Here is a 40657-nt window from a genome sequence, read left to right as displayed (position 1 = left end):
AAGCGTCCGCCAAAATCGGCCTGATATCCCGATTGAATCGAGGAGACTCGCCGGCCAGCAGGGCAACCGCAGTGGCGGACAACACCGTGATTCCCCCAATAATGAGGACTCGAATCGAATGCATCATGGGATTAGGACTCCAGAAGTTCGCAAGGATTACGGCCCCAGGAAAGTCCGAATTCAACTTCTTCTACCCCCGGGGTCCCTCTTTGTTGCGATTCTCGCCCGACCCCCACTGCAACCCCGCGTTGGCCAGCGTGATCAAAACGCCTCCCGCCACCAATCGCCAGCCAGGCTTTTCGTTCGAGTATTCAATCCCGGCAAACTCGGAAAACCAACCCGGCAAGAAAAGCGCAAAGGCGCTCGCGAACACCGGTTCCAGGCAATAGATCATCCCCGCGTGCGTCGCCGGCACATGCTTCTGCCAATGGTTCATCAACAAATAGCCCCCCAAGGCAGACAAAAAAACCAGCACCGCCAGACTCGTCAACGCCCCCCGATGCGCATACAAGCCGACCCACGCCGGAGCTCCCGGCGACGCCGCCACCGCCACCGGCAGTGCCGTCAGGGCCATCGTGAAAAACATGACCATCGAAAACGGCAGCGTCCGATTCCCCGCAAACCCGGGGTGCCCCAGCCAAAGAATCTGTCCCGTAAAGATCACCGAAGCGAGCAAGGTCTCCAACTCACCCCGCCTGAAGCTCATTTTCCTCCAATCGAATCCGGACAAAATAGCCACCCCGGCCAGCACCAACACAACACACAACACCACCCGCCGCGAAGGCAATTGACGGTGCTTCCAAGCCATCCAAACTGGAATGATCGCGCAATAAAACTGAGTCAGAAAGGCCGAGGTCGATGCATCCGTGTAAGAAAGCCCGTCCATCTGCAACACCACCCCAACCCCGCCGATCAATCCAATCAACAACCCTTGATTCAATTCGGAACGTGTCAACCAAGGCCGCGCCCTCAACACCCAGGGGACCAGGCATATTCCCGCCAGCACAAAACGATAAAACACGCTCAAGGCCGTGATAAACCAAACGCTCGTCTCAGGCGCCATCTTCTGCTGGGTCAACGAGAGCGCTTTCATGGCGGGAAAACTTAATGCCCAAAAAGCCGTGCACATCGCGAGCATGCGCATCGCTTGGGGATAGAGCGTGGTATTCATCGAGCCCGTGGCGGCAGGCCGCCACGGCCGCGCTGTTGTAACGAACGGCTCAACTCACACCAAGCACCATTCCCCACCTTTTCTAGCCCGGATATTTCATACACCTTCGTCGCGAGACGCGGCGAGAGCCCGACTGGCTAGGCGGACGAAGCTCTTCCGACCCGGGCTGTAGGAGAACATACTGCCCGGTGAGGAAAGCGAGGCCAACAACGCCAGTCGGGCTCGCCGCAAGTCGCAGCAAAAGGGGTATGAAATTTCCGGGCCTGCCCCCCCCCTCGCCACCCGGGATCCCTCCATCGACTGTAACCTTCGTCCCCAGGCCATCGTCTCAACTTTTGTCATGCTCAAGCCCTTGCCCGCCGAGCGCTGGAACCACGCCGCCGCCACCCACCTCCTCGCCCGAGCAGGGTTCGGCGGCAGTCCAGGCAGCGTGGCACGCCTGGCCGCCCAAAAACACGCCGCGGCCGTGGACTCCCTCGTCCATTTCGATCCCGTCAAAGATCCTTTTCCTCCACCCCCCTGGGCTCAGCCTGACCCCACCCGAGCCGAACGGTTACGCACCTACCGCCAAGCCTCCCCTGAAAAACGGCAGGAACTTCAACGCGAGGAACGTCGCCTCCAACAGGACCGGTTGCTCAGTCTCCGCGAGTGGTGGCTCCAACGAATGACCCTCGGCCCCCAGCCGTTGCAGGAAAAACTCGCCCTCTTCTGGCACGGCCATTTCGCCACCAGTATGGAAAAAGTCCGCGACGCTTACCTCATGTGGCGCCAAAACCAGACCTTCCGCGAACTCGGCGCGGCAACTTGGCCAAGCCTTCTCGAAGCCGCATCCAAGGATCCCGCCATGTTGATCTGGCTCGACCAGGCGCAAAGCCGCCGCAGTCACCCCAACGAAAACTTCGCCCGCGAGCTCCTCGAATTGTTCGCGCTCGGTGAAGGCCATTACTCCGAAAAAGACGTCGCGGAAGCGGCCCGCGCTCTGACCGGCTGGAGTTTGGACGCCAGCCGCCAGTCGTTCGCGTTCCGGCCACGCCAGCACGATCCCGGCTCGAAAACGGTCCTGGACCAAACCGGTCCCTGGAAAGGCGAGGATATCGTCCGTCAAGTCGCCACCTCACGCCAGTCCTCCTTGTGGATCACGGGAAAGCTCTGGTACTTCTTCGCCGGCCAACCGCCCGCGACCGCGTGGCAACAACAACTGGCAGATCGTTTCCATGCCCATGGACAATCGTTCCGTCCATGGTTGCGCGAGATCTTCCTCTCGGAAGCTTTCTACGCGACAGACCTCGTTCGAGCTCAAGTCAAAAGTCCGGTTCAATGGCTCGTCGGCACAGTCCAGGCGCTCGAATGCCCTCTCCCACCGGCCCCCGCTTCCTCTCAAGCGCTCCGCCTCTTGGGCCAGGATTTGTTCGCCCCACCCAATGTCAAAGGTTGGGAAGGCGGCCTTTCCTGGATCAATGCTTCCAGTCTGATGAATCGCTACCAACTCGCGGCCTACCTGGTCTCGGGTGAACTCGCTCCATCCGCGCGGCCTGCCCGCGCGACGAACGACATGAATCGTCCCCGGCGCGCAAGGAGGAATCGCCAAGCCCAGGCCCTTCGCGTTGAACCCCTCCTGACTCCAGAAGAACGCCGCGACCCCGAACTCGCGATTTCCGCCCTGTCCCGCCGCCTCCTGGGCATGCCGCTCGGAGTCGCTCAGCGAAGGTCAATCGACGAATTCCTCGCTGCGCGTTCCCCCTTGGATGACGCAGACCTGCGCCACGTGATTCGACTGATCCTCTGCACACCCGAATTCCAACTGACTTAGCCGCATCGCACTTTCCATGAACACCCCCACTTTGAAAACCCGCCGGGAATTCCTCCGGCACGGAATGACGGGTGCATCACTCGCCTGGACCATTCCCGCCTTCCTCGGGAAAACCATGGACCTGCTCGCCGCATCCGCCCTGCCCGGCACCGCCGACGATGCGAAAATCCTGGTCGTCTTGCAGATGGCAGGCGGAAACGATGGCCTCAACACCATCACCCCCATCAGCAACGACCACTACCAGCGGGCTCGGCCCCGCTTGGCATTGAAGCCGGGAGATTTGCTGAAAGCAAACGACGCTTGGGGCTTTCACCCGGCGTTGAAAGGCTTCAAAGATCTTTGGGACCAGGGATGCCTCTCCGTCATTCAGGGTGTCGGATACCCCAATCCAAACCGGTCGCATTTTCGTTCCACCGAGATTTGGCAGACCGCCAGCGACTCCAACCGCTTCGCAACGCATGGATGGCTTGGGAGATTCTTCGACCACCAATGCCAAGGCTGCCCCGCCACCATCGGAGTTCATCTCGGACGCGAGGCACCTCAAGCCTTTGCCGGCCCTCGCCCGCTCGGCATCTCCATGGAATCACCCGAACGATTTCGCTTCGCACCGCTTGAATCCGCGCGCGATGAAGGATCGACCGGAGAGGAAAAGACCTATCGCGAACTGATCGCCGAGGACGCGATGGAAGGGATGCCCTCGTCAGGCCAGTCTATCGGTTCCCTTCCAGGCGCCAACGCCTCCGGCCTTCAACCGCTCGATTTCATCCAAAGGACGGCACTGGATGCTCAAGCGGGTTCAGATGCCATCAATGCCGTGTTGCGCAAAGGGAAACCCGGAGAGGCTTATCCTTCCTCCAAACTCGCTCAGTCGCTGCAACTCGTTGCCCGTCTGATCACAGGTGGCCTGGCAACGCGCGTCTATTACGTCTCGCAAGGAGGCTACGATACCCATACCCAACAATCCGGCGCCCACGCCCGATTGCTAGGGGACCTGGGCGATTCCCTGCGTGCCTTCGTCGGCGATCTGCGAAAACAAGGATCCCTGGATCGCGTCCTGATCATGACGTTCAGTGAATTCGGACGCCGCGTGGCCGAAAACGCGAACGGCGGCACCGACCACGGCGCGGCCGCCCCCATGTTCCTCGCCGGCACTTCGCTTCGCCCTGGATTTCACGGCTCGGCGCCAAGCCTTGAGCCGGCAAAACTCGAACGCGGCGATCTCAAATTCACCGTCGATTTCCGCTCCGTTTACGCCTCCATCCTCTCACATTGGCTCAAAGCCCCGCCTGCCGCCGTGCTGGGGAGAAAGTTCGATCCTCTCGATTTCCTCAAGTCATAGCGAACTGTTGCCCGTGGCATCAAGCCAATCATCCAAAACAGGCAAGAAGCAACGCGGTTGAACTTCCCTGCTCCGGAACGATCACAGATTCCACCTCCGTGCTTTTCGTTGTCTTTCGTTTTTTGCGGCCCATTTTTGTTCCACTCCCCACCCTTCCCTCCGCTTCGATGTCAGGTCGTCTGAGACTGTGACCGACGTCGATCCTGAAGGCAGCCCCTACCTCCGCTTCCTCCATGACGACGGCACCCGGTACATCCAGAGGTTGTCGGTGACCGCGTTGTCGTGGTAACGCAGACAGCCTTGTCTGCTGTAGCGCAGGCTGCCCAGCCTGCGGGGCGGCGAAGGGAACCTGGCGCGTGGAGAGCATGGAAGGGCCTCGTTCTTCACCCGCCGGGCCGACGGGCAGTCGGCGATACGGCAGGCTGGGCAGCCTGCGCCACACGACTGATAACTTCGGGATGAGCGGGACGGCACCCTTGGTGCGTGGATGCTCTCGCGCTCCAGCTTGCGTTCAGCTCGCGTGATGGAAGGCCGACTCGGAGCGGAAGGTTGGAAGCTAATGAGGCCGGGAGTTGAATGAATTCGATGGCTCCCGCCACTCCCCGAGCTGTGCCCTCCGAATAACACGCCGGAAGATTGACAGGAACCAGTTCCCTGTGCGATTAATGAGCGATCGCATCAATCCCATGAAAACCCTCGACTTTTCATCCAGGGCGACGCGCCAGGGTTTTACTCTCATTGAGCTTCTGGTCGTTATCGCCATCATCGCCATCCTCGCAGGCATGCTCCTGCCCGCCCTGACTCGAGCCAAGCTCAAAGCCACGGGCGCGGCCTGTTTAAACAACCAGAAACAACTGGGCCTGGGCTTCGTCATGTACGCCAGCGATAATAACGAAACCATGACTCCGACCGATGGCAATCCCGGCGGCGGTTACTGGCGTGGCCCCATGAAAAACGGGCGGGATTCAGACATCACCAGTGGGATCACCACGACCGAAGCCCTCGCCCGCGTCACCGAAGGCATGCAGGCCAGCCCGTTGTCTAAATACGTAGACGCCGTCAACGCCCATCACTGCCCTGGAGATCTTCGCACGAAGTTCCTCAAGCCCGGCTCCGGCTGGGCCTACGATAGCTATTCCAAAGCCAACGGCATGAACGGCGGCGAATGGGGGGCAAACCAACCCCCGTACAAGAAGTTGAGCACCGTTCCGGAAGCCGCCATGTCCATGATCTTCCTCGAAGAAGCCGATCCGCGTGGCTTCAACCGTGGAACTTGGGTCATTGACGTGACCCCCCCCGGCTGGGTCGATCCATTCGCCATCTTCCACGGCAACGTCAGCACCATCTCCTTCGCGGACGGCCACGCCGAGTCTCATCGCTGGCTCGTCGGCAGCACCATCAAAGCCGCCAAAGATAGCGCGGCTGGCAAAAGCAGCTTCTTTTGGGGTGGCGGTAATAACAACAACGTCGATTTCCGCTGGGTTTACGAACGTTACAAGCACGCCAAATGGGTGCCTCTCAAGTAGGAAGTAAACGGCGACCCATTTCTACGACTTCTCTGCCAGGCGGCCCTCCGGGGCCGCCTTTTTTCGTCTCGCCGCCCGCGGAAAACCGAGGATCTTAACCCGCATCTCTCCCACCCGACCGGGTTGGGAAACGCTCATCATCGAGTCTCAGCACGGCGGGTTAAACCATTCGCTGCATAAAAACCACGTCCAGCCACCGGTCAAACTTGTAGCCAACCTGCTTCAGCAGACCCGCCGTTTCAAATCCATATCGTCGATGCAGCCGAAGACTCGCCTCGTTCTGCGCATCAATGACGGCGAGGATCGTTCTCAGCCTCTTTTCCAGGGCCGCCTCGATCAAAGGTGCCATCAATCTTCCCCCCAACCCTCGCCCACGAAACGATTCGGCTACATAAATGGAGTTCTCCGCGGTAAATCGATACCCCGGCCGGTCGTGATGCCGATTGAGCGAACTCCATCCCATAACCATCCCGGTACCCCCACAAACGACAAAGACCGGATACCCCTCCGCCTCATGCGTTTCAAACCAGGCCGTTCTCTGCTCCAAGGTGCGCGGCTCGTAGTCGTAAGTGGCCGTGGTATGCAACACCGCGTGATTGTAAATCTCCAAAATCCCCGGAAGATCCTCGCGCGTGGCCCGACGCACTGCCATTTCCTCGCCGCCTAAATCTTGGAGTTGGTTCATGCCCCAACCTCTCCACGCCTGCCCCCGCTGACAAGCTCGATCAACCGACATGGCCAACCTTTACTACGATCCAGGACAAGGCCGGGCCGCGAATGTCCGAGACCTATTCGGTCGCATCGCTCCGCACTACGACCTCATCAACAATCTGCAAAGCCTCGGATTGCATCACCGGTGGAAAAGCCGCTTGGCCAAGCTCGCCGTTCCGGACGCCGCCCCTCCCTCAACTCGGCGTGTCCTGGACTTGTGCTGCGGAACGGGTGATATCGCTTTCCGAGTGTCCCGGCGTGGAGCCGTCGCCATTGGCATCGACTTCAGCGAAGCCATGCTGCGTTTCGCACGCCAACGCGCCACCCTGGTTCCCGCTCCGACCTTCATTCGTGGGGATGCACTCGCTCTGCCCTTTCCCAACCAGTCCTTCGACGCGGTGACCATCGGCTACGGCCTGCGCAACCTGGCCTCGTTCGAACGCGGAATTGCCGAGATGATCCGGGTCGTCAAACCCGGGGGCCAACTCCTCATCCTGGATTTCGCGTGCCCGGAAAATTTACTCTGGCGGGCCATTTATACGGGCTATCTTCGTTTCGTTGTGCCGGCGATTGGAAAGTTGATCGCGGGCGACGCTGCAGCCTACGGATACATCCTTGAATCGCTGCGGCACTATCCATCCATCGAGGGAATCAAAGGAATCCTCCGGTCCCAAGGCTGCGGCGAAATCAACATCCAGCGTATCCTCGGCGGGGCCATGAGCATTCATGCCGCACGCACACCGGCGCCATCCGCCGGAACGCCGCAGGATCTTGGCGCCCCCCACCGGACTCGTTGACCCCGCAACGCCCCAAGCCGAAAGCACCGTGCCTCTACGTCCGTCGCTGTTGGTCAGCGAGGCTGGCGCACCCGAATCGTGTATTTCCTGGCCTTGTCGTTGATCGATACGAACCGCACGCCTTCCTGCGCGTTCTCGGACAGAATCAAAGTCTGGAACGGCGTCTCGTCGCCCGTCGGAAATCCCTGCTCATCCTTAAAAACACAATTGATCTGCACCTCCACGCGGCGATTGCGCCGGTTGCGAATGTTCGCCATCACTTCCAACCGCTTGTCGTCCGTGAACCGCTCCTGCAAGCCCGAACAGGTCACTTCCCGCTCCGTTGTCTTGTCGAGCAGCACAAATCGCTGGCTGTTTTCGAGATCATAACGATTGGCGTTCCTCGGCTCGTAGGCGCCTCCGGTCCTTCCCGTCACCACGGCCCGACCCGAGCTCTCGATGGACTCACCCACCGGCACACAGCCCGAACCCGTCGCCAGCACCACCGCTGCCGTCAATCCCAATCCCAATCCCCGAATGCTTGCTTTCATAAATCGTTTTCCTAGTCGTTTCGGTCACTGATGAACACCACACTGTCCCGCCTCGGAGCATCCGCAATGCGAACCTTGAACGCGCGCGACTTGTTCGCGAGCACAGCCCCGCGTTCGTCCACAAAATCCACCAACCCCGAATATTCTCCGGGACTCAATTTCACGGCCGCAAAACCGAGCCACTGCGGCAGATTGTCCCAGCCGCGCAAATCGGCTCGCGGATTGGCGGCCGCCGACACGATCTTCCCCACCAACCCCGCCGCCAGCAGACCCAAACCCACCTCGCGAGTCTGCCGGTTGTGAGCCAATACCGCGCCCGAGAGGATCCCGACGTCCCCAGCCACACCGGTTCCCGTTTTGAACACGGCCTTGTTCCTCAACACATGGTCCATCACCCGTCCGCCCCGCGTCGTGGCTTGAAAAGTCAAGTTGTCGTAAGCCGGAATCGAAATCGTTTGGCCCGCCACCCGCAACACGGCGCCCCGCGCCACCGACTCGCCCTCTCGAAATTTCAACTGCTCCCCGTATTCGCCGTCCCCGTACTTCCTCGGACCCCGCCCCAACTCAAGGAACAAGACCAAATTAGCCTCGCGATCGTACGCCGGCAACCGGGCCTGGCGGGCGCTGGCCGTCGCCCGCCGAATCGCATCCCCACCGTCTCCACCCAGCTTGGAGGTCGCAAGCCCGTCCAAATAGTCGAACAACACATAGTCTCCCGCGTACGTCTTGTCCGTCGTGTCGCTGTCCTCAAATTGCGCGCTCTGGAAACAGGCCCGCGCATTGTCCAGTTCGCCGTCCATCCAATACAGGATCCCGCGGTAATAGTAAGCCATCGACCTCTCAAACGGCTCACCCAGGAACCGCTTCCGCCCTTCCTCTCGAAACATCCCGCGGGCCTTGCGGGCCGAAGGATCCGCAGCGTGGATGCCCCCCAAAGTCATCAAGGCATCGTCCAGCCAACCCTTGGCCTGAAGAAACTCGCCCTTTCGCATCGCCGTGGCCGAAGCCCGATATTGCCACAACACCTTGTCCTTCGCAGGCGCCGTCTCAATCGCCTGCCGCGCGTCCACCATCGCATCCCCGGACTTCGTCCAGGCAGCCGGACTTTCTGCATCCGTCGTGGCACACCCCCCCAACACCGCCAATCCCAAACACAGTCCGCTGGTCCTCAACATTTGCATGGCGGGAATAACGGAAGCAAACGAAGGCAAAGGCGCCCTCCACGTCGAACTACCGATACGCGGCGTCCTCCAATCCCTGCTTCTTAATCTCAGCCGCATCTTCCCACACGATTTCGGTGGTCCGCGCGTCGATCAATTGAAAGGTGTAGAGAATGTAATCACTGGTTCCTTTCGAAGTGCGAGTGGACAAACCCTGCAGTTTCCCGGTCAGCAGGTAATCCGCCCCCTTGAATTCCTGCACGTTTGGATTGGCGCTCGAAGTGAACTGGCCGGCTTGCTTCGCGGCACGCTCCTTCTCCAAAGCCGCCAGCCTCTCCCGCGCCAGAAATCTCACTTTCCCCTGGGTCTTCGAGCTCAACTGCACCCGAAGCCGGTCCAAAAACATGTCCTTGTTGATCGGAAATCGCGTTTCGTTGAGCACCGGTTCCAAAATGACATAAGGCGCAGCGGCCGCCTTCTGAATTACCGGAACCGCCACGATGCTCCTCGCCATCTTGTCCGTCACCGCCACCAAGTCTTGAGATTCAACACCCGTGCCCGCCACAAAGCCGCGCTCATCAGGGTTCATCGGCGTGGCGGGGACTCCCGACGCTTGTCGAATTCCCGACGAAGCACAGCCCGCCATCAACAATGCCAGCCCGCAAAAAGCCGCGCGCGCGGCCGCTCGTATAAGTTCTGCATCCATAAAAATCCTGTCGCCAACCACTCCACGCTCTCTCCCCATCACATCAAACCCTTCAGCACGAACATGACCCCGCCAAGGCACGCTTCATCACGCCTGCTTGGACGCAGCCGCCCGGCCGGTATTCATCGCCATCCGGGGTAAATGGGAATGCGGTTTTCCGGTCCCGCACATTCCACAGGAGCTTGGCACCCCGCTGCACACGGGCCCCGGCTCAACCGCAGCCCCCCCCACGCTCGAGGCAAACGTCGAAAACTTCTTTTCCAACTTCTTGGAACCACAATGAGGACATTCGCTCCCTTCCCACTTGGAGGATCGTACCAAGATCTCGCTGTCGCGATCGCATTGACGGCAATGAAATTCGTAAATCGGCATGGCCCCAAAATAAGGCCACCCGCAACCCGATTCAAACCCGTAAATACACCCGCCTTCGATGCATGAATCGCACGACCGCCAGAGCCATGCCCAAGATCACGAGGTGCAACACCAACTCATGCCCGTGACCCAGCGCCCGCTGAATCTCGCCTCCCACCAATCGGTTGCCCACTTTTTCGAAGTCAATCAAGTTGAACAACATATAGAAAGTGATCGGATTCAATCCCACCCAAAGACAAACCGGAGTCCACCTTCTCCACTTCCACACATCGATCACTTGGTAGAACAAAGCCATGAAAACCGCGCTCCACCCCGCCGCCACCAACACGTATGAGGAGGTCCAGATCTTTTTAATCACGGGAAAGCTCAGCCCCCACAGATGCCCCGCCACCATCCCCGCCACACCAGCGAAAAACAGAGTCCGCGCTTTCCGCGATCCCTCCATCCCAGGCGATTTCAAAAAGATCCCCGTCAAGACTCCCAGCAAACACGATCCAACCGCGGGCAGTGTGCTCAGCAAACCCTCCGGATCATGGTCTCCATCCCACTTCCGAAAAGGCAGCCATTGCTTGTCCACATAGTTGGCCAAGTTCATTCCTTCCGCGTAGTTCCCGGCGCCATGCCCGGGCACGGGAATCAACGCCATCATCGCCCAATAACCGAGAAGCAATCCCGCCGTCCACGCCAACAACCCCCGCGTCTTGAAAAAACAATACAGCAACGCCGCCGCACCATAACAGAGTCCAATTCTCTGCAACACTCCCAGCAAGCGGATCTTCTCATAACCATTCTCCAACCCCCGATAATAAAAAATCCCCAGCGCCACCAACACCAAAGTCCTCGTGACAATCCTCCGGACCGCCAGCCCGCGCCCACCCGATTCCATCATCCGATCCACGGAAAACACAATGGAGATCCCCGCGATGAACACAAACAACGGAAAGATCAGATCGTAGAAATGCACCCCGGCCCAAGCCACATGACTGAATTGATCCGCCACCCATTGCGTGGCCGCGTTCGGAAACGCAGCATGCAAGCCCCGTCCAATCTCCTCCCCCACCGCCATGCAAATCATGTCGAAGCCTCGCAGCACATCAAGGGATTCCAACCGCGGCGCGCGCTCGGACGAAGATGAATCCTGCAATTTCGGCATGGCCATCCCTCAAGGCACCCGTAGCGGCAAGGCCACCATCTCGGTCAGCGAACGCGCGAACATCCACTTCTCCGTGACCGCCAACCCCGCTCGCACGCCCGAACCCAACATCTGAAACCGGCGGACCGGCTTGAATCGGTCAGACTTCAATGGAGCAACCACCAACTCCCCCCGCTCATGAAGAATCATCAGGTGTCCCGGGGTTCGAATCAACGTTCCATTCCCAAATCGCTCGGATTCCCAAAGCACCCGCCCGGTTCCAGCCTCCACGCAGCGCAACGCAGCCCCCTGCTCCTGACGTCCGTGAAATCCATAGAGATGGCCCTGGTGCAACACCGGCGTCGCGTAATGGGCCGAAAGAGATTCGTCGCCAGACCACGAAACCTTAAAATCCCCCCGCCCCCCTTCAGGCCACTTCAACCAGGCCGCTCCCGTTTCGTAGCTGGCCGTGATAAACACATGGCTCCCCGCCACCAACGGGGTCGCCGCATTCACCGAAGCCGGATTCCGCGCCCGCCACGAAAAACGCGCCAACACATCCCCCCGCCCAGGTTCCACCCAATGCAGCCCGGATCGATTGAAGCAGGCTATCCGCCTCGATTCTCCCTCGCCTGCAAACACCGGGGAGGCATAACCCGCCTCCCCCACGTCCGCCTTCCACACGACAACTCCGCTTTGACGATCCAGCGAGACCAATCCCGCCCCGGACGCGCCGCCAAGGCAAAACACCACCTGGCCGCCCGTAAACAGGGGTGAACTCGCAAATCCAAAAAATCCTTTTCCCGCTCCGAAATCACGCCGCGCACTCTTCCGCCATCGCACTTCCCCGGTGCGCGCGGAAAGCAACTGCAACTCCCCGTCTGCCCCCAGCGTGGCCAGATCATCCCCCTCCAACGCCGGAGTCGCCCTCGGACCTTCCTCAAATCCGTGATCATCCCGGTAAGTCGCTTCCACCGACTGAATCCACTCCCTCTTCCCCGTCGCCGCCTCCCAGCACTCCACAACCTCCTTCCCCTCCAACCGATGATGCAACCAGACGCGGCCCTTCGCCGCGATGGGGCTGCTGAACCCTTGGCCCACTTTCTTTTTCCAATGCAGCGGGGGTCCACCCTCCGGCCAGCGTTCAGGCTCCAAAACCACCGTCGAACTCCCGTCCCTCCGCGGCCCCAGAAACTGCGGCCATTCCTCAGCTTGAACGGCCCATGCAAGAATCCATGATCCGCACCACCAAGCCCCCCACCGGCGGCATCCTCCCACCCTTGCCAGCCACCCCCATGCCCCCCGACTCGACAACACCCCGCCAGCAGCGCCCAGCTTCATGTGATCTTGCCAGCCTTTCTCAGCGCTTCCAGCTTCTCGTTCGCATGGAGTTTTCGATAGCAGCTCTGCAGATGCGAGGAAACCGTGTTCTTCGAAATCGTCAGCGCCGTCGCAATTTCGTCGTGGGACTTGCCTTTGGCCAGTTCATCCAGCACCTGATGCTCCCTCACGCTCAATGCGCATTGCGCAGGCACGGACCGGGTCATGTGAAAGGACTGGATCACCAACCGGGCCACCGCACCCGACATGGGTGTCTCGCCGCTGATCGCCCTGCGCACTTCCTCCATCATTTTCCTCCCCGAACTCTGCTTCAGCAAATAGCCGTCCGCTCCTGCCTTCAACGCCGTGACGATCGCCTCCGGATCCATCCGGATGGTCAACATGATCATCAGGGCGTCGGGAAGCAGCGGACGCGCGTAGCGCAAAAGGTCAAGTCCGCTTAATCCGGGCAGGTTAATGTCGAGCAAAACCACGTGCGGACGCTCCACCGGGAGCCGCTTCACCGCCGTCTCCGCGTCTGAGTAGGCCGAAATCAACTCCAAATCCCGGGAACGCCTCACCGCCAGCGCCAGATCGTTCCGAATGCCTTCATGATCCTCAACGATGGAGACAGTTCGTTTCATCTGGGACGCGCTTTCGAAACGTTGCCAATCCTCCGGTCGCATGTCAAACCACCGCCACTTCAAGCCGCGCCCCGCCACTATTTCAAAGCACCACCAGGCCGTTCCCTCTTTCAAGGCCGCTTTGATGTTTCGCTTGCTGGCCTGATCTCTATCATCACCGCATGCTCTCGGACCTGCGCAGCGTTCATTTCGTCGGCATCTGCGGTACCGCCATGGCTTCGGTTGCCGCAGCCATGAAGGAACGCGGTTACCGCGTCACAGGCAGCGACCAAAATGTTTATCCCCCGATGTCCGATTTTCTCGCTTCCCGGGGCATCCATCCGTTCTCGGGCTACGCCGAAAGCCATCTCGACCACCGGCCCGACCTCGTCGTGATCGGGAACGCGATTTCCCGCGGCAATCCCGAGGCGGAAGCAGCCTTGGATCGCCGCCTCCGTTATGTCTCCCTGCCCGAACTGTTGAAAGAATTCTTCATTCGGGGCAAGCGCTCGCTCGTCGTGACCGGGACCCACGGTAAAACCACCACTACCTCTCTGCTCGCCTGGATCTTTGAGCATGTAGGCCTTCAACCCAGCTACCTCATCGGAGGCATCCCCGCCAATCTCGGCCAGGGCGCTCGCTTCACCGAAAGTGAATGGTTCATCATCGAGGGCGACGAATACGACACCGCCTTCTTCGACAAACGCAGCAAATTCGTCCATTACCTCCCCGAAGTCGTCATCGTCAATAATCTGGAATTCGACCACGCCGACATCTTCGATAACCTCGCCGCCATCCAGACTTCTTTCCGAAGGCTGGCCCATATCGTCCCGCGCAACGGACTCCTCCTCGCCAACGGTGACGAACCCAATCTCGAACCGATCCTCCAGTCAAAACATTGCCCGATCAAACGTTTCGGCCTCGGCGAGAGGAACGACATCCGAGCCACGGCACTGAAACTCGAATCCGAACGGTCCAGCTTCTGTCTCGGCGACGCCCGCTTCGAAATTCCCCTCACCGGTGAACTCAATGTTCGCAATGCCCTCGCCGCCGCCGCATGCGCCCGCCACTGCGGACTCGCCGACCGCCAAATCCAGTCCGCCTTCACCTCGTTTCTCGGCGTCCAGCGCCGCATGGAAACACGCGGCGAAGCCGGCGGCGTCATCGTCATCGACGATTTTGGACACCACCCCACCGCGATCCGGGAAACGCTGCGCGCGTTGCGTGTCCGTTTCCCCGGTCGCCGGCTGATCGCCGTTTTCGAACCCCGCTCCAACACCACCCGCCGCAACGTTTTCCAATGCGAGTTAGTGGAGGCGCTGGAACGGGCCGACGCCATCGTCGTCGCGGAAGTCGCCCGCCTCGAACAACTGCCGATCGAACTCCGCCTCAATCCCGACCGCCTCATGAACGATCTCAAGCTGGCCGGCAAACCCGCCGCCTACATTCCGAATGTCGAGGCCATCCTCGACCACCTGGAACACGAGTCCAAACCAGGCGATGTGGTCTGTGTCTTCAGCAACGGAGGCTTCGGCAATATCCATCAACGCCTGCTGGAACGGCTCGCACGAAAGTAGCCGCAGATTCGATTTGTTGTCCCCGCCCATTCCAGGCATGACTGGCGCATGCACTTATGGATCGGCACGCTCATCGGCGGGATTGGAGGACTGGCCAGCGGGCTCTTCGGCGTCGGCGGAGGCATCATCATGGTGCCCGCCATGGTTTACTTCATGAACCTCCCCATCAAGTCAGCCATCGGCACTTCCCTCGCCGTCATCATCCCCACCACCATCGTCGGTTCCTTCAAACACTTCCAAATGGGAAATATCCAACCCTCCGCCGTCCTTGCCATCGCCCCGGCCGCAGTGCTCGGAGGTTACCTGGGCGCGTGGCTCAGCAGCCAATTGTCCGACGCCAATTTGAAGCGTGCGTTCGGAGGCTTCATCGTCCTCGTCGGGCTTCGCTTGCTTTTCTCCAAATAGCCCTTGTGGCAAGCGTCGGCGCCCACAGCCCCGACTGAGGCTTCACAACCCACTCACCGGACGCGGCTCCACCAATCCCGCGATCTGTCGAATGTCAAACTGCTCCAGAAGTCCGAAGCAAAAGATCTCCGGAACCTCGTTCACACCCACATTGTCCTGAATCGCTTTCTTCAAACTTCCCCAGGCGTTCTCCGCCTCCAACGCCCCAATCGCCTTCGGCTCCAACGCCGCCGCCGCCAGCCCGATCAACCCCATCCGCGGACCCACGGTCTGCATCGACACCGGAGTACCTCCGCACCGCACCGTCGAGATCCAGCGCGCCGCGGCCCCAATCTGCGCCGCCTGCAATCCAAGCGGTCGCTGCCCCACGGCGGACAATAGGATCGCATACAGAAAATCACGCTGCGGCAACCGACAATCGCCGAAGTAAAACGGATCCACCCAAAACACTCGCTTCTTCAGCGCCACCAACTTTTGGATCCGCTCCACCATCGCGGCGGTCGCCCTCGATGAATCCCCCAAGAGCAGCACAGGTTCCTCCGCCCCGGTGGCGGAAATCTCCACCACCGGCAACGTCCAGGTCGCGTTTAATCGCAGCCGCCAGGCGTGCGCCTTCCATCCGTCCCCGCTCTCCGACCACCCCGCATCCGAAGACACCGTGTCCAGAGTCGGCAATCGCAAAACCTTCGCGAGCTTGACCCGGGACTCGGCCAGCCATCGCTCACGGCCCGATCCCCGATCCGGTGGTTCTTCCACCCTGGGCAAGGGTGCCGATAACTCCAGGGAAACGCGTCGAAAACTCTTGTTGTTCGCCGGAACAGCCACATGCAAAGCCTCCGCCGTCTTCACTTCCGAATCACTGATGATCTCCGTCGCGCTGAAACCGGGCGTGTCCTTGAAGAAAAAATCGCCCAACATACGATAATAAGCCTCGCGGTTCTCGCGGTCGTAGTTGTGCGTCCCGGGATCAAAGTTGATGTGGGTCCGTAAGGCCTGCGCCCCGCCCAGCAACCGAAACACCGGCTCCGCCGCGCCCACCAAGGGCCCCATCGCATGCCCCGCCGTGAAACAACACTGATCATAAGCGTTGAAGGTCAACAAGGTGGGCCATGGCGCCCGCAACGCTGTCAGGTGAGTGTAATCCGCCACCGTCGCCATATCCGCCGGGGTCTGCTCCGAATCCCCCAAATCCTCCAGGTGCCGGATCCTCGTCAGAAAACTCGAATACCCAGCCACCGGATTCGACAACGTGACCCGCGAATCCAGCGCGCTGATGAAAATCGTCTGCCACCCGCCTCCCGATAAACCGGAAACCGAGACCCGGGTGGGATCCGCATGATCCAATGCCAGCAACAAGTCAATCCCCCGCTTCATGGCCAGGTAAAACGGAGCCAACCCGCTGGAACCGCACAAATCCATCTGGTTCAGCTTATAGTGATCCCATTCCTCCCCCTTCAATTGCCCCATGTTGAACCACTCCAGATTCAAGACCACCATGCCTCGCTTCACCATGTTGATGCACCGAATCTGCTTGTAAATCGCCGCCTTGCCCTGCGCGTCGTGCCCGTTCACCGCAAGCGCCACCGGCACTCTCCCGGACACGACGGAGGGCTCGTACAACAGGGCCGGAATCCACATGCCCGGAATCGCCTCGTAACGCAGTTTCGTAATCTTGTACCCCGGGCCGCCCTCGATCGTCTCCAGCCATTCGACCTGCGCGTTCGCCGCCGCCCATTCCCTCGCCTCCCCCCTCAAAACCACCTCGTCCAGCATCCGCCTCCGAATCGTGTCCGCCGTTTTCCGCCAATCCCGCACCGACCGGACTGGCTCCATCGCCGGAACGCGCCCCTCCAAATACACCTGAAGCTCACGCCACGTCTGGTTCGTCGCCAAAACAGGCTTGGCCAAAACTTGGGAGAGCTCGACTGCCGCGTGACCGGCACCGGCTGCGTCGGCGATCCATACGGCCGCCACCCAGCAGGCAATGAAGTGGATTCGGATCCTAGGAAGATAAATGCTGCGCACGCTTCTTGATTTCATTGAGAATAGCCTCCACCACAGGCGACGGCTTGCCCTGCCACACGGCGCCCGCGCGCAAAGCCGGAAATTTCTCCAACTCCAGCAGCCTCACCCGTTCGTCCAATTTCTGGCGCGGCACCTTCACGCCCACTCCAATGCCATAACCCTTCGCCACATAGGTCTCCACCAAAGCCAGCGAGCTCACCTCGATGCTCGGAAACCAATCCACTTCCCGCCGCCGCAGACCCGCCTGAAACTCACGGCTCACCGGCTCTTTGGGCGGCAGGCAAATGAGCGGCTCCTCAATCTTGTCCTGCTTCCATAACTCCTCCGCCGATTTCAATCCCGACCCCTTCTCCACCAACAAGACCAACGGAGCCTCCAGCAACGGAATCACCTGCAACCCCGGCGGCGGACGCCCCTCCACGATCGTCACCGCCAAATCGATCGCCTGTTGCTGCAAGAGCTCCATCAGCTGAGGCTGATAATCCTCACGCAAAAACAACTTCAACCGGGGAAACTTCTTCCGCACACTCTGCACCATCTCCGGCAGGTGATCGCGCAACATCAACTCCGAAGCCCCAAAACGCACCTGCGAAGCCAGCCCGCCACGAAGCTCCTCCGCCACCCGGTCAACCTGCGAAAAAAAGGGCTCAATAAACTGAAACAGTTTCTCCCCCGGCGGCGTCAAGGCAAAGGGACGCCGATGAAACAACGTCAACTCCAGAAACTCCTCCAACTGGATGACCTGAGAGCTCACCGCCGGCTGCTGAATCCCATACGGCATGTTCCGCACCGCCTCCGCGATGCCCCCATGCTTGGCCACGTAATAAAAGAGTTCCAAGTGGTGGATGTTCATGCCCATCCACCGCCTCAACCCAGCCGCGGACGCAAAAAGGCCTCCAGTTTCACCGTGTCCGCCGCGAACATCCGAATGCCTTCCGCCAGCTTCTCCGTCGCCATCGCGTCCTCGTTCATCATCCAGCGGAACACCTTCTCATCCATGAACACTTTCTCCAACCCGGATTGCTTCGCCGCCTCCATCGTCAGTTTGCGCTCCACCACCCCCTCCGTCTTCGCCATCTCACCCAACAGCGCCGGACTGATCGTCAGCAAGTCGCAACCCGCCAGCCCCAGGATCTCACCCACATTCCGAAAACTCGCCCCCATCACCTCCGTGGCCACCCCAAACTTTTTGTAGTATTGGTAAATCTTGGTGACCGAAACCACTCCCGGATCCTCAGCGGCCGCATAACTCTCACGGCCCGTGGCCTTGCGATGCCAATCCAGAATCCGCCCCACGAAAGGCGAAATCAACGTCACACCCGCATCGGCACACGCCACCGCCTGCGCAAACGAAAACAACAACGTCAAATTGCACGTGACTCCCTCCCGCTCCAACTCCCGCGCCGCCTGGATGCCCTCCCACGTCGAGGCAATCTTGATCAGCACCCTCTCACGTGGAATCCCCGCCGCGGCATAACGCCCAATCAAGCGCCGCGCACACTCCATCGTCGCCGCCGTGTCAAAACTCAAACGCGCGTCCACCTCCGTCGAAACCCGCTGGGGCACAATCTTCAAAATCTCGCAGCCAAAAGCCACCGACAAAGCCTCCAACGCATAACGCATGCGCTCCGCGCCCCCGACCAACGGCTTCCGCGCCTCTCCCAAGACCTGCTCCACCAAGCCGCCATACTCCGGCATTTGCGCCGCCTTCAACAACAGGCTGGGATTCGTCGTCGCGTCTCGCGGCTGAAACGCTCGGATGCTCTCAAAGTCCCCGGTGTCGGCCACAATTAAACTGTGGCGCCTCAATTGGGAAAGCAAGTCGGCCATGTCACACTCCTTATACAGCTTTCATCGGTGCCCGCAAAAGGTATTGTGTCGCGGAATTCTACCGCCTCCCGACAAACTCAACCCATGAAGTCCACTTCAACGCTCCCCGCCTGCTGCACGCTCTTCACTCTGATTCCAGGCTTCTTCCTGCTCTGCGGATTCCGAGCCACGCCCGTCACCCTCCCGGAACTTTCCACCCAGGCTCGACTCATCGTCCACGGCACCGTCATCTCGAAAACCATCCGCGAAGATCCCCGCTCCGGACTGTTCACCCAAGTCCGAATCCAATTGCGCGAAACCTGGAAGGGCACCCCGCCCGGCCCCGTCGTCACCGTCGTCCATAGCGGAGGCATCCTCGGCGGCAGAAAGACCCAAGTCTCGGGACAAGTCGATTTCCAGGTGGGAGAGGAAGTCATCGCCTTCCTCGACCGTAACCCGCAGGGGGAATTCGTCACGCTCGCCATGCGACAAGGAAAACTCTCTGTGATCAGTCCGCCTCCCGCTCGCAACATCCCCGGTGCCCAAACCCAAGGCGTTCTCCATCACGGTCGCTACTTCTCGCTGCCCGCATTCAAATCCCTCGTCGCGCCAAACCGCTGAATCCCCGCGCCGCATCGTCCTCCATGAGCAAGTCGACCCGCGCGTACGCTTGGTTCGTATTCCTCGCACTGCTGCTGCTGCTGCGCCCAATGCCCGTCCTGGCCTACGTGCTGGATCAAACGACGCCCGGCAACCCTCTCCGCTGGCCCTTCGATCAGCCGAATCTCGTCCACACCAATTCCCTCAACCCTTCCACCCACGCCATCCGGTACCACATCGCCTCCGATGCTTGGTCTGCGGCTCACCGCTCGGAGGAAATCGAATCCGTTCGCGCCAGCTTCGATCAATGGCAGGCCATCCCGGGTGTCGCCATCCGATTCGAATTCGCCGGCCTCGTGCCCCCCGAAACTCCGCTTCACACTTCCGATCACACCAACCTCGTTTACTGGACCCGTGAAGACAAATTCGTCAACGGAGGACGCGATGACATCCGATTCAGCCTAGCCCTCACCTACCTTTCCTCCACCAACGGCGTCATTCATGAAGCCGATATCGTCTTGAACGGACGCACCTACTCCTGGTTCACCAACCCTCTCGAAACATCTCCCAACCGCATTTTCGTGGAATCCACCATGCTCCACGAAATCGGACATCTCCTCGGACTCGACCACTCTCCCGCCGGTGGAGCGACCATGTTCCCGAATGGAGGCGATGGCATCGACGCCTACCTCGGACTCTCCTCCGACGATATTGCCGCCGCGCGCGCTCTCTACGGCCGGGAGACCGATCGAACGCGGCGAAGCTCCCTCCATGGCCGCGTGACGTTGCGCGGTGAGCCCCTCCCCGGCGCCGTCGTCGCCCTGGAAGACATTCATGGAAATCTCGTCGCCGCCAATCCCACGCGCATCGACGGAACCTTCGAGATGGCCGGGCTCGACCCCGGAACCTACCAAGCCAGGATCTTTCCCCTCGACCCGAATGATGCCAGCCAGTTTCTCGCGCGAGGACGCGATCTTTCGACCTACTTCCTCACGAATGCGATTCAAACCCAGTTCGCCCCCGTCGTTCGAACCAACCTTCAACTCTTGCCTGGAACAACCCTCGGTGCAGACTTCGAAGCGATTTCTTCCTCTCCTTCCCCCCGAATCACCAGTATCCGCATTCCGGGCTCCTCCCAGGATCCCATCTTCCATTCAGCCTTGGCGGCCTTGGCGCGACCTGGACAATCGAACCTCGTCGTGGGTGTCTTTTCCCCGGAGTTCCCGGTGGTCGGAGGTGTCTTGCGCGTTACCGGGACCGGCATCCGCGTCGGCCCCACTCAAATGGATGCCGGAGGAAACCTGCGGGGAAGATCCGCCCTCATCCAAATCGATCCCAACGCCGTTCCCGGCATGCGTTCCCTGCTCGTCGAATGGCCGGACGGTTCTTGGTCCGCGGCCCACGGTTTTCTCGATATTCAACCCGCATCCCGCGACGACAACTTCGATGGCTTCCCGGACGAATATCAACGACTCCACTTCCCACGTTTCACCGCCCCGGAAGCATCGCCCGCCGCGGACCCCGACGGCGATGGCGCCGACAACGCCCACGAATACGCCTCCGGCACAGATCCCCAACAGGCTTCCAGCGTGTTCAAGATTCTCTCGGTGGAAGTGAACGCCGGGGGTGGCGCTGTGCGATTCCTCAGCCTCCCCGGCAAACGCTACCGCCTCTTCACACGCGACGCTTTCCCCCAAGGTGAGTGAATCCCCATCGCGGATTCGCCACCCGCTACCGCCGAAGAGACAACACTTCAGGATCCCTCAGCCAAGGACATCCGCTTCTACAAAGTCGAACGGTTACCCTGACCAGGCACCACGGTTGAACCTGAAAACGGCCATTCAGCAGAGGTCACACGATCCAGCTTCTGAAACCACCCAATTCATGAACAGCACACTAGTCCGCGATCGGCTTGCGGACCTTGAGAAAACGCTGGCCCGGCTGAACCTCGTGGATCGAATGCGAACCATCAGACCAAGTTACCCGAACTTCCTTGGCCCGGCCTCTCACCCCCATCACAGGGATCAAACTGTCCTGGGACAGCCATCCCGATCCCGAATGCAGTTCCCGCGATGGACCCAGCCCTTGCTCATCCACCACACGAATCCTGGAGCCGATAACATCCGATAGTCCACGAGGCCCTTCCAACTGGATCCGCAACCCGGGCTTCCCGGAGCGATTCCGAAAAAGCCGCGTTGCACCACGAGACTCGCCCACCACCAAGTCGGTCCTGCCATCAGAGTCGAAATCCGCCACCGCGCTTCCTCGTTGTTCGCCCGTCAAACGAAGGCCTGACTGTTGCACCGGCATCACCCGAAATCCTCCCTGCCCGTCTCCCAGCAATACCATGCCGCTCCCCGCGTCAGAACGGGACAACTCGGAGTCCGCTCCAAAAAAATTCTGCGCCAGGAAAAGGTCCTCCTTCCCGTCACCATCAAAATCCGCAACGGTAATTCCAAAAGCCGGACTAAACTGGGCTTCAGGAGGCAGGACGCGCATCTCAAATCGGCCTCCTCGATTCAAGAAAACCGACGATGCGAAATGTCGGGCCATCAGTTTTCCTGCCCCTTTCCCCTGAGTTTCAATCATCTCTTCCAAACCCGCTTTGCTAAAGGAGAGATGATCGGGAAACTTGGCACTGATCCAGGGAAAGGCCGCCGCCAGCGTCTTCCGATCCCGCCACGGAGTCACCTTGCCCAACAACTCATCCATCGAAGCCAAAACAGGATGAAGCACACCATCACCCGCAAACTCGCCATAATACAACCAGACATCTTCCGGCCGCCCCTCCTGCTGATCAACCCTCCAATTCATGCCCCAGTTGGACGCGGCCAAGTCCATCCTACCATCTCCATCAAAATCCCCCGCCGCGATTCCGTTCCATAATCCGGGATACCTCTCCAATCCGGTCCCCTGCGTGACATCGCTGAATCGCCCCTTCTCATTCTTCAGCAACCAAATGGGCCCCCAGGCCACCGACACCGCCAGGTCCGCGTCACCATCCTCATCCCAATCCGTGAAGACAGCGCCTTGCACCATGCCCAGGCTCCCCATTCGTTGAAGGACTTCCACTTTGTTCGCTGACTTCCTGACGAATAAACTCTCCGCCGCCACCGGATACCGATGAACCTCGGAGCGCCCTCCCAGAAATAGTTCCAACGCGCCGTCGCCATCAAGATCCGCCACGGCCATCGCCCCCGTCGTGTTCTTGCCGCCGGGGAAATCCCAACGATCGTAAGCGACGTCAGCCCCCACGATACCCAGCCGCCCAACCGCCGGAGCCGAGCTTTCCCCATCCTCCCAATTCGACTCCACCACGAGGGCGCCCGGCAACTTCTGTCCTCCCTCCACAAACACCGCCATGGATGTTTGATCCCTGAGATTAGCCGCCTCCGAACTCCTGCCAGTCCACTTCTCAAACTGTGCCTGGCCCTTGTTTCTAAAAACCGCAACGCGACTGCCCTTGCCTCCTGCCACCATCAAATCGTCGTCTCCATCTCCATCCAAATCGATCCAACCCACACCAGGCCCGGACGTGGAGAGCTTAAACGGAAGCAGCGGTTGCCGCGATCGGTCATCATAGGCCAGGTCTTCATGGCGGTGTCCGAGTCGTAAACTCACATCGTCGAAGAAAGGGGTCGGCCCCGCTTGAACCGGGCTTGGGACGGCTAAAGCGGAGGCCTGGTTGATCTCATAAATCCGGTTCGCCTTGGCCGTCGAAATCAGACTGCGTCTTCCGTCCCGCCAATCGACCTCGATTTCCACGGTCTCAGCTTTCCCCGTCGCAAATGTCCGGGTGGGATCGTCACTGGAAGCAAAACGCCCTCCGACCACGATCTCTTGGGCCTGCGTCACGGGTCCACCCCGCACCGTCACCTTGGCTCCCACCCCGCTTCGATTCTCTTTCTCGCCCACGAGCCGCACCATCACACGCCCGGCACGGACGTCGTTGCGATAAAGCCGTGCGGGCTCATTCATGCAATTCACCACCACATCCTGGTCCCCATCGCCATCCAGATCCGCCATAGCCATGCCTTGCGCGATCCCAATCCCGCCAAATCCCCAAACGCCCTTCATTTCTTCGAATTGAAGGTTCCGCCTATTTCGGAACACTTTGCTCGCGCCCAGCCTCAGCGGAAGGTGTTGAAGGTCCTGCACACGGACCGGAATGTTTCTGGTCTGAACCTGCTTTTGACGAGCGAGCGCGTCCATATCCTGAACGTCATGCCAGTTGCCGACGCCGACCAACAAATCCTCCCATCCATCCAAATCGAGATCCAAAAACATGACGCTCGGTGACCAATCCGACGCGGCGAGCTTCGCATAACGTCCCACTTCCATGAAAGTGCCGTCGCCACGGTTAAGCTGAAGCACATTTCGAGGCACCTCCGGCGAAAACTCCGGCTCCTCCATGGGCCATTCCACCTTACCCAAAAGAAGATCCGGACGCTGGCGAAATCGAGCCTGTCGCAAGGGATTCAACATATCCACCGTGACCAAATCGAAATCTCCGTCCCGATCAATATCCGCCGCATCCACAGCCATGGACGCTACACTCCAGGCCCGCACTGCTGTTTTAGGGGCCGCCTTGAGCACATTTCCATCATGGTTAAGCCATAAACGGTCTGGCCACTGGACAAAATCATTGCAGACAAACAGATCCGGCAGACGGTCCCCGTTCAAATCCCGAAACATCGCCGCCATGCCCCAATCTGTCGGTGCTTCTTTCAGCGCCCCACCCGCTTCATCCAGGAACACCCCAGCTTCCCAGGGAACCGGCACAAACTTGCCCTTCCCCAAGTTCAAATAAAAGACATCCGGCTCCCCACGCTCAAGCACCAGCGGCGGCGCCGTCCCCATGCCGAGCGTCAGAAATCGCGCCCGGGGTTCCACCACCCAACCGCCTTGACTCGTCCGCCTCATCTCGGTTCGAAGACCCGGGGGGAAGTCAAAAAAGGTATCCGACCGGTAATTCGTCACGTAGAGGTCGAGGTCCCCATCGCCATCCACATCCCCCAGGGCCATCGAGGTCGCGCCCGATCGGCCCAGCAATCCAGCAGCGTCAACCTTGCTGAAACGGCCCTTTCCATCGTTACGGAATAGCTTCGTTCCTCCCCCGAGAGAATTCACAAGGCAGTCAAGGTCGCCGTCGCCATCCAAATCAACCAGCGCGGCACCCGTAAACGCCTCTCCTTTCAAACCCAATCCCGAAGCATCACTGACATCTTCAAACTTCCAGCCGCCCAAGTTTCGATACAGACGATTCTGCGTCTTCAACCCGCAGAAATAGATGTCCACGCGATCATCACCATCGATGTCCCCCAAAGCGACCCCGGAACCAATCTCAAGCAGACGATTCTCCGCCACATCCTCGATCGACAATCGGTTCTCAAATCGAATTCCGGTGAAATCGGCGGACACCGGAAACAAACCTACTCGATCCAATGCGGACTCCTTGCCGAAATCAACTTGCTTGACCCGATATCCTTCTCCTTGTTCCCAACCCGTCCCGCGCAGCTCCATCGTCACTTGAAGCAAAACCAAGGTGACGAGAATCCACCTCCCCATCGCAAACCCGTCTTCGGTTCTGCCCTTGTGGGGGTTAATCCGTAAGAGGATAGTTGAACATGGTGATGTTTTACAAAGACTTGGATGAGAAAGACATGACGAAGAACGAGGCATATCCATTATGGATCAGGTGAGTGATTCGGAATGGCTCGATCGCCAGGACCTTGCGAATCTTCATCAAGGGCAATTGCCGTTTCTAGGTAGCACACTTTCAGTGCTCGTGCTTTTTATCTGTCGAGATTTCTACGACGGGTTTGAGTGAGCTCATCTCTTTCCTTCACTCTCCCTCGAACAAAAAAAAAGCCGCCCGTTTCCGGGCGGCTGAATGAGAACAGATGCAGCAAGTGTTACTTGCGGCGGCGGAACAGGAGAACCGCTGCGCCGAGGGCACCGAGAGCGATCGTGCTGGGTTCAGGAACCAAGCTGAAGCTCTTCAGTCCGGTCAGAACGGCGGGCAGGCTCGGAGGAGAACCAGCGCCACCCGTGGCAACGGTCACAGCATCAGACTTTCCAGTCTTCTTGCCGGCAGACAGAGCCGCAGCGTAGTTAGCACCGCCGGAGGCTTCCCAAGCGCGCACTGTCAGAGTCGCGTTCGCACCAGGAGCAACGCTCGTTGCGCGAGAGCTGTCCGGAGCCGGATTCCAATAGCCTGCGCCAGTACCCGTTCGGAACGGGGCCGTGGCACCCAGGAGTGTATCTCCTTCATAGAGACCAGCCAGGAAGGCCGGACCAGCAAGCTTGGTCGTGCCTCCGACATCAAACACGGGAGAATCGACGCCACCAGTTTTGTTGTTGAAGTTCACAGTGCCTTGCGCCTGAGTTGCATAAGCAACCACCAGCAGCGCGGCCACAGTTAGAAGTTTTTTCATAGTTTGGTTGGGTTTCTAAGGATACTCCAGGTTAGTTGTTGACCGAGAAATCGCGCTTCCATTGCGCAGCTGCAGCCTTGTTCACGAAGAAGGCTTCACCCACTTCAGGAGACGGCGGATTGTCCCAAGCGCCGAAGTCATAGGCGTGAATGCTGTAACGTCCACTCCCATTGTTGTATCGATAGACAGTGTCACCATCAGCCGCAGGGAACTTCAAAACAGTATCCAGTTGTCCCTTTTGAGGAACTTGAGAGGCTTGAATCGAAAATCCAGCAGGAATGTTCTGGGAGAGAGCACCCTGAGGCACTTCCCCAACAAACGTCACCGTGAACGCGCTCGAAGCTTCAATGAAAGCACCTTCGCCCGGATTCATCGTCTCAGCGCCATTCGCAAATTCACCGAAGTCCTTGGTGTTGACGCCGAATTTGCCACCGCTGAATTTGTAAACGGTCGTGCCATCGGGAGCAGATGCCAGCAAGGCACCCACCGTGTTTGCCGAAGCCTTGAGAGGGTTGGCAATCATCGAGAAGCCCTTGGGGACCGACACATTCACGTAGCCCACCGCGTTCACTGAGTAAACCTGCGCGGACGCAGCGGCGACACCTGCCGCAGCAAATGCGGCTGTAAGTAGTAGTGCTTTTGTTCTCATTTTGTTGCTTGGTTATTCCGTGTGTGCGCTCAGGCTCTCAAAGCATCAAGGATGTGTCAAACAGTTTTTTGAACATTTTCGCCCCCCTCGCTGTCGCGAGGAGCGCCAACTTTGGCAGGCCGGACTTCGCACACCCCAAACCTATCCAAAATCACATCCAATTCAACAAGTTTCGTTTTCACTTGATCGACGATCCCAACTCAACTTTCCAGATCCAAAAACTACCCCTTTTCATGGGATCGACTTTCGAATCAAGTCATTGCACATTAACATATTGTAATAATTAAATTCCCCCTTCGAGTCGACCTCTCGACGCCCTTCTCAGTCGATCCCAGATCCCTTCCCAAGCCTGACCGTCGGGTGGCTCCTCGACCAAGATCGCCGCAACCCCCTCTTCATCACATCGATGCCAGGCGGCATACATCCCCCTCGCATACGCTTCAGGATCATTCGGCAAGACGATCACTCGCTCGAAACCTTCAGGTATGATGGTGTGAGAAATGACAGCCACTTGCTCCATTTTGAGGCCCATTCCAGTCAAGGCAATGCGCGCACTCTTCCCGTGCTTCCATCGCCCAGTCCACAAATCCGCCCGCGGTGCATAGTGGGACCGCATCAAACCAGGACTGCGGAGCGTCTCGACTTCATTCCCCGCCAAGGTTTCTGACTGCGCCGTGCCAACACTCCGGCCCAGAACTCTCTCAATCGCCTCCCTCGAAATCATCCCGGCCCGCAGAACTCTCGGAACTTTTCCCGCAACATCCACCACGGTCGATTCAATGCCAACGGGGCATGGACCTCCATCAACAATCCAGGGGGCGTTTTCACCAAGGCTCTGCAAGACCTGAGTCGCTGCCGTTGGAGAGGTTTTGTTGGACCGATTCGCGCTGGGCGCGGCCAGCGGAAATCCGCATTGCTCCAGCACCGCCTGAAAGATGGGATGTGAAGGCCAGCGCACAGCCACCGTCGACCCGCCTGCCGTCACCCTGTCCGGTATTACAGAGCGCTTGGGCAAAACGAGCGTCAGCGGACCCGGCCAAAAGGCTCTCGCCAGTTGATCGGCCGCTTCAGGCCAATCGTTCACACTGGCTTTGGCCATTTCCATGCCTGACACATGCACAATGAGGGGATTGGAAGCAGGCCGTCCCTTGAGGCGATAGATCTCCTCAATCGCCCTTTCATTCCAAGCACTCGCCGCCAGTCCATAGACGGTTTCGGTCGGGAGGACCACCACGCTACCGCGCTTCAACCAATCCGCAGCCAGCGCCACGGACTGGGCAAAAGCTTCGGGCGTGTCGGCAGGAAGAATCTTGCCGTTTTCTGCTCGGAGAAGTGGAATCGAACTCACGCCAGCAATTTAGAATTCCTGGAATGAAATGGCAGTAGAAATGATCCGGCGTTCTTGCTTCACTGCCGCCGATGGATTTTCCCCACAAGATCTCCACGTTGCTTTACGGCTTCAATGCCCAGGACGAAGTGTTGTTGCTCCATCGCACGCGGGAGCCGAACCGGGGGCGATGGAGCCCGCCGGGGGGCAAACTCAAAACCTGGCTCGGCGAGTCGCCCTATCGCTGCGCCTGCCGCGAAGCCGGCGAGGAAATGAATTTGGCCCTTTCCGAGAGCGACTTGCGTTTGACCGGCCTCGTCTCCGAAGCGGCCTACCAAGGCACGACCCATTGGTTGATGTTTCTTTTCGAAATTCGACGAAAGCTGGAAAAGCCCCCTCCTCCTCACGAGGAAGGTGTGTTCGCATTTTACTCCCGAACCGCTTTGGATCGGCTCGACCTCCCGGATACCGATCGAGATTTTCTCTGGCCGCAGTTTTGGAAACATCGCGGTGGTTTTTTCGCGGCCCACGGAATTTGGAGCAGCGCGTCGGAAGTCAGCTGGCATCTCGAAGAATCCATTCATGGAACCTCCCATCGACCTCAACAGTGACGCCTACTTCATGGGTGAGGCTCTGCGGCTCGCTCGCCGCGCCTGGGAACACGACGAAGTTCCGGTGGGTGCGGTCATCGTTCGCGCGGGGCGCGTGATCGCGCGGTCCTGGAATCAGGTGGAGCTGCTCAAAGACGCCACGGCCCACGCCGAGATGCTGGCCATTACTCAAGCCGAAGCCGCGATTGGCGATTGGCGGCTCACGGATTGCACCCTCTTCGCCACCAAAGAACCTTGTCCCATGTGCGCGGGCGCGATCGTGCATGCACGACTCTCCCGTGTGGTATTCGGAGTCTCCGACGCCAAAGCCGGGGCCGCGGGCAGCGCCATGAATCTCCTTCAGTTTGAAGGACTCAACCACAAGTCCGACATCACTCGAGGGGTTCGCGAAGAGGAATGCCGGAGTTTGCTCTTGGACTTCTTCCGCCAGCAGCGGGCGAAATCCAAAACCAACCGCTGAAGGCTCAAAGGTTCAGAATAACAGCGCCGCCACGATCAACTGCAACAAACCCAAGCCGAGGATCAACACCCAGGCCAGGACTTCCCTCGCCCGGAGTGACTTTTGCGGCGCATCCGCAAATCCAAAACACAACTTCATCTCTCCAGCGTCGATGACGTCTCCATGACGCAGGGGAACTTCCGAAACAGGAGACCCATTGACCCTGCAGAACGCCTCTGCCCGGGCCGAGAGCACAAAGACACCATCCTTTTCGAGGCGGACGTTGAAGTGCCCCTCCCAGACTCCTTTGGCTTCGCAACGCAAGCCGTCCGCTGGACTCCTCCCAAAGCTTGCAGGGAGAGAACTGGCCACCCAAGTGGAACCCGCACCGGGGCCATTCATGACACGAAGTTGAATCAAAACGGCGAACACCCCGCACAACCAACCCCGCGCAGCACGGCTAAGCCAGGGTCAGATGAGCCTGCGTTTGACGATAATCTGATCCCCGGGATAAACCGGCTTGTCCAAGGTGGGATTCTTCGCGGCCTTCTCGCAATTGATGATGAGCTTCTCTCCGTTGGACCGGTTCAGGATGACATTCTTGCGGTTGGCGAAATCCGTGAATCCTCCGGCAGCGGAAATGGCCTTGAGCACGGTCATCTCGCCCGCGTAGACGTAACGGTTCGGGGTCCGCACATCGCCATCGACGAAGAAGAACCGATTTTCCGGAGCCACCGTGACCGTCAATTGTTCGCGGAAATAAGCCGGAACGTAGAGGTTATAAATATCCCTTTGCAACTGGCCGGGGGTTTTACCCGCCGCCTGGATGCGCAAATTCAGAGGCAGAGTCAAACTCCCGTCATCTTTGATGCGCTCGTCGTGGCGATTGGGAGCGGAAGCCAGACCCGAGAAAAGAACCGACACCATGTCGTTGGGCCTGAGCACATCGCCGCGGACCACGGGAGGCGCTTCGGGGGCGGGCGCGACAGGAGCCTTCGCCGCCGCACCGGGCGCAGGCGAAGTGGAACTCCCGAGTCCTCCGCCGGTGGTTTCACAACCGGTCGTCAAAGCCATCGCCGGGAGTAGCCAAAGAAAATGGACCGCGAGCCGAGGCCTGGCCTTTTCCCAAAGGGAGGAAAAAAAGAATGATCGAACGAGCTTCATGAGCGCCACGATTCCAACAATCCAACCGCAAGGGTCAATACTTTTGCTTGATCTCCACTCCGCCACCCCGTTCCGGCGTTTCCCCGGCTTGGGCGGCGGCCTTCTTGTGTTCCCCGTTCTTTTTGCCCCCGCCCTCATCGTTCCGGGAGTAGTAATCGTAATAATAACCGCTGTAGTAGTAGTAGTAAGAATCCTGGGAAATATTGATGTTGTTGAGCACAACTCCCAGCAATGTCCCGCCCACCTTCTCGACCATCTGCTTGGCACGAACGGTCATGGCCTGCGGGTATTTGCGATATTGAATCACCAACAGCGCCAAATCAACCTCGCTTGCCAGGATCGAGGCGTCGCTGACACCCATGATGGGCGGAGAATCGAAGAACACGTAATCGTAACGCTTTTTGGCCTCGCGAATGAACTCTCGCATTTGGGTCGAATTCAAAATACCCAGGGAACTGCTGGGCAACTTGCCGCTCGGCAGAAAATCCAACCCCGGCTGTTTGGTCGTCTGAATGACCTCCTCCAGCGAGTTCTGTTTGAGGAGGTAGTTGGTCAGTCCCACGGTGTTCGAGACCTTCAGAATCTTGTGCAGGCTCGGGCGGCGCAGATCCGAATCCACCACCAAAACCCGGCTCCCATGCTGGGCAAAGATGGTGGCCAGATTGAAAATCGTGGTGGATTTGCCTTCACCCGCGCCACCGCTCACCACCGTCAACGTGTTCTTCTGAGGGTCTTTCTGGGAGAACAAGACATTGGTTCTCAACACCCGGTAAGCTTCGGCATGCGGGCTGTCCGCCCCTTCCTCCAGCAACGAGCCCACGTTCTGCGGAATCACGCCCAGCACCGGCGCCTGCAAAGCGCGCTCCACGTCGTCAATGGTCTTCACGCTCGTGTCGAGATACTCAATGAAGAAGGCCAGGCCCACTCCGATCAGAAGACCCACCACCACGCCCAAACCAATGTTCAGCGGAATATTCGGCCGGAAAGGTTTTTGGCTCTCTTCCGCCCGGTCCGTGACTTCCACGATCGAGCTCTTGGGAAGGCTCAAGTCCACCTCCTCCTGGACGATCTTGAACTTCATCGTCTCCAGGATCCGCTTCTCCGTCTCCAACTCTCCTTTGATCAAGAAATAGGGCCGGTATTCGCTGGCGGCCTTGGCGTCCTTCTCGATGGCCACCGCCACTTGGTTCGACAGCTCGAGGGCCCGTTGAGTCGTGGCTTTCAACCGGCTTCCCAATCCCATGAGGATCCCATCGATACGCGCCTCAATCTGCGTGTTGAGGGTGCTGAGCAAGGCTTTGGTTTTGATCACTTCTGGGTGCAAATCACCCACATCCTTGTTCAGCGCGGACCACCGCTGCTCGGTGTCGTTCAGGCGGAGAAAAAGATCCTTCAACAGGTCGTCCGGCTCGGCCGAGAGAATGGCCTTGCGAAGGTTTTCCCGGTTCATGCTGCGCAAATCGTCGAGCTTCGCGGTGTAAAATGCCAACTCGCCGCGGGCCGCCAGGTGTTCGTTCTCGAGCCGCCGGACCGTCTCCGGTTCGAGAGTGGTGACCGGGGCGTTGCCTTCGGCCACGTAATCCGAGATCTTCAACCTGAGGCGCAACTCGGCCGCATTGCTCTGCAACGAATGAACCCTGGCCAACTGCAATTGATACTCATCCTTGAGTTTGGTGATGCCCTTGTCGGACATGTCACGGCGGAGACTGAGCCGGTTCTCCTTGTACGTTTCCGCAATTTTATTGCATAGATTGGCCGCTTCCCGCCGATCTTCGCTGCGGACGCTGATCTCAATCAGACTCGTATTCCGGGTTTGGCGGACATCAATGTGCCGCTTCAAAATCTCGTAAGTCTCGGAGGTCTTCAGCGGACCTTCCGAGTTATACCTCTTGGCCCATTCGTTGTTGAGCCCCATGTCTTCAATGACTTTATGCAGCACCTTCTTCGAGGTGATCTTCTCGAACTCAGTCTGAATGAAATAGGGATCGTAAACTTGAATGCTGTCCCTTTGGAAGAGACCCGAAATGTCCGTGGCGTCCTTTTCCACGGCGATGCGAACCATGCTGAGGTATTGAGGGGGGAGGATCAACGTGACGGCGGTCGTCGTGATGACCACGAGCAAGAACACCAGCAGAATGACGCTCTTCCGGATGCGAATGATGCGCCAATAATCGAGGAAATGGAGCTTGGATTCGGACTGAGGGGCGTTCTTGACTGATTCCATGGAAAAAAAAGGAGGCTAGATGTTGGTCCAGCCTCCCGTCAAAGTTAACTGAAGGGCTTAGTAGGTAAACCGCACGCCCAGGAAGACCCGGCTGCGATCAAACCCACGGTCGACCAAGTCCGAATCGAGGTTGTCGTAGGCGTAGCCCAATTCCGCTGCAATATACTGGTTGAATTGGTAGGCGACATTCGCTCCCAGGGTCCAGTAATCGTCCACCAAGTCGCCCGGGATATTGTCGTTGAACGTAGAATGCTGGTACTGAGCCGTGAAGCCGGCGCGCAATTTGGCGGTGAGTTGGTGGCGGACGAGGACGTAAGCCGCGGTGCTGACCATGTCGAGCGTCGGCAACCCGACGTTGAACAGGGCGACATCCGTGGGTACCCGCTCGTGACGCACCCCCACTTGAAGCGTGCTGCCCGTGGTGTAATTCCAGGAAAGGCTGCCGTCGGCGTAGGGCGAGGTTTTATCATCAGGCGACCCAGGAAGCGAACCGGTGTAATCGGTAAGTTGGACACCCACACGTCCGGAAAAGTTCAGAGTCGGGTTAAAATAATGATCCAACCCTGCGAACAGATAATGGGATTCATTGTCGCGAACGTTGGGACTCACGAACGGCGCCGCAAAGGCCAGAGAATCCTTGCCGCGATAATCGACGATCCCGAATTGATAACCGACCGAAGCGATCGTGCTCGAGGCCACCCGGAACCGGAGGCTGCCCGAGATCAAATGCTGCATGCGGTCGAGAATCGCCGAATAGCTGCCAGGCCCGCTTTCGTCGTAATCGTAAATCGTATTGCCATACCCCACCACCGTGCTCAGGACGGAAGTCCAGTCAGCGGTATAAGCGGCGGAAGCGCGATTGTTGATGTTGTTGGAATCGCTCCGAAGAATCGGCGCCGTGGTCGGGCCGGTCGGTTCCAGCAACTCGGGTTCGCGCGCTACCACGAAGGAATTGCTCAGATCCACCTTGTGATGCTCGTTGAACCGGTGATTGATCGCGCCATTCACCAGATGACTGTGGTCGGCGGAATCATTCACGCGATCCTCGAAGTATCGCATGATGTAATCATACGAAAGCGAGTAGCGCGTTTGATGGTGAAAAATATTGAACTTCGCGGAAGGGGTCACCTCAAACCCATAGCTCTCGCGAGCAGCCCCGTCCGGACGCATGGCGTAGTTGTCGTCATAGAATCCGCGCAAACCTGCGGAGATACTCCAGGGTTTGCCGGTTTCGAGCGGGCTCAGGATTTGGGTGTCAGCAGCGTTCAACCCCAAGGCGCCCACAGCAGCCATACTGGCGGATGCAAGAATTTTGTTCATAGCGATACGATGTCCGTTTCCAGGGAAAGACGTTACCCTCAAACAGCTTGATTATTTGAAATGCAGGCAGGTTTTACGTTCAAACAGAATTGGTGTCAAACGGAAAACTCCCAGAAAACTCATAAGGCGAGCCACTTTCGCATTTCTGAATTTCCGCTTATTTCAGCCAGCGTTCCCGGTCCGTGAGGTAAAAATGGCCCACCGTCTCGAATCCTCCCGCCGATTTTTTGAGTGGAAATCCCGACGGCAAGTTGGTCTTCACCAGGCCCTGCAAAATAAACCACTCCCAGCTCGTCGCCTGAGGCTTGACCATCTGCGAATGAAATTTTGCGTCCGTGGTGCGCTGGGTCAGATAGAGTGCCGAGACGGGCTTCTGAAAGTCGCTCACCGCGAAAAAGTCTTCTTTCGCGTTGATCACCGTCCAGATGGCCTTCTTCCGGCCATACCACGACACCGCCCACGGGACATCGGTCATGATCAGTTCCTTGGGCGTCATCCATCCCGAGAGCGTCTGCACCACGGGCGGATAGTAAGGCGGATAAGCCACCGGATGCAACCGCGGCGGCAGCAGCACGAGCAACAAGGGAGCGCACGACAACAACACGAACCCCGTGGTGACGAGATGCTTGATTTCCGGCATCGGGACTTCCAATTGATCCAGCAGCGTCAGGAAAATCGCCGTCCCAAAGACAAAAACCAGCGGTGCCGCGATGGCCAGCAGGTTTTCCCCGTTCACCACAGGATTCTCGGTGCTCAGGAAGGTCCTGCCCATCACCTGAACCAACCCGAAGATCGCCAGTGTTCCAACGAGGAACCATCGCAAACGGCTCAACACCGGATTCCGAAAGTTTACCATCAGACCGGCGAGAAAGAACGCCGAGACCCAGCTCCCGCCCAGCTTCGGCAAATCCTCTTGCAAAAGCGCCGTGCCGTTCACCACCAATTTGCGCAGGAATTCTTCAAATTCGACCCGGTTGAATGCGGGCGCCAAAGCGCGTTCCAAATGATCGGACGGAAAGGACTTGCTCTCCGCGTAAACCGCGTATCCCGCCGTCCCAAAGAAATGACCGCTCAGTTGATGATTCCGCACCAGCCAAGGGGTTGTCACCACTGCGAACGCAACCAACACGGCGCCCATCGCCACCCATCGCCGCTGCGGCCCGCTCCACCCGGCATGAACCAGGACGGGTAAAAGGAGCCACCCGTAACTGTAGCGGGTCAACAAACCCGCCCCGAGCAATAACCCCGCCGCTGCGGCCCAGAGCATGGTGGATCGCAATGGTTTCTCGGGATTCCGGCAGGACTCATCCAGTCGAGTCAGGACTGAGACCAAGGCCAGAAACAGGTTGATGAGCAGCAGGGTTGAAAGCCCTGAAATACTGAACCTCCAAAACAATTCGCCGCCGACGAAAAGCAAGGTCGAGATCAAGGCCGCGGATGCGTCAAACAACCGCCTCGCCAACAGATAGAGCTGGATCGCCGCCAGCATGAACAGCACTTGGTTGAACAGGGCGATCACGATCTCGGGTTGATAGGTGTGGAAGGCGGCGTTTTGGGGAATTTCGTAGCGAAACGGCGCCACTTTCATGAGGCCGGCCAGAAGGACCGGATACAACGGCGGATGAGTGATATCCGGATGATCAACATGCAAAAAAGTCGGATCCGACGCCGGATCGGCCGGGCTGGCGGCCTTATCTTTCGCGAGCTCGCGATGACGCTGCTGAAGGAGGTGCGCGCTGAGCGGGCGGATGCAGCGCGTGGTGAAGCCCTCCCCCTCAGCAATGTTGCGGGCGAGCTGGGCCTGGTCCATGGCCTCGGGTGAATTGAAGTTCTTGAACTCGCGAAGATCGTAGATCACCGCCATCGCCAGGAGCGCCACCGCGCCCAGCACGGAGCGCAGCCAGCCCGCCCCCTCGCCCACTTCGAATTTATGAATCAGTTCTTGCAGACCTACCATGCCAGTCTCCTTCCAGTCCGGGTTTAGATGCCTTCCAATCGATACTCGTTCAACTTGCGGTGCAGCGTGCGCCGGCTGATCCCAATGCGCTGTGCGGCCAGGGTGCGGCTGCCGCCCGCTTCCTTCAGCGCGCGAATGATGAGCTGCTTCTCGGCCTCTTTGACCGTGAGAGGAGTCTCTCCCGGCGCGGCATCACTCGGAATGGGGGCGGCCGTCATCACCGCAGGGGCGCGCAGCTCGGCAGGAAGGTCACGCACCCCGGCCCGGTCACCCCGGCACAACACGACGGCGTGTTCAACCGCGGCGCGCAACTCCCGGACATTCCCCGGCCAAGGGTAACTCCGCAGCGCATCCAAGGCGTCCAGGGTGAACTCCTGGACCCCCTTGCCGTTCTCGCGGGCGAATTCCTGCAGAAACGCGCGGGCGAGCAGTGGAACGTCCCCCGGGCGTTCCCGCAGCGGAGGGAGGTGGATCTCGACGACGCGAAGCCTGAAATACAAATCCTCGCGAAACGTTCCCTGCTTGACCATTTGCGCCAGATTCTTGTTGGTTGCGGCGACCAGCCGAACGTCCGCCGTCAAGGTCTTGTTCGACCCCACGCGTTCAAATGTGCGCTCGCTTAAGAAGCGCAAGAGCTTGACCTGAACCGAAGCGTCGATCTCCCCAATTTCATCCAGGAAGAGGGTGCCACCGCCCGCCAGCTCGAATCGTCCCACCCGGCGCTCATGCGCCCCGGTGAACGCGCCTTTTTCGTGACCAAAAAGTTCGCTTTCCAGCAGGGACGGGGAGAGCGCCGCGCAATGGACCGTGACGAGTGGAAAGCGCGCGCGGGGACTGAGCCGGTGGATGGCCTTGGCGATGAGTTCCTTTCCCGTGCCGCTTTCTCCCGTCACCAACACGGTGGCGCGGCTGGGGGCCACTTGCGCCACCACCTCAAACACTTCCTTCATCAAGGACGATTCGCCCACGATGTTTTCAACCCCAAACTTCCGGTCGAGCTGCTGATGGAGGTTGCGATTCTCGACTTCCAAATTCTGTTGCCGAAGCGCCTTGGCGATGCGCAACTCAAGTTCTTCAATCTGCAGCCGGCCCTTGGCGATATAATCATCCGCCCCTTGCTTCATCGCCTCGACCGCAACTTCCTCTGACCCGTAGGCCGTCATCAAAATGCAAATCGGCGGATGGGACAACGACTTGGCCCGTGCCAGGAGCTTCAGACCGTCCTCGTTGGGCAGCCGCAGATCCGTCAGCAGCACATCCACGGGCTCCTTTTCCAGGAGCGCCATGGCGGTCGCGGCGTCCTCAGCCAGAAAGACCTCGTAGCGGTCCTCGAGTGCCGCCCGCAAGCCGTCGCGGGTAGGCTTCTCGTCGTCGACAATGAGCAAGGTGGGGCGGCTCATGGGGTTCCCGCCTCAAGCAAGCGGGGTGCCTTCTGTCCCCGGGGAAGCCAAACTCGGAAAGAAGTTCCTTTGCCCATGTGACTTTCCACCTCGATCCGCCCGCCGTGGTCTCGAACGATGCGCTGCACGATCATCAACCCCAGGCCGGATCCCTTCTTTTTCGTGGTGAAGAAGGGTTCAAAAATGCGCTGGAGCTGATCCGTGGGTATCCCTCCTCCCGTATCGCTGACGGCGATCCACACGCCGTCCGGCGTGGACCCGGTTTCCATGCCCAGGCGTCCACCGCGGGTCATGGCTTGCATCGCGTTCTTCGCCAAATTCACGAGCACCTGTTTGATCTGGCGCGGATCGATGACCGCATCGGGAAACGGTTTTTGAAAGCGCTGCTCGACGAGGAGGCCGCGATTGTCGCATTGGGGACGCAGCAGCGCGAGCGTCTCGGCCGCCACGTCGTTGAGCGACGCAGGACGCCACTGAGGTCGCGACGGACGGATCGCCTGCAAGAACTGCGTGACGATGTCATCGAGCCGGGCGATTTCCCCTTTGGCCACCGCCAGATACCCGGCGAGTTTGTCACTGATTTCCTCGACATCGCGGCCTTCCAGAGGCTTGGACGGCAAGGCGGCGGGCGGGGCGGGAGTTTTCTTCTTGGCACAACGCGCTTCGGTCCAGCGCAACTTCTTGAGTTCCCGATCCATCAACTGGAGATGAATGCTGAGTGCGTTGAGAGGGTTTCCGACCTCGTGGGCCACGCTTGCCGCCAGGAGGGTCAGCGCCTGAACACGCTCGCTTTCGATCGCTTCGAAGGTCTGCTGCCGCGCTTCAGTCGCGTCGTGCACGATCAAGGCAAATCCGGCTCGCCCAACGCTCTCGCCATCCAACGGCGCCGCGTAAAGCCGGAGGAAACGGGGCCGGGGATAATGAATTTCGAATTCGTGGCGAAAGATGCGCGGTCCGCCCTCCTTGTCGAGCGACTCGAGCCTCAGCCAATCGAGCTCGGGCAAATGGCGGCGAACCGGCTGATTCTCAACGGACTCCGGTGCAAAACCGAACAAGTGCCCCGCCGCCAAATTGCTGTAAACGATCTTGCCTTCCTCATCCACCACGAGGATGCCATCTTCGATGGTGTTGAAGAGTGTTTCCAGGAAGGCTCTCTCGCGGGCCAGGCGCTGGACCACGCTTTGGAGTCCTTGCTGATCGATGCGTCCGAGACGCCCAAGCACTTTCTCGACAAAATTGGACTTGGCTTTTGGCATGGGAGGAGCCCGGCGTCTTCTAGAACCACCTTCGCTTCTTGAAATACCAGACGGTGGCGACGGTGGAAATCAAGGTCACCACGGAAGCCAGCCCGTAGCCGTGAGCCCATTTCACTTCCGGCATCGTTTCGAAATTCATGCCGTACCAGGTGCCCACCATCATCATGGGAGTGGTGATGGCGGTAATCATGGTCAGAAATTTCACCACCTCCCCGGTCTGGTTGGAGGACATGTTGAGATACACCTGCAAGATCCCTGTGAGGGAATCCGTGTAGCTTTGGGCGAGCTCCGCGATGTGGAACAACCGGTCATGGACGTCGCGGTAGTAGGGCACGAGGTGAGGACGAATCAATTTGAACTCGCCTTTGGCGAAGCGGGAAAGGACTTCGCGCTGAGGACCGATGATCTGCCGCAAATGCATGACCTCCTTCTTGACCTGAAGAATCTTGTTCAACGTGCGGGAGGAGGGGTGCTGCAACGCCTGCTGTTCGAGATCGCCAATCTCCAAAGCCAGCTCCTCAAGGGCCGGTTTGTAATTCTCAACTAAGGCATCGAGAAGAATGTGGGCCACCCGGTCCGGCGCCCTCGCGACGAGGACATTGCTGCGAATGCAGCGCTCCTCAACGGCCTGCATCGACTTCATGGCCACCTCGTGAAAAGTGACGAGGAAATTCTTCCCCAGAAAAAAATTAAGCTCGCTGGTCGCAAATACACCGTCTTTCCGGCTGTAATCGACCGCGTGAATGACCATGAATAGATAGGGCGCAAACCGGTCTTCCTCCTTCGGAACATACTCCTCCACCTTCGGCGACGGCGTCACCATCACACAGTCCTCAATGGAAAGCGGATGAAATCGAAATACATCCTCTAGAAAAAACTTGGTCTCCTCCGGTGTCGGATCCTCCAAGTCAACCCATAGAAACAAGTTGGTGTCCGCCAGCAACGTCGGAATCAGGAAGGCATCCAGGTCGCGCATATGCAAGCGCCCCTGAGTCGTAAAAGCAAATGAACGAACCATGATCCGACCCCAATTTCCATGAACCCTTGCAATGAGTCAAGTTGGCGCTGTGCTCAGATGCGGCGAAGCCCGTTCAAACAGTAACAAGTTGTCACAAGGATCATTCTCGGCTGGCCCGATGAATTCACTTGCGATGTCGGGGATGGGTCCTTAGTTAGTAGGGATTGTCGCGGTTGGGTCGATGATTGCCGAGCGGGTTTAAGCTCCCGGCAGGCGGCTCTGAAGTGAGTTCAAGATCCCTGCGGCGAGAGCAGGATTGCCCGCGTGGCGGAATTGGCAGACGCGCTAGATTCAGGTTCTAGTGAGTAACATCGTACAGGTTCAAGTCCTGTCGCGGGCACCAGCTGCAGCATGATGGACTAGGGGTTCGAGCAGATCATCTCAACCCAAGCCCCTCCCTCCCCGGAACGTTTCCGCCGCTGAATCCTGCGCCGGCTTTTCCCTCAAACTCACTTTTCCTTGCTGAGGGCGTTCAAAATGAATTGGCGCCGGTGTTCGGCTTGGTTCCGGAACGAATCGAGATGGCGCTGAAAACGCCTGGAAGCTTCAGCGGGATCCTGCCGCGTCAGACCCGCGCGAATCATGATTTCCGGCCCCAGCCGATTCTCCAGCGACACGACGAGGGGTTCCATTTTCGCAGGCGTAAACACGGTCAGACAGATTTCCGCCAGCCTTTTTTTGAAGCGCTGGCGAAATTCAGGATTAGCCAGCAAAGGACCCGAAAACCATCCCGGCGGGCGCCACCAGGAAGCGCCTCCGAACGGGCCTCCACCTTCAAATCGCATCAAACCTCGTAACCGGGGCGGGTTGTCACCCTGCATGCCCATCGTGAGCGGCATGTCATACCAATCGAAACGCTCGCTCGCCCCGTCATATTCGCCCCAGGTCTTGTCCTGGTCCCAGGGGTAGATCTCCCACTTCGATCCAGGCTTCACGTCACGATAGACGAAGTAGTTGTTGAAGAATCCATCCCAGTTTTGAACGCACATGTTCACCGCGAAGTAATTGATGAACTCTTCGACGTTGAACTCCTTCTGAATGACCTCCCATTGGGCCGCGGCGTCGCGGACTTTCAATCGCTTTCTTTCTTTCAACATGTGTGTCCCTTAGTATTTAAGGCGGAACGAAAAGCCCAACGCAATGGGACGCAGGCTCAGGCTGCAAGCCTGGAACGGACCAGCTACATCCTGGTGTTGACTTCACTTCCCGCGGCGAGATTCTCAGCCAACCAGGTTTTGCAAT

35 protein-coding genes and 1 tRNA gene are annotated in these 40657 nt (G+C 58.9%); 11 read left to right on the top strand and 25 right to left on the bottom strand.

Annotated features, from left to right (window positions below; translation table 11 throughout):
* Nucleotides 1-190: 190 nt before the first annotated feature.
* A complete protein-coding gene (locus FJ404_10525) occupies nucleotides 191-1171 on the bottom strand; it encodes a DMT family transporter (protein ID MBM3823304.1) in 981 nt (326 codons plus the stop codon).
* A 340-nt stretch (nucleotides 1172-1511) separates the two neighbouring features.
* Between FJ404_10525 and FJ404_10520 the strand changes: the two genes are divergently transcribed.
* From FJ404_10520 to FJ404_10510, 3 genes are all read left to right on the top strand, one after another.
* On the top strand, nucleotides 1512-2981 hold the full coding sequence (locus FJ404_10520) for a DUF1800 domain-containing protein (GenBank protein ID MBM3823303.1): 1470 nt from the start codon (nucleotides 1512-1514) through the stop codon (nucleotides 2979-2981).
* A 16-nt stretch (nucleotides 2982-2997) separates the two neighbouring features.
* Entirely contained in the window at nucleotides 2998-4320 is a 1323-nt protein-coding gene (locus FJ404_10515; GenBank protein ID MBM3823302.1) for a DUF1501 domain-containing protein, read from the top strand.
* A 656-nt stretch (nucleotides 4321-4976) separates the two neighbouring features.
* Entirely contained in the window at nucleotides 4977-5846 is an 870-nt protein-coding gene (locus FJ404_10510) for a type II secretion system protein (GenBank protein MBM3823301.1), read from the top strand.
* Nucleotides 5847-6006: 160 nt separating this feature from the next.
* On the opposite strand, the gene FJ404_10505 is transcribed toward FJ404_10510, so the two are convergent.
* On the bottom strand, nucleotides 6007-6498 hold the full coding sequence (locus FJ404_10505; GenBank protein MBM3823300.1) for an N-acetyltransferase family protein: 492 nt from the start codon (nucleotides 6496-6498) through the stop codon (nucleotides 6007-6009).
* A gap of 82 nt (nucleotides 6499-6580) precedes the next feature.
* Between FJ404_10505 and ubiE the strand changes: the two genes are divergently transcribed.
* Entirely contained in the window at nucleotides 6581-7354 is a 774-nt protein-coding gene (gene ubiE, locus FJ404_10500) for a bifunctional demethylmenaquinone methyltransferase/2-methoxy-6-polyprenyl-1,4-benzoquinol methylase UbiE (GenBank protein ID MBM3823299.1), read from the top strand.
* Between the two features lie 53 nt (nucleotides 7355-7407).
* On the opposite strand, the gene FJ404_10495 is transcribed toward ubiE, so the two are convergent.
* From FJ404_10495 to FJ404_10465, 7 genes are all read right to left on the bottom strand, one after another.
* The gene (locus FJ404_10495) at nucleotides 7408-7884 is read right to left on the bottom strand and encodes a DUF1425 domain-containing protein (protein ID MBM3823298.1); all 477 of its coding nucleotides are present in this window, start codon (nucleotides 7882-7884) and stop codon (nucleotides 7408-7410) included.
* Between the two features lie 11 nt (nucleotides 7885-7895).
* Entirely contained in the window at nucleotides 7896-9065 is a 1170-nt protein-coding gene (locus FJ404_10490; protein ID MBM3823297.1) for a hypothetical protein, read from the bottom strand.
* Nucleotides 9066-9114: 49 nt separating this feature from the next.
* Nucleotides 9115-9750: a penicillin-binding protein activator LpoB gene (locus tag FJ404_10485; GenBank protein ID MBM3823296.1), complete on the bottom strand. Its 636-nt coding sequence runs from the start codon at nucleotides 9748-9750 to the stop codon at nucleotides 9115-9117.
* A gap of 87 nt (nucleotides 9751-9837) precedes the next feature.
* A complete protein-coding gene (locus FJ404_10480) occupies nucleotides 9838-10122 on the bottom strand; it encodes a zinc ribbon domain-containing protein (GenBank protein ID MBM3823295.1) in 285 nt (94 codons plus the stop codon).
* Between the two features lie 31 nt (nucleotides 10123-10153).
* Complete coding sequence (locus FJ404_10475; GenBank protein MBM3823294.1) at nucleotides 10154-11275, bottom strand: DUF1624 domain-containing protein; 1122 nt, start codon at nucleotides 11273-11275, stop codon at nucleotides 10154-10156.
* A 9-nt stretch (nucleotides 11276-11284) separates the two neighbouring features.
* Nucleotides 11285-12595, bottom strand: a complete 1311-nt coding sequence (locus FJ404_10470; protein ID MBM3823293.1) for a hypothetical protein — start codon at nucleotides 12593-12595, stop codon at nucleotides 11285-11287.
* A complete protein-coding gene (locus tag FJ404_10465) occupies nucleotides 12592-13260 on the bottom strand; it encodes a response regulator transcription factor (protein MBM3823292.1) in 669 nt (222 codons plus the stop codon). Before FJ404_10465 ends, FJ404_10470 begins: the two co-directional genes overlap by 4 nt.
* 119 nt (nucleotides 13261-13379) lie before the next feature.
* On the opposite strand from FJ404_10465, the gene mpl reads away from it, so the two are divergent.
* Together mpl and FJ404_10455 are read left to right on the top strand one after the other, a co-directional pair.
* Complete coding sequence (gene mpl / locus FJ404_10460; GenBank protein MBM3823291.1) at nucleotides 13380-14774, top strand: UDP-N-acetylmuramate:L-alanyl-gamma-D-glutamyl-meso-diaminopimelate ligase; 1395 nt, start codon at nucleotides 13380-13382, stop codon at nucleotides 14772-14774.
* Nucleotides 14775-14822: 48 nt separating this feature from the next.
* On the top strand, nucleotides 14823-15179 hold the full coding sequence (locus FJ404_10455; protein MBM3823290.1) for a sulfite exporter TauE/SafE family protein: 357 nt from the start codon (nucleotides 14823-14825) through the stop codon (nucleotides 15177-15179).
* A 42-nt stretch (nucleotides 15180-15221) separates the two neighbouring features.
* Here the strand turns inward: FJ404_10455 and FJ404_10450 are convergent, their stop codons facing one another.
* From FJ404_10450 to tal, 3 genes are read right to left on the bottom strand one after another with little or no spacing between them, the layout of a single operon-like run.
* Nucleotides 15222-17219: a hypothetical protein gene (locus FJ404_10450; GenBank protein ID MBM3823289.1), complete on the bottom strand. Its 1998-nt coding sequence runs from the start codon at nucleotides 17217-17219 to the stop codon at nucleotides 15222-15224.
* A complete protein-coding gene (locus tag FJ404_10445) occupies nucleotides 17182-18063 on the bottom strand; it encodes a LysR family transcriptional regulator (GenBank protein MBM3823288.1) in 882 nt (293 codons plus the stop codon). Before FJ404_10445 ends, FJ404_10450 begins: the two co-directional genes overlap by 38 nt.
* Before the next feature lie 8 nt (nucleotides 18064-18071).
* On the bottom strand, nucleotides 18072-19034 hold the full coding sequence (gene tal, locus FJ404_10440; GenBank protein ID MBM3823287.1) for a transaldolase: 963 nt from the start codon (nucleotides 19032-19034) through the stop codon (nucleotides 18072-18074).
* 84 nt (nucleotides 19035-19118) lie between these two features.
* On the opposite strand from tal, the gene FJ404_10435 reads away from it, so the two are divergent.
* Both FJ404_10435 and FJ404_10430 read left to right on the top strand, forming a co-directional pair.
* Nucleotides 19119-19634 carry a hypothetical protein gene (locus FJ404_10435; GenBank protein ID MBM3823286.1) on the top strand — a complete coding sequence of 172 codons (516 nt, stop codon included), beginning with the start codon at nucleotides 19119-19121 and terminating at the stop codon, nucleotides 19632-19634.
* Between the two features lie 23 nt (nucleotides 19635-19657).
* A complete protein-coding gene (locus FJ404_10430) occupies nucleotides 19658-21319 on the top strand; it encodes a matrixin family metalloprotease (GenBank protein MBM3823285.1) in 1662 nt (553 codons plus the stop codon).
* Nucleotides 21320-21509: 190 nt separating this feature from the next.
* Here the strand turns inward: FJ404_10430 and FJ404_10425 are convergent, their stop codons facing one another.
* From FJ404_10425 to FJ404_10410, 4 genes are all read right to left on the bottom strand, one after another.
* Complete coding sequence (locus FJ404_10425) at nucleotides 21510-25301, bottom strand: hypothetical protein (protein ID MBM3823284.1); 3792 nt, start codon at nucleotides 25299-25301, stop codon at nucleotides 21510-21512.
* A 227-nt stretch (nucleotides 25302-25528) separates the two neighbouring features.
* Nucleotides 25529-26050: a PEP-CTERM sorting domain-containing protein gene (locus FJ404_10420; protein ID MBM3823283.1), complete on the bottom strand. Its 522-nt coding sequence runs from the start codon at nucleotides 26048-26050 to the stop codon at nucleotides 25529-25531.
* 31 nt (nucleotides 26051-26081) lie between these two features.
* Complete coding sequence (locus FJ404_10415) at nucleotides 26082-26699, bottom strand: hypothetical protein (protein ID MBM3823282.1); 618 nt, start codon at nucleotides 26697-26699, stop codon at nucleotides 26082-26084.
* A 283-nt stretch (nucleotides 26700-26982) separates the two neighbouring features.
* Complete coding sequence (locus FJ404_10410; GenBank protein ID MBM3823281.1) at nucleotides 26983-28056, bottom strand: threonylcarbamoyl-AMP synthase; 1074 nt, start codon at nucleotides 28054-28056, stop codon at nucleotides 26983-26985.
* A gap of 62 nt (nucleotides 28057-28118) precedes the next feature.
* On the opposite strand from FJ404_10410, the gene FJ404_10405 reads away from it, so the two are divergent.
* A complete protein-coding gene (locus FJ404_10405; GenBank protein ID MBM3823280.1) occupies nucleotides 28119-28637 on the top strand; it encodes an NUDIX domain-containing protein in 519 nt (172 codons plus the stop codon).
* Entirely contained in the window at nucleotides 28609-29097 is a 489-nt protein-coding gene (gene tadA / locus FJ404_10400) for a tRNA adenosine(34) deaminase TadA (GenBank protein MBM3823279.1), read from the top strand. Before FJ404_10405 ends, tadA begins: the two co-directional genes overlap by 29 nt.
* A 12-nt stretch (nucleotides 29098-29109) precedes the next feature.
* Here the strand turns inward: tadA and FJ404_10395 are convergent, their stop codons facing one another.
* The 8 genes from FJ404_10395 to corA all read right to left on the bottom strand — a co-directional run bounded on the left by FJ404_10395 (nucleotide 29110) and on the right by corA (nucleotide 39415).
* Entirely contained in the window at nucleotides 29110-29478 is a 369-nt protein-coding gene (locus FJ404_10395) for an FHA domain-containing protein (protein MBM3823278.1), read from the bottom strand.
* Nucleotides 29479-29547: 69 nt separating this feature from the next.
* Nucleotides 29548-30378, bottom strand: a complete 831-nt coding sequence (locus FJ404_10390; GenBank protein ID MBM3823277.1) for a polysaccharide export protein — start codon at nucleotides 30376-30378, stop codon at nucleotides 29548-29550.
* Nucleotides 30275-32464 carry a polysaccharide biosynthesis tyrosine autokinase gene (locus tag FJ404_10385; GenBank protein MBM3823276.1) on the bottom strand — a complete coding sequence of 730 codons (2190 nt, stop codon included), beginning with the start codon at nucleotides 32462-32464 and terminating at the stop codon, nucleotides 30275-30277. The genes FJ404_10390 and FJ404_10385 overlap by 104 nt, the downstream gene beginning before the upstream one ends.
* Nucleotides 32465-32521: 57 nt before the next feature.
* Nucleotides 32522-33784, bottom strand: a complete 1263-nt coding sequence (locus FJ404_10380) for a hypothetical protein (protein MBM3823275.1) — start codon at nucleotides 33782-33784, stop codon at nucleotides 32522-32524.
* A gap of 157 nt (nucleotides 33785-33941) precedes the next feature.
* Nucleotides 33942-35741 carry a glycosyltransferase family 39 protein gene (locus FJ404_10375; GenBank protein ID MBM3823274.1) on the bottom strand — a complete coding sequence of 600 codons (1800 nt, stop codon included), beginning with the start codon at nucleotides 35739-35741 and terminating at the stop codon, nucleotides 33942-33944.
* Nucleotides 35742-35764: 23 nt separating this feature from the next.
* A complete protein-coding gene (locus tag FJ404_10370; protein ID MBM3823273.1) occupies nucleotides 35765-37141 on the bottom strand; it encodes a sigma-54-dependent Fis family transcriptional regulator in 1377 nt (458 codons plus the stop codon).
* Nucleotides 37138-38397 carry a PAS domain S-box protein gene (locus FJ404_10365; GenBank protein ID MBM3823272.1) on the bottom strand — a complete coding sequence of 420 codons (1260 nt, stop codon included), beginning with the start codon at nucleotides 38395-38397 and terminating at the stop codon, nucleotides 37138-37140. The genes FJ404_10370 and FJ404_10365 overlap by 4 nt, the downstream gene beginning before the upstream one ends.
* A gap of 19 nt (nucleotides 38398-38416) precedes the next feature.
* Nucleotides 38417-39415 (bottom strand): magnesium/cobalt transporter CorA, encoded by a 999-nt coding sequence (gene corA / locus FJ404_10360; GenBank protein MBM3823271.1) that lies wholly within the window; start codon nucleotides 39413-39415, stop codon nucleotides 38417-38419.
* A 258-nt stretch (nucleotides 39416-39673) separates the two neighbouring features.
* On the opposite strand from corA, the gene FJ404_10355 reads away from it, so the two are divergent.
* A tRNA-Leu gene (locus FJ404_10355) sits at nucleotides 39674-39758 on the top strand.
* A 106-nt stretch (nucleotides 39759-39864) separates the two neighbouring features.
* On the opposite strand, the gene FJ404_10350 is transcribed toward FJ404_10355, so the two are convergent.
* Complete coding sequence (locus FJ404_10350; GenBank protein MBM3823270.1) at nucleotides 39865-40512, bottom strand: hypothetical protein; 648 nt, start codon at nucleotides 40510-40512, stop codon at nucleotides 39865-39867.
* Nucleotides 40513-40657: the final 145 nt, after the last annotated feature.

It is taken from the genome of Verrucomicrobiota bacterium, assembly GCA_016871495.1.
Classification (GTDB): domain Bacteria; phylum Verrucomicrobiota; class Verrucomicrobiia; order Limisphaerales; family VHDF01; genus VHDF01.
Note: the sequence above shows the minus strand (reverse complement) of the source record. Positions and strands in the feature narration are given on the sequence as shown.

Excerpts from the sequence above, each read along its gene's own strand:
- FJ404_10375 (MBM3823274.1), bottom strand. The coding sequence starts at position 35,741 with ATGGTAGGTCTGCAAGAACTGATTCATAAATTCGAAGTGGGCGAGGGG.
- FJ404_10475 (MBM3823294.1), bottom strand. The coding sequence starts at position 11,275 with ATGCCGAAATTGCAGGATTCATCTTCGTCCGAGCGCGCGCCGCGGTTG.
- FJ404_10445 (MBM3823288.1), bottom strand. The coding sequence starts at position 18,063 with ATGGGCATGAACATCCACCACTTGGAACTCTTTTATTACGTGGCCAAG.
- FJ404_10390 (MBM3823277.1), bottom strand. The coding sequence starts at position 30,378 with ATGAGGGCGGGGGCAAAAAGAACGGGGAACACAAGAAGGCCGCCGCCC.
- FJ404_10525 (MBM3823304.1), bottom strand. The coding sequence starts at position 1,171 with ATGAATACCACGCTCTATCCCCAAGCGATGCGCATGCTCGCGATGTGC.
- FJ404_10505 (MBM3823300.1), bottom strand. The coding sequence starts at position 6,498 with ATGGCAGTGCGTCGGGCCACGCGCGAGGATCTTCCGGGGATTTTGGAG.
- FJ404_10450 (MBM3823289.1), bottom strand. The coding sequence starts at position 17,219 with ATGAAATCAAGAAGCGTGCGCAGCATTTATCTTCCTAGGATCCGAATC.
- FJ404_10520 (MBM3823303.1), top strand. The coding sequence starts at position 1,512 with ATGCTCAAGCCCTTGCCCGCCGAGCGCTGGAACCACGCCGCCGCCACC.
- FJ404_10465 (MBM3823292.1), bottom strand. The coding sequence starts at position 13,260 with ATGCGACCGGAGGATTGGCAACGTTTCGAAAGCGCGTCCCAGATGAAA.
- corA (MBM3823271.1), bottom strand. The coding sequence starts at position 39,415 with ATGGTTCGTTCATTTGCTTTTACGACTCAGGGGCGCTTGCATATGCGC.
- FJ404_10395 (MBM3823278.1), bottom strand. The coding sequence starts at position 29,478 with ATGAATGGCCCCGGTGCGGGTTCCACTTGGGTGGCCAGTTCTCTCCCT.
- FJ404_10415 (MBM3823282.1), bottom strand. The coding sequence starts at position 26,699 with ATGAGAACAAAAGCACTACTACTTACAGCCGCATTTGCTGCGGCAGGT.
- FJ404_10430 (MBM3823285.1), top strand. The coding sequence starts at position 19,658 with ATGAGCAAGTCGACCCGCGCGTACGCTTGGTTCGTATTCCTCGCACTG.
- FJ404_10370 (MBM3823273.1), bottom strand. The coding sequence starts at position 37,141 with ATGAGCCGCCCCACCTTGCTCATTGTCGACGACGAGAAGCCTACCCGC.
- FJ404_10490 (MBM3823297.1), bottom strand. The coding sequence starts at position 9,065 with ATGCAAATGTTGAGGACCAGCGGACTGTGTTTGGGATTGGCGGTGTTG.
- FJ404_10480 (MBM3823295.1), bottom strand. The coding sequence starts at position 10,122 with ATGCCGATTTACGAATTTCATTGCCGTCAATGCGATCGCGACAGCGAG.
- tal (MBM3823287.1), bottom strand. The coding sequence starts at position 19,034 with ATGGCCGACTTGCTTTCCCAATTGAGGCGCCACAGTTTAATTGTGGCC.
- FJ404_10350 (MBM3823270.1), bottom strand. The coding sequence starts at position 40,512 with ATGTTGAAAGAAAGAAAGCGATTGAAAGTCCGCGACGCCGCGGCCCAA.
- FJ404_10365 (MBM3823272.1), bottom strand. The coding sequence starts at position 38,397 with ATGCCAAAAGCCAAGTCCAATTTTGTCGAGAAAGTGCTTGGGCGTCTC.
- FJ404_10420 (MBM3823283.1), bottom strand. The coding sequence starts at position 26,050 with ATGAAAAAACTTCTAACTGTGGCCGCGCTGCTGGTGGTTGCTTATGCA.
- FJ404_10515 (MBM3823302.1), top strand. The coding sequence starts at position 2,998 with ATGAACACCCCCACTTTGAAAACCCGCCGGGAATTCCTCCGGCACGGA.
- FJ404_10425 (MBM3823284.1), bottom strand. The coding sequence starts at position 25,301 with ATGGATATGCCTCGTTCTTCGTCATGTCTTTCTCATCCAAGTCTTTGT.
- FJ404_10380 (MBM3823275.1), bottom strand. The coding sequence starts at position 33,784 with ATGAACAAAATTCTTGCATCCGCCAGTATGGCTGCTGTGGGCGCCTTG.
- tadA (MBM3823279.1), top strand. The coding sequence starts at position 28,609 with ATGGAACCTCCCATCGACCTCAACAGTGACGCCTACTTCATGGGTGAG.
- FJ404_10385 (MBM3823276.1), bottom strand. The coding sequence starts at position 32,464 with ATGGAATCAGTCAAGAACGCCCCTCAGTCCGAATCCAAGCTCCATTTC.
- FJ404_10405 (MBM3823280.1), top strand. The coding sequence starts at position 28,119 with ATGGATTTTCCCCACAAGATCTCCACGTTGCTTTACGGCTTCAATGCC.
- FJ404_10470 (MBM3823293.1), bottom strand. The coding sequence starts at position 12,595 with ATGAAGCTGGGCGCTGCTGGCGGGGTGTTGTCGAGTCGGGGGGCATGG.
- FJ404_10455 (MBM3823290.1), top strand. The coding sequence starts at position 14,823 with ATGCACTTATGGATCGGCACGCTCATCGGCGGGATTGGAGGACTGGCC.
- ubiE (MBM3823299.1), top strand. The coding sequence starts at position 6,581 with ATGGCCAACCTTTACTACGATCCAGGACAAGGCCGGGCCGCGAATGTC.
- FJ404_10435 (MBM3823286.1), top strand. The coding sequence starts at position 19,119 with ATGAAGTCCACTTCAACGCTCCCCGCCTGCTGCACGCTCTTCACTCTG.
- mpl (MBM3823291.1), top strand. The coding sequence starts at position 13,380 with ATGCTCTCGGACCTGCGCAGCGTTCATTTCGTCGGCATCTGCGGTACC.
- FJ404_10485 (MBM3823296.1), bottom strand. The coding sequence starts at position 9,750 with ATGGATGCAGAACTTATACGAGCGGCCGCGCGCGCGGCTTTTTGCGGG.
- FJ404_10495 (MBM3823298.1), bottom strand. The coding sequence starts at position 7,884 with ATGAAAGCAAGCATTCGGGGATTGGGATTGGGATTGACGGCAGCGGTG.